The 55,871-nt window shown below is 62.2% G+C and carries 55 protein-coding genes (1 of these 55 running past the window's edge); 26 read left to right on the top strand and 29 right to left on the bottom strand.

Annotation, left to right across the window (positions count from 1 at the left end; genetic code table 11):
* The 9 genes from tssM to M2497_RS00235 form a co-directional block, all read left to right on the top strand.
* Positions 1-726 carry the 3' portion of a type VI secretion system membrane subunit TssM gene (gene tssM / locus M2497_RS00275; protein WP_248485366.1) on the top strand. Its footprint begins 2,775 nt before the window's first position, so the window shows 726 of its 3,501 coding nt (coding positions 2,776-3,501); its start codon lies beyond the left edge, outside the window; it ends in the stop codon at positions 724-726.
* Positions 723-1,376 (top strand): type VI secretion system-associated protein TagF, encoded by a 654-nt coding sequence (gene tagF / locus M2497_RS00270; protein ID WP_248485365.1) that lies wholly within the window; start codon positions 723-725, stop codon positions 1,374-1,376. The genes tssM and tagF overlap by 4 nt, the downstream gene beginning before the upstream one ends.
* Positions 1,377-2,096 carry a protein phosphatase 2C domain-containing protein gene (locus tag M2497_RS00265; RefSeq protein ID WP_248485364.1) on the top strand — a complete coding sequence of 240 codons (720 nt, stop codon included), beginning with the start codon at positions 1,377-1,379 and terminating at the stop codon, positions 2,094-2,096.
* On the top strand, positions 2,093-5,059 hold the full coding sequence (locus tag M2497_RS00260; protein ID WP_248485363.1) for a serine/threonine-protein kinase: 2,967 nt from the start codon (positions 2,093-2,095) through the stop codon (positions 5,057-5,059). The genes M2497_RS00265 and M2497_RS00260 overlap by 4 nt, the downstream gene beginning before the upstream one ends.
* Complete coding sequence (locus M2497_RS00255; RefSeq protein WP_248485362.1) at positions 5,059-5,763, top strand: ABC transporter ATP-binding protein; 705 nt, start codon at positions 5,059-5,061, stop codon at positions 5,761-5,763. Before M2497_RS00260 ends, M2497_RS00255 begins: the two co-directional genes overlap by 1 nt.
* Positions 5,763-6,947 (top strand): ABC transporter permease, encoded by a 1,185-nt coding sequence (locus M2497_RS00250; protein WP_248485360.1) that lies wholly within the window; start codon positions 5,763-5,765, stop codon positions 6,945-6,947. The genes M2497_RS00255 and M2497_RS00250 overlap by 1 nt, the downstream gene beginning before the upstream one ends.
* Positions 6,940-8,649 (top strand): SUMF1/EgtB/PvdO family nonheme iron enzyme, encoded by a 1,710-nt coding sequence (locus M2497_RS00245; protein ID WP_248485359.1) that lies wholly within the window; start codon positions 6,940-6,942, stop codon positions 8,647-8,649. The genes M2497_RS00250 and M2497_RS00245 overlap by 8 nt, the downstream gene beginning before the upstream one ends.
* An 83-nt stretch (positions 8,650-8,732) precedes the next feature.
* Positions 8,733-9,659, top strand: a complete 927-nt coding sequence (tagQ, locus tag M2497_RS00240) for a type VI secretion system-associated lipoprotein TagQ (RefSeq protein ID WP_071488084.1) — start codon at positions 8,733-8,735, stop codon at positions 9,657-9,659.
* 124 nt (positions 9,660-9,783) lie between these two features.
* Positions 9,784-10,158 carry a hypothetical protein gene (locus M2497_RS00235; protein WP_003195530.1) on the top strand — a complete coding sequence of 125 codons (375 nt, stop codon included), beginning with the start codon at positions 9,784-9,786 and terminating at the stop codon, positions 10,156-10,158.
* A gap of 102 nt (positions 10,159-10,260) precedes the next feature.
* On the opposite strand, the gene M2497_RS00230 is transcribed toward M2497_RS00235, so the two are convergent.
* The 9 genes from M2497_RS00230 to exbB all read right to left on the bottom strand — a co-directional run bounded on the left by M2497_RS00230 (position 10,261) and on the right by exbB (position 18,916).
* Positions 10,261-11,661, bottom strand: a complete 1,401-nt coding sequence (locus tag M2497_RS00230) for an aminoacyl-tRNA deacylase and HDOD domain-containing protein (RefSeq protein ID WP_248485357.1) — start codon at positions 11,659-11,661, stop codon at positions 10,261-10,263.
* Positions 11,662-11,738: 77 nt separating this feature from the next.
* A complete protein-coding gene (gene recG, locus M2497_RS00225) occupies positions 11,739-13,814 on the bottom strand; it encodes an ATP-dependent DNA helicase RecG (protein ID WP_058424461.1) in 2,076 nt (691 codons plus the stop codon).
* Positions 13,815-13,822: 8 nt separating this feature from the next.
* Entirely contained in the window at positions 13,823-14,743 is a 921-nt protein-coding gene (locus M2497_RS00220) for a hydrogen peroxide-inducible genes activator (protein WP_016975936.1), read from the bottom strand.
* A gap of 117 nt (positions 14,744-14,860) precedes the next feature.
* Positions 14,861-15,391 carry an iron transporter gene (locus M2497_RS00215; protein ID WP_071494623.1) on the bottom strand — a complete coding sequence of 177 codons (531 nt, stop codon included), beginning with the start codon at positions 15,389-15,391 and terminating at the stop codon, positions 14,861-14,863.
* Positions 15,388-16,230: an FTR1 family protein gene (locus M2497_RS00210; protein WP_248485355.1), complete on the bottom strand. Its 843-nt coding sequence runs from the start codon at positions 16,228-16,230 to the stop codon at positions 15,388-15,390. The genes M2497_RS00215 and M2497_RS00210 overlap by 4 nt, the downstream gene beginning before the upstream one ends.
* Before the next feature lie 3 nt (positions 16,231-16,233).
* Positions 16,234-16,578 carry a cupredoxin domain-containing protein gene (locus M2497_RS00205; RefSeq protein ID WP_071488080.1) on the bottom strand — a complete coding sequence of 115 codons (345 nt, stop codon included), beginning with the start codon at positions 16,576-16,578 and terminating at the stop codon, positions 16,234-16,236.
* A 182-nt stretch (positions 16,579-16,760) separates the two neighbouring features.
* Positions 16,761-17,510, bottom strand: coding sequence for an energy transducer TonB (locus tag M2497_RS00200; protein ID WP_016975935.1), 750 nt, complete (start codon positions 17,508-17,510; stop codon positions 16,761-16,763).
* On the bottom strand, positions 17,507-17,932 hold the full coding sequence (gene exbD / locus M2497_RS00195) for a TonB system transport protein ExbD (RefSeq protein WP_003195519.1): 426 nt from the start codon (positions 17,930-17,932) through the stop codon (positions 17,507-17,509). Before exbD ends, M2497_RS00200 begins: the two co-directional genes overlap by 4 nt.
* A 6-nt stretch (positions 17,933-17,938) precedes the next feature.
* Positions 17,939-18,916 (bottom strand): tonB-system energizer ExbB, encoded by a 978-nt coding sequence (gene exbB / locus M2497_RS00190; protein ID WP_248485354.1) that lies wholly within the window; start codon positions 18,914-18,916, stop codon positions 17,939-17,941.
* A 187-nt stretch (positions 18,917-19,103) separates the two neighbouring features.
* Here exbB and M2497_RS00185 point away from each other — a divergent pair, with 187 nt between their 5' ends.
* On the top strand, positions 19,104-19,955 hold the full coding sequence (locus M2497_RS00185) for an SDR family oxidoreductase (protein ID WP_248485352.1): 852 nt from the start codon (positions 19,104-19,106) through the stop codon (positions 19,953-19,955).
* Positions 19,956-20,079: 124 nt separating this feature from the next.
* Here the strand turns inward: M2497_RS00185 and M2497_RS00180 are convergent, their stop codons facing one another.
* The 7 genes from M2497_RS00180 to M2497_RS00150 form a co-directional block, all read right to left on the bottom strand.
* Positions 20,080-20,790 (bottom strand): hypothetical protein, encoded by a 711-nt coding sequence (locus tag M2497_RS00180; protein WP_248485351.1) that lies wholly within the window; start codon positions 20,788-20,790, stop codon positions 20,080-20,082.
* A gap of 75 nt (positions 20,791-20,865) precedes the next feature.
* Positions 20,866-21,609 carry a hypothetical protein gene (locus M2497_RS00175; RefSeq protein ID WP_248485350.1) on the bottom strand — a complete coding sequence of 248 codons (744 nt, stop codon included), beginning with the start codon at positions 21,607-21,609 and terminating at the stop codon, positions 20,866-20,868.
* Between the two features lie 56 nt (positions 21,610-21,665).
* Positions 21,666-22,046, bottom strand: a complete 381-nt coding sequence (locus M2497_RS00170; RefSeq protein WP_003176922.1) for a RidA family protein — start codon at positions 22,044-22,046, stop codon at positions 21,666-21,668.
* A 22-nt stretch (positions 22,047-22,068) separates the two neighbouring features.
* Positions 22,069-24,174, bottom strand: a complete 2,106-nt coding sequence (spoT, locus tag M2497_RS00165) for a bifunctional GTP diphosphokinase/guanosine-3',5'-bis pyrophosphate 3'-pyrophosphohydrolase (RefSeq protein WP_058424246.1) — start codon at positions 24,172-24,174, stop codon at positions 22,069-22,071.
* 60 nt (positions 24,175-24,234) lie between these two features.
* Positions 24,235-24,498, bottom strand: coding sequence for a DNA-directed RNA polymerase subunit omega (gene rpoZ / locus M2497_RS00160; RefSeq protein WP_003176920.1), 264 nt, complete (start codon positions 24,496-24,498; stop codon positions 24,235-24,237).
* A gap of 167 nt (positions 24,499-24,665) precedes the next feature.
* Positions 24,666-25,286 carry a guanylate kinase gene (gmk, locus tag M2497_RS00155; protein ID WP_032884410.1) on the bottom strand — a complete coding sequence of 207 codons (621 nt, stop codon included), beginning with the start codon at positions 25,284-25,286 and terminating at the stop codon, positions 24,666-24,668.
* A gap of 10 nt (positions 25,287-25,296) precedes the next feature.
* The gene (locus tag M2497_RS00150; protein WP_058424245.1) at positions 25,297-26,160 is read right to left on the bottom strand and encodes a YicC/YloC family endoribonuclease; all 864 of its coding nucleotides are present in this window, start codon (positions 26,158-26,160) and stop codon (positions 25,297-25,299) included.
* A gap of 185 nt (positions 26,161-26,345) precedes the next feature.
* Between M2497_RS00150 and rph the strand changes: the two genes are divergently transcribed.
* Entirely contained in the window at positions 26,346-27,068 is a 723-nt protein-coding gene (gene rph / locus M2497_RS00145; protein ID WP_016975928.1) for a ribonuclease PH, read from the top strand.
* A 22-nt stretch (positions 27,069-27,090) separates the two neighbouring features.
* On the top strand, positions 27,091-27,462 hold the full coding sequence (locus tag M2497_RS00140; RefSeq protein ID WP_248485349.1) for a DUF4870 domain-containing protein: 372 nt from the start codon (positions 27,091-27,093) through the stop codon (positions 27,460-27,462).
* Between the two features lie 58 nt (positions 27,463-27,520).
* Here M2497_RS00140 and M2497_RS00135 read toward each other — a convergent pair whose 3' ends face one another.
* Positions 27,521-28,300: an exodeoxyribonuclease III gene (locus M2497_RS00135; protein ID WP_003195493.1), complete on the bottom strand. Its 780-nt coding sequence runs from the start codon at positions 28,298-28,300 to the stop codon at positions 27,521-27,523.
* A gap of 82 nt (positions 28,301-28,382) precedes the next feature.
* Between M2497_RS00135 and pyrE the strand changes: the two genes are divergently transcribed.
* On the top strand, positions 28,383-29,027 hold the full coding sequence (pyrE, locus tag M2497_RS00130; protein WP_028618476.1) for an orotate phosphoribosyltransferase: 645 nt from the start codon (positions 28,383-28,385) through the stop codon (positions 29,025-29,027).
* 196 nt (positions 29,028-29,223) lie between these two features.
* Here pyrE and argB read toward each other — a convergent pair whose 3' ends face one another.
* The 4 genes from argB to coaBC all read right to left on the bottom strand — a co-directional run bounded on the left by argB (position 29,224) and on the right by coaBC (position 34,264).
* Positions 29,224-30,129 (bottom strand): acetylglutamate kinase, encoded by a 906-nt coding sequence (argB, locus tag M2497_RS00125; protein ID WP_058424243.1) that lies wholly within the window; start codon positions 30,127-30,129, stop codon positions 29,224-29,226.
* Positions 30,130-30,148: 19 nt separating this feature from the next.
* On the bottom strand, positions 30,149-32,527 hold the full coding sequence (locus M2497_RS00120; protein WP_248485348.1) for a phosphomannomutase/phosphoglucomutase: 2,379 nt from the start codon (positions 32,525-32,527) through the stop codon (positions 30,149-30,151).
* 67 nt (positions 32,528-32,594) lie between these two features.
* A complete protein-coding gene (gene dut / locus M2497_RS00115) occupies positions 32,595-33,050 on the bottom strand; it encodes a dUTP diphosphatase (protein ID WP_071494612.1) in 456 nt (151 codons plus the stop codon).
* Positions 33,051-33,055: 5 nt separating this feature from the next.
* Positions 33,056-34,264, bottom strand: a complete 1,209-nt coding sequence (coaBC, locus tag M2497_RS00110) for a bifunctional phosphopantothenoylcysteine decarboxylase/phosphopantothenate--cysteine ligase CoaBC (RefSeq protein WP_016970585.1) — start codon at positions 34,262-34,264, stop codon at positions 33,056-33,058.
* 152 nt (positions 34,265-34,416) lie between these two features.
* Between coaBC and radC the strand changes: the two genes are divergently transcribed.
* A complete protein-coding gene (gene radC / locus M2497_RS00105) occupies positions 34,417-35,091 on the top strand; it encodes a DNA repair protein RadC (RefSeq protein ID WP_248485347.1) in 675 nt (224 codons plus the stop codon).
* A gap of 44 nt (positions 35,092-35,135) precedes the next feature.
* On the opposite strand, the gene M2497_RS00100 is transcribed toward radC, so the two are convergent.
* Complete coding sequence (locus tag M2497_RS00100; RefSeq protein WP_248485346.1) at positions 35,136-36,728, bottom strand: ABC transporter substrate-binding protein; 1,593 nt, start codon at positions 36,726-36,728, stop codon at positions 35,136-35,138.
* A gap of 458 nt (positions 36,729-37,186) precedes the next feature.
* On the opposite strand from M2497_RS00100, the gene rpmB reads away from it, so the two are divergent.
* Both rpmB and rpmG read left to right on the top strand, forming a co-directional pair.
* Positions 37,187-37,420, top strand: coding sequence for a 50S ribosomal protein L28 (gene rpmB, locus M2497_RS00095; RefSeq protein WP_010207494.1), 234 nt, complete (start codon positions 37,187-37,189; stop codon positions 37,418-37,420).
* Positions 37,421-37,431: 11 nt separating this feature from the next.
* Positions 37,432-37,587 carry a 50S ribosomal protein L33 gene (gene rpmG, locus M2497_RS00090; RefSeq protein WP_003176906.1) on the top strand — a complete coding sequence of 52 codons (156 nt, stop codon included), beginning with the start codon at positions 37,432-37,434 and terminating at the stop codon, positions 37,585-37,587.
* 120 nt (positions 37,588-37,707) lie between these two features.
* Here rpmG and M2497_RS00085 read toward each other — a convergent pair whose 3' ends face one another.
* Entirely contained in the window at positions 37,708-38,070 is a 363-nt protein-coding gene (locus tag M2497_RS00085) for a cupin domain-containing protein (protein ID WP_092241680.1), read from the bottom strand.
* Positions 38,071-38,299: 229 nt separating this feature from the next.
* On the opposite strand from M2497_RS00085, the gene M2497_RS00080 reads away from it, so the two are divergent.
* Positions 38,300-39,793, top strand: coding sequence for an aldehyde dehydrogenase (locus tag M2497_RS00080; RefSeq protein ID WP_248485345.1), 1,494 nt, complete (start codon positions 38,300-38,302; stop codon positions 39,791-39,793).
* 150 nt (positions 39,794-39,943) lie between these two features.
* Positions 39,944-41,086, top strand: coding sequence for an MFS transporter (locus tag M2497_RS00075; protein WP_248485344.1), 1,143 nt, complete (start codon positions 39,944-39,946; stop codon positions 41,084-41,086).
* Here the strand turns inward: M2497_RS00075 and M2497_RS00070 are convergent.
* Together M2497_RS00070 and M2497_RS00065 are read right to left on the bottom strand one after the other, a co-directional pair.
* Entirely contained in the window at positions 41,083-42,648 is a 1,566-nt protein-coding gene (locus M2497_RS00070) for a phospholipase D family protein (RefSeq protein WP_248488279.1), read from the bottom strand. The two genes, M2497_RS00075 and M2497_RS00070, sit on opposite strands and share 4 nt — an antisense overlap.
* A gap of 62 nt (positions 42,649-42,710) precedes the next feature.
* Positions 42,711-44,135: a PLP-dependent aminotransferase family protein gene (locus M2497_RS00065; protein WP_248485342.1), complete on the bottom strand. Its 1,425-nt coding sequence runs from the start codon at positions 44,133-44,135 to the stop codon at positions 42,711-42,713.
* Positions 44,136-44,301: 166 nt separating this feature from the next.
* Between M2497_RS00065 and M2497_RS00060 the strand changes: the two genes are divergently transcribed.
* On the top strand, positions 44,302-44,526 hold the full coding sequence (locus tag M2497_RS00060) for a DUF1127 domain-containing protein (protein WP_248488278.1): 225 nt from the start codon (positions 44,302-44,304) through the stop codon (positions 44,524-44,526).
* Here the strand turns inward: M2497_RS00060 and M2497_RS00055 are convergent, their stop codons facing one another.
* Positions 44,527-45,819, bottom strand: coding sequence for an FAD-binding oxidoreductase (locus tag M2497_RS00055; RefSeq protein ID WP_248485341.1), 1,293 nt, complete (start codon positions 45,817-45,819; stop codon positions 44,527-44,529). It abuts the gene before it with no gap.
* Between the two features lie 115 nt (positions 45,820-45,934).
* Between M2497_RS00055 and M2497_RS00050 the strand changes: the two genes are divergently transcribed.
* A complete protein-coding gene (locus M2497_RS00050) occupies positions 45,935-46,288 on the top strand; it encodes a YkgJ family cysteine cluster protein (protein ID WP_248485340.1) in 354 nt (117 codons plus the stop codon).
* Positions 46,289-46,418: 130 nt separating this feature from the next.
* Here the strand turns inward: M2497_RS00050 and M2497_RS00045 are convergent, their stop codons facing one another.
* Positions 46,419-46,907 carry an Lrp/AsnC ligand binding domain-containing protein gene (locus M2497_RS00045; protein WP_003176896.1) on the bottom strand — a complete coding sequence of 163 codons (489 nt, stop codon included), beginning with the start codon at positions 46,905-46,907 and terminating at the stop codon, positions 46,419-46,421.
* A gap of 156 nt (positions 46,908-47,063) precedes the next feature.
* On the opposite strand from M2497_RS00045, the gene dadA reads away from it, so the two are divergent.
* From dadA to M2497_RS00015, 6 genes are all read left to right on the top strand, one after another.
* Positions 47,064-48,365 (top strand): D-amino acid dehydrogenase, encoded by a 1,302-nt coding sequence (gene dadA, locus M2497_RS00040; RefSeq protein WP_248485338.1) that lies wholly within the window; start codon positions 47,064-47,066, stop codon positions 48,363-48,365.
* Positions 48,337-48,690, top strand: a complete 354-nt coding sequence (locus M2497_RS00035; RefSeq protein ID WP_071494604.1) for a RidA family protein — start codon at positions 48,337-48,339, stop codon at positions 48,688-48,690. Before dadA ends, M2497_RS00035 begins: the two co-directional genes overlap by 29 nt.
* Before the next feature lie 79 nt (positions 48,691-48,769).
* Complete coding sequence (gene alr / locus M2497_RS00030; protein WP_248485336.1) at positions 48,770-49,843, top strand: alanine racemase; 1,074 nt, start codon at positions 48,770-48,772, stop codon at positions 49,841-49,843.
* Positions 49,844-49,959: 116 nt separating this feature from the next.
* On the top strand, positions 49,960-50,508 hold the full coding sequence (locus M2497_RS00025; protein ID WP_003176893.1) for a cupin domain-containing protein: 549 nt from the start codon (positions 49,960-49,962) through the stop codon (positions 50,506-50,508).
* 181 nt (positions 50,509-50,689) lie between these two features.
* On the top strand, positions 50,690-51,100 hold the full coding sequence (locus M2497_RS00020) for a c-type cytochrome (protein ID WP_043293857.1): 411 nt from the start codon (positions 50,690-50,692) through the stop codon (positions 51,098-51,100).
* Positions 51,101-51,237: 137 nt separating this feature from the next.
* On the top strand, positions 51,238-53,160 hold the full coding sequence (locus M2497_RS00015; protein WP_248485335.1) for an acetyl-CoA hydrolase/transferase C-terminal domain-containing protein: 1,923 nt from the start codon (positions 51,238-51,240) through the stop codon (positions 53,158-53,160).
* A 70-nt stretch (positions 53,161-53,230) separates the two neighbouring features.
* Here the strand turns inward: M2497_RS00015 and M2497_RS00010 are convergent, their stop codons facing one another.
* Both M2497_RS00010 and rep read right to left on the bottom strand, forming a co-directional pair.
* A complete protein-coding gene (locus M2497_RS00010) occupies positions 53,231-53,803 on the bottom strand; it encodes a xanthine phosphoribosyltransferase (protein ID WP_025856334.1) in 573 nt (190 codons plus the stop codon).
* A gap of 58 nt (positions 53,804-53,861) precedes the next feature.
* On the bottom strand, positions 53,862-55,871 hold the full coding sequence (gene rep, locus M2497_RS00005; protein ID WP_248485333.1) for a DNA helicase Rep: 2,010 nt from the start codon (positions 55,869-55,871) through the stop codon (positions 53,862-53,864).

Genomic DNA, 55,871 nt, shown 5'->3' with positions numbered 1-55,871 from the left:
AGCATGATGGGCGGCGTGCGCAACCAATTGAACGCCGCCTGGGTCAGCGAAGTGGTCAACGTGTACCGTCAGTCCCTGGCCGGGCGCTACCCGATGTCGCCGGGCAGTGCACGGGACGCCACCCTGGATGACTTCGGCCAGTTCTTCGGCGTGGGCGGAGTGATGGACAACTACTTCCGCAAATACCTGCAGCCTTACGTCGATACGTCCGCGCAGACCTGGCGCTGGCAGCCGGGCGCGGCGCAGAAGCTGGGGATTGCTCCGGGCGTGCTGCAAACCTTCCAGCGTGCCGCGACGATCCGCGATGCGTTCTTCCGCTCCGGTGGCACCCAGCCGATCGTGCGTTTCGAACTCAAGCCGGTGTCGATGGACCCGACCATCACCCAGTTCCTGCTGGACCTGGACGGCCAGCAGCTGAGCTACGACCACGGCCCCAGCCGCCCAGTGGCGATGCAATGGCCGAACCCCGGCAGCATTGGCGTGGTGCGGATCTCCATCATGCCGCCCGCCGCCAGCGGCCGTTCCGGCGTGACCCTGGACGGACCGTGGGCCTGGTTCCGCTTGCTGGAGCAGTCGGACCTCACCGCCGGTAATTCGCCGGACCGCTTCAACCTGCGCCTGCGCGTCGACGGTGCAAGCATCGCCTACGAGTTGCGCGCCAACAGCGCCTTCAACCCGTTCAAGAGCCGCGTGCTCAGTGGCTTCAGCCTGCCGGAGCGGCTATGACGACGCTGGGTTTCTACGGCAAGTTGGCCAGCCGTGGCGACTTTGTCAGCCGCGCCTTGCCCCAGAGCTTTATCGGCCCGTGGGACAGCTGGCTGGCGGCGGGTTTGCTGGCCAGTCAGAACAGCCTCGGCGGTGAATGGCTCAATACTTACCTGGTCAGCCCGCTGTGGCGCTTTGTGCTGGCGCCGGGCGTGTGCGGGCCGGATGCGGCGGCGGGCGTGGTAATGCCGAGCATCGACCGGGTGGGGCGCTACTTCCCGCTGGCGGTGGTGGTGTTGCTCGACCACGACACCAATCCGGCCTCTCTGGTGGGCGGCCCGGACAACTGGTTCGAGCAGGCCGAAGAACTGTTGCTCAGCACCCTGGATGCCGGCGCCACCTTTGAAAGTTTCAACCACGGCCTCGACAACCTGGGCTTGCCGGCGAGCGAGCCGCGTGCCGTGGACAGTCGTTTCGCCGGCCTGCAACGGGTGGCCGCGACCGTGCCGCAGCAGCGCATGACGGCCCTGGCCGAACAGGCCTGCGAAGGCGCCAGCCTGTGGTGGGGGCGTGGTTCGCAACGTATTTCCCCTGGTTTGCTGCGGTGTCAGGGCCTGCCTGTCGCCAGCGATTTTGCGCAGTTTTTGCTCGGACAAGAAGGTGTGGTGTAGATGGGGTCGACGTACAAATCCGCGAGCAAAAGCCATGTGGGCATGGTCCGCCAGGTCAACGAAGACGCCTGCCTGGACCTGCCCGAAAACCGCCTGTGGGTGGTGGCCGACGGTATGGGCGGGCACGCGGCGGGCGACTATGTCAGCAGCCTGATCGTCGACAGCCTGCGCAGCGTGCCGGTGGGGCGCTCCCTGGATGAATACACGGCAGCGCTGCGCAACGACCTGCAGCGCATCAACGCAGCCGTGCGCGAAGAAACCGCCAACCGTGGCGTGACCATGATGGGCAGCACCGTGGTGGTGTTGGCCGCCCGTGGCCTGCGCGGTGTGTGCCTGTGGGCCGGCGACAGTCGCTTGTACCGCCTGCGCGACGGCGCGCTCGAAGGCATCTCCCGCGATCACAGCTACGTCCAGGACCTGCAAGACAGCGGCCTGCTCAGCGAAGCCGACGCGCGTACGCACCCACGCGCCAACATCGTCACCCGTGCGATTGGCGTGGAAGCCCACCTGGAGCTGGCGGTGGTCGACCTGCTGATCGCCCCCGGTGACAGCTACCTGCTGTGCAGCGATGGCCTGAACAAAACCGTCGAAGACCATGAAATCCGCGAAGTGCTCAGCCACGACGCGCCGGATGAAATCGTGCGCAGCCTCGTGCACCTGGGGCTCAACCGGGGCGCGCCGGACAACATCACCGCCATTGTCGTGAAGGTATCGCCATGAACATCGTCATCCCCGGTTATGACATCGAAGGCGAGATCGGCGAAGGCGCCATGGCCAGCGTGTACCTGGCGACCCAGCGCTCGCTGGAGCGCAAGGTGGCATTGAAGGTGATGGCGGCGGCGCTGGCGGCCGATCCGACCTTCTGCGAGCGCTTCCTGCGCGAGGGCAAGACCCTGGCGCGGTTGTCGCACCCGCACACGGTGACCATCCATGACATCGGCAATGTCGGTGAGCTGTACTACATGGCCATGGAATACCTGCCCAACGGCACGCTCAAGGAGCGCATCGCCGCCGGCATGACGCCGGAGCAGGGCGTGACGCTGATCCGCCAGATCGCCTCGGCGCTGGGCTATGCCCACGCCCAGGGCCTGGTGCACCGCGATGTAAAACCGGCGAACATTCTGTTCCGCGCCGATGGCACGGCGGTGCTGTCCGACTTCGGCATCGCCAAGTCACTGGATGACCGCACGCAATTCACCCAGGCCGGGTTTGCCGTGGGCACCCCCAGCTACATGAGCCCGGAACAGGCGCGAGGCCAGGAGATCGACGGCCGTGCCGACCTGTATGCGCTGGGCGTGGTGCTGTACGAGATTCTGGTCGGCAAGCTGCCTTACACCGGCACCGATGCACTCTCCACGGCGCTGGCGCACCTGACCGAACCGCTGCCGGAACTGCCGGTGCACCATGGCCGTTATCAGGACGTGCTGCGCAAGCTGTTGGCCAAGGACCCGGCTGAACGTTTCCCTGATGCGGCGGCGCTGTTGCGGGCCTTGGACAACCTGCCGGCGGACTCGCCGGAGGCCACGCTGGTGCGGCCTCCGGCGATTCCGATGAGTTTCGACCTGGGGGGCATCACCCCGGAATCCATCGAGATTCCCAGCGACAAACCCCAGCCGGTGCGCCAACCGGTGGTGCCGCCGACCCAGCACAGCGAGCAGCGCCGTGGGCCGGTGTTGGCGCTGGCGGCGGTTGCGGTGGCGGTTGCATTGGCGATTGGTGGCGCGAGCTATTGGTGGTTGAGCGGCAGCGATGAGCCGGTGGCCAAACCGCCCGCTGCCGAGCTGCCGAAAATAACGCCACCGCCGCCAGCGCTCGCCGAAGCGGATGGCGGCCAACGCCCGTTGCTCATGGCCGGCAAGAAGACCCTGTTCCAGCGCGTGCTCAGCAAGCCGGGTGCCAAGCTTTCCACCGATGCGGGCAGCGCGCCGGGCAAAGCCCTGCCGGCGTTCTCCGTGCTCTACGTGTACCAACGCAAGGATGTCGACGGCAGCCCGTGGGTACGCGTCGGTGCCGCCACCGATGGGCGCAGCGACGGTTGGTTGCCGGCCGCCCAGGTCAGCGACTGGAAACAAAGCCTGGTGCTGAAATTCACCGAGCGCTCGGGCCGGGCACCGGTGATGTTCCTGCGCCAATCCGGCGAGGTGGAAAAACTCCTGGCTGACCCTTCGGCCGCCAAAGGCGTGCTGGCCAAGGCGCAGAAAAACAGCGAAGACAACAGCCAGATCCTGGCGTTGGAACCTGCCGCCAGTGCCGTTCCGCAGAACCAGTTCTACCTGTTGCCGATCTTCGACTCCAAGGAGAGCTTCGACGAAAACGGCCAGCCAGTGCAGTTGCTCAATGTGGCCTCCATCGACCCCGGCAGCAGCGCAGCCGCCAAGCCCGCGACGCCGGTGATGAATGCCAACGCCGACGCCTTCCGCACGGCGGTGGTGCTGGTGGTGGACACCACCGTGTCGATGCAGCCCTATATCGACCAGATCCGCGATGTGGTGCACGAGCTGCAAACCCGCATCGCCGAGCGCGGCGAGTTGGACAGTGTCAGCTTCGGCATGGTCGGTTTTCGCAGCAGCATCAAGAAAACCCCGGGCCTGGAATACGTGGCCAAGACCCTGATCAGCCTCGATCAGGGCCGCGACCCGCAACGTTTCCTCGACATGGCGCGCCAGGTCAAGGCGTCCACCGTGTCCAGCCACTCCTTCAACGAAGATGCGTTCGCCGGGGTGATGCAGGCGGTAGACGGCATGGATTGGTCCGGTTATGGCGGGCGCATCATCCTGCTGGTCACCGACGCCGGCGCGCTGCGCAAGAACGACCCGTTCGCCGCCACCCAGATGAACGAAGCCGAAGTGCGCCAGGCCGCGCTGGGCAAGCAGATCAAGATCTACGCCTTGCACCTGCGCACCGACGCCGGCAAGAAAACCCACGCCGGTGCCGAGAGCCAGTACCGCATCCTCACCGCCGACGCCAACCCGCAGATTGGCGATCTGTACACCGCGGTACCCGGTGGCGATGTGCGCAAGCTCGGCGAGCGGGTGGATGAGATTGGCACGGTGTTCGCCAACCTGGTGCACCAGGTGCGCAGCAACACGCCGCAGCCGGTGCCGTTGCTGAACAGCGCACCGAGCCTGGCGGACAAATCCGCAGCGGTCGGCTATGCCATGCACATGGATTTCCTTGGGCGTAAAACCGCGAGCCAGGCGCCGCAGCTGGTCAGCGCCTGGACCGCCGACCGCGACCTGACCAACCCGGCGCTGCCGGCGTTCCAGGTGTGCGTGATGCTGACCAAGTTGCAGCTCAACGACCTGCAGCAGTCGCTGAAACTGATCGTCGACGCGGCGCGCAAGACCCAGACCTCACCGAAAGACTTCTTCCAGGAAATCGCCAGCGCCTCGGCCTACATGAGCCGCGACCCGCAGGCCCTGCGCAAGGGCGGCAACCTGGCTGACGGCGGCGTTCTCGGCGAATACCTCGAAGGCCTGCCGTACCGCAGCAAGTCGCTGAACATGACCCAGGATTTGTGGTTGTCGTTGAGCGTGGCCGAGCAGGAAGACTTTATCGACGAGCTGGACTCGAAAATCCGCCTCTACGAAACCTTCCACAATGACCTGGCCAACTGGGTCCGCTTCGGCGATGCCGAGCCGGGCGACGCGTTGTACCGCGTGCCATTGTCGACGTTGCCGTGATGCTGAACCTGAATGCGGTGCACAAGAGCCGGGGCGTCGGCAGCCAGCGCTATAGCCTGGTGATCCCGGCGCTGGCGCTGCGTGCGGGTGAGCAAGTGGCGATTGTCGGGCCCAGCGGTTGCGGTAAAAGCACCTTGCTCGATCTGCTGGCGCTGGTGTTGGCGCCGGATCAGGTGGGGCAGTTTGAATTTCATCAACAGGACATCGCCGGGCTGTGGCGCGCCGATCGGCAATCCAGCCTGGCCGCGCTGCGCAGCCAGCACTTGGGCTATGTGCTGCAAACCGGCGGCCTGCTGGGCTTTCTTGATGTGCGCGGGAATATCGCCCTGTCCCGGCAACTGCTGGGTTTGAAGGACGATGGCAGCGTGACGCGCCTGGCCGAGCAGTTGGAGATCAGCGACCAGTTGGCCAAGAAGCCGGCGGCGCTGTCGGTGGGGCAGCGCCAGCGTGTCAGCTGCGCCCGTGCCCTGGCCCATGCGCCGCAACTGGTGCTGGCGGACGAACCGACGGCGTCCCTCGACCCGTTGAATGCCGAGCGCGTGATGCAGGCATTGCTGGCCCAGGCCCGTGAACACCGTGCGGCCTGTGTGATCGCCACCCATGACGAGCCCCTGGCCCGCGCCAGTGGCTTGCAGGTGCGGCGCATCAGTTGCCGTCGCGACACCGATGGCGGCGTCACCGCCACCCTCGGGGAGGTGTGCTGATGCGCATCGGTCTGGTGGCGTCGCTGGCCTGGCAGGATTACCGCAATGATGCCTGGCTGTCGGCCTGTTCGGTGCTGGCGCTGGTGGCGGTGATCGCGCCGCTGCTGGTGTTATTCGGCCTGAAGTTTGGACTGGTTAGCAGTTTGACCGAACGTTTGCAGACCGACCCCGCCACCCGTGAAATTATTCCGCTGGGCGGTGGTCGATTCAGCAGGGCATTTATCGAGCAACTGGGCGAGCGCGGTGAGGTGGCGTTCGCCATACCGCGTACGCGGCAGATTGCGGCGACGGCGCAAGTGGGCACGTTGGCCCTGGAGATGCTGCCGACCGCGTCGGGTGACCCACTGCTGGCCGGCCTGCCGGTGCCCAAGGGCCTGGACCAGATCGTGCTGAGCCACACCGCCGCCGAAAAGCTCGCGGCGCGGCCTGGCGATTGGCTGGAAACCAGCTTTGCACGGCAAGTGGCCGGGCGCGTCGAAGCCCAGCGCACGCGGGTGCAGGTGCTGGCGGTGTTGCCGCTGGAAGCCTTTGCCCGTGACGGTTTGTTTGCCGACCTGGGGTTGCTGGAAGCGGCGGAAGATTACCGCGATGGCCGCGCAGTGCCGGCGTTGGGTTGGGACGGGGAGGCCGTGGGTGTGAGTGAGCAGCGCGTGTACCCGGCGTTCCGCCTGTACGCCCGCAACCTCACCGATGTGGAGCCGCTGCGGGTGTACTTCGCCGGGCAGAACCTGCTGGTGTCGACCCAGGCGCAGACCATCGCGCAGGTGCAGTCGTTGAGCCGCAACCTGTCGATCGTGTTCTGGGTGATCTGCGGGTTGGCGTTGGCGGGGGCGTTTGCGGCGATTTTTGCCGGCGCCCTGGCCGCTGTGGCGCGCAAGCGGCGGGAGTTGTCGGTGTTGCGCCTGCTGGGGTTTTCCACCGGTGGGCTGCTGTTGTTCGTGGTGGTACAGGCGCTGTACAGCGCGGGTTTTGCTGCCGTACTCAGTGCCGGGCTGTATGGGCTGGCCGAGGCGGGCTTGAATGAATTATTCGTGCAGGTGCCGGGCGAATTCGCCAGCCACCTGCTGGCGCGCCATTACGGCCTGGCCCTGGTCGCAGTCCTCGGCGTCAGCGCCGTGGCGGCGGCGTGTGGTGGTTGGCGAGTGGCGCGGGTCCAGGCTTCTGAAGGAATCAGAGATGTATAAGTTACTGGGCGCCTGTATGGCGCTGACCCTGGCCTCGATGGCCTGGGCCGATGAGGCGAGTGACAAGCTCGACAACCCCAAGCCGTTGGAAGGCGATGTCAGCCTACCGCTGCCCTGCGAAGGCAACATGCTGTTCCGCTACGCCTACGTGCTGGCCCAAGGCACCCTGGATGACCGCGAGATCAGCCTCGGCTACCCCTTTGCCGAAGGCGAGGCGGGTTACCAGCAATCGTTTATTTCCGGCTACCGCCGCGACTTCATCAACGGCCAGTTCACCCTCAAGGACCTGCCGAAGGACTGGAACAAAGTCATCGCGCCCTTGATGCCGAAGACCGACGCCAAGACCCCACTCAAGCCCATGCTGTACTTCATCGGCAAGTACGAAGTGACCGCGCGCCAGTACGCCCAGGTGATGTCCCAGGCGCAGTCGCTGGCCAGCGGCGAGCCGGCACCGGCGTGCGATGTACCGACCGGCATGGCCGGGCGCTTGCCCAAGGTGAAACTGTCGCGCTTTGAGGCTGAACGCTTCTCGGCGGTGTACAGCGCCTGGTTGATGAAATACCACCGAGACTTGCTGCCGGTGAGTGGTCGTGGCTCCTCGGCGGATGATGGCGGCCTGGGCTTTGTGCGCCTCCCTACCGAAGTGGAGTGGGAATTTGCCGCACGCGGCGGTCACGCCGTGAGCCGCCAGGACCTGGAAGGGCGCCTGTTCCCGCGCCGTGTCGAAGGCAGCGACAGCGACGGCCCGCTCGGCGACTACGCGGTGTTCAACCAGGTGGCGGGCGGCACCGGGCAGGCTGCGCGCCTGATGCCCATCGGCACCAAATTGCCCAACCCCATCGGTCTGTTCGACGTGATCGGCAACGCCGCGGAAATGGTCCAGGAATCGTTCCAACTGGTCCACGCCGGGCGTCGCCAGGGCACCTACGGTGGCTTTGTGGTCAAAGGCGGCAACTACCTGGAAGGCGAGGGCACGCTGTTCACCGGCATGCGCCGCGAATACCCACTGTTCGCCGCAGATGGCACCGAGCAGAGCAACGAGACCACCGGTTTCCGCGTGGCGATCGGTGCGCTGTCGGCACCGCGTTCACGCTACAAGGAGCTGTTCGCCCAGTGGCAGAAAGAGGGCCGCCTGGCCGCGCTGACTGATGCCATCGACGACGCCCAGGACCCGACCAAGCGCCTGGACAGCATCATCGCCGCCAGCGTCGACCCCAAGCTGCAAGCCGAACTGGGGCTGGTCAATGAAGAGCTCAAGCGCAACGTCTCGCTGATCGCCCAGCAGCGCGAAGAAGCGGCGGGCAACCTGATTCAGTCGGCCGCGCTGGTGGCCGAGACCATCGCCAACTACAACATCCGCCTGGCCAACCTGCAGAAGAGTCGCCAGCAGGCCCTGGACAACAAGGACGCGGCCAGCGCGCAACTGTTCGACATGGCCATTGCCAATGGCCGCAGCGCCCTCGATGGCGCGGTGGCGATCTATATCGACAACCTGGCCACCGGCACGCGTTACACCGATGCGGTGATCCAGGCGCAGTTTCAACGGATCAAGGAAGAGTTGGATCGCAAGCCGGTGCTCGGCAAGAGCCTGGTGACGCGCGCAACACTGTTCGTTCGCCATGTCGGCAACTACCGCAAGCAACAGCGGGCCGACCCGGCAACGATCTTGAAGGAATTGCTCGCAGCGAGCGGTCAGCGATGAGCGCTGGCTGTATAGCGAGCTTGGAAGGGACTCAGGCGGCGGTGGCCGTGCTGGGCAAGTCAAACTTAAAAGAGAACACACCTATGCTTTTTTCCCGTAAGGCGGTTTCCAAGCGTCACTTGCTGCTGATCGCGGCCGGTTTCAGCACTGTGCTGACCGGTTGCGCCACGTCGCCGGCCTCCAAGGTCGCGTCGAGCACCAAGGTCGAGTACTACCCCAACTGCTACGAGCCGGTGCAGCACTTGCGCGCCACCGACTCGAACATGACCAAGTCGGTCGTGACCGGCGCGGCCATCGGCGCTGCCGGTGGTGCCCTGCTCGGCGCCCTGACCGGCGACAAGGAAAAACGTGGCCGTAATGCGGCCATCGGTGCTGCGGGCGGCGCCCTGGCCGGCGGTGCAGCGGGTTACTACACCGAGCGTCAGAAGCAGATCGCCGATGACAACCAGCGTATTGCCTCGTATGCGGCTGATGTGAACAAAAGCGTCTCCGACATCGACCGCAGCACGGCGTACGCCAAGGCGTCCCAGCAGTGCTACCAGAGCGCGTTCACCAAGTTGGTGGCTGATCGCAAAGCCAAGACCGTCAACGACACCGAAGGCCGCAAGCGCCTGGCGGAAATCGTCTCGGGCCTGAAGGAATCCAATGACCTGATCGTTGCGGTCAACGGTAAAGCCGCCGAAGACCTGAACAACTACACCCAGGCCTACGAGAAAGACCTGCAACAGGTTGGCGTACAGCGTACTGATGTGGTCACCGTGGCCAAGGCCGACACAACACCTGTTGTGACATCGGGCAAGAAGAAAGGCACAGGCACCAAACCGCCGAAAAAGCCGGTTCTGCCAACCGTACCCACAGAAGCGGTGAGCACCGAGAAGACCTTCCAGACTGCCCAGGTCAAGCAAGCTGAAAGCAAGCAGGTCGCCAGCGCCGGCAAGGCTCAGCTCGAAGGCAGCTGCCGCGATCCGAACCTGGCCGACTGGGCGCCGGTTCCTTGCCCAAACGTTTAAGTAACATGCTGCTATAAGCGTCAAACGCCAGCCGATCTTCCGCTAATGCGCAAGATCGGTGGCGTTCTTTAAGCAAATCGTTAAACTGCTGCGGCCACTCAATAATTACACCGAGGCCGTGTGCATGAAATTCCGTCTTCTCTTGTGGGTGCTGGGCCTGATGATGGGCAAAGCCAGCCGCACCAATCCTGCCTTCCAGCAACAGTTGGGCGATAAAGACCTGGCGTTCCAGTTGCAGACCCTCGACGGCAAGGTAGCCCGTCACTTCATCGTCAAAGACCAGCGCATCACCAGCCGCTCGGGTGTTCACCCGGCGCCGGCGTTTGCCATTGCGTTCAAAGATGCTGCCTATGGCTTCGCCACGATGCAGGCGAAGAACAAGCAACTGGCGTTCATGACGGGGATCCAGGACAAGTCGATCCAGATCAAGGGCAACCCGGCGCTGGTGATCTGGTTCCAGGGGTTGACCAAGTATTTGAAGCCGAAGAAAAAGAAGTAGACCGAGGTGGATTCATCGGGGGCAAGCCCCCTCCCACAGGGGAATGCATTTCAAGTGTGGGAGGGGGCTTGCCCCCCGATAGCGGTCTGACAGGCTATCGATTTAGCCCTGGCTGAACTGCGACGCCAATTCGCGCAACAGCACTTCAGCATCAAGCACTTTGCCCACCACCTCTTCAGCCTTGTCACGGCTCAAGCCCAGGCGCTCGAGCAGCGCATCCGGAATCGCCTCGTCCGGCCCGGAGCCGATTCCGCGGCTACGCAACAGGCGCACGGCCAGGCACACCAGGTTCGGGTACTCGGCGTATTGCCCATCGTAGGTCGGGTCGTGCTGGAAGCGCAGGGCGGTGGACAGTTCGTCCGGCATGTCCCAGTAGCGCATCAGCCAGGCGCCGATCTGCTCGCGGCTAATGCCCAGCAGGTGTTGCTCGACATAGCTGTGGCACAGGTGCGGGTTGACCTCCAGGTGGCGGCAGATCAGCGAGAAGTGCGGCGGGAACACGTGGGCCAGCAGCAGATATCCGAAGTTGTGCAGCAGGCCGGCGAGGTAGGTGAGGCCGGCTTCCGGGCGCTGTGCGCGGGGCATGGCGCGGGTCAGCCCTTCGATCACGGCGGCGGTGTAGATCGACTGGTGCCAGTACGGCGTCGACTGGTGCGGGTGGTCCTTGGGCAGGCTCAGGGTCTTGCCCAGGGCCAGGCCCAGCGCCAGGTTGATCACTAGGTCGAAGCCCAGCACACGCACGATGGCGTCTTCCACTGAACGAATCTTGCCCGGCGAGGCGTAGTACGGCGACGCTGCCCAGCTCACCACTTGGGCGGCCAGGGCCGGGTCGGTCTCGACCACGCCGGTGATGTCATCGATGGTGGCGTTTGGGTCGACGCGCAGCTTGATGATCTTCTGTGCGGTATCGGCCAGCGGTGGAATCTCGATGGTCGCTTCCAGGCGTTGCTGGATACGGCGGGCGGTGAACGCCTGCATCGCCTGGGTGATTTCCTCGCGGTCGTCATTGGGGCGGTCGAGGTTGGGGCGGATATTGCTCAGCGGCTCGCCGAAGTGCCCGGCGCTGGCCTTGGTGAGCAGGGTCTTGAAGGCGTTGGTGTCAATGTCGAGCAGCAGCCCGGCTTCACCCGAATGCACCAGCAGGCTCGGCTCGTTGAGCAGGCTGCCTTCGTACAGGCAGGGCGAACTGGTAAGGGGTGGCAGACCAGGCAGCAGGCTCAGGTCATGTTTGTCGAGCATGCGCTTGACGCGATCCGGCGACACAGCGGTCAGGCGACGGCCGGTGAGTTCGGCAAGGCGGTTGAGGTCGAGCAACTGGTTCTGCGGGAACAGCACCATCAGGGCGCCTACCGCATCTTCCAGCAGCACTGCCTGGACCTTCTGCGCAGGATTCAGGCCCGGGAGGTCGGCGACTTCCGTGTAGGGGATGGCGAGTTTTGCGAGCAGAGCCCGAATGACCGGCGGGGCGGTCAGTGGGGCTGTGGCGAGGGCAACTTCTGACATGGCCTGATCCAATTTCTTACAGTCACCGAAGTATAACCAGCTTGATACAACTGTTGGTCGCTTAAGTGCGTCAGGCGTCACACTTGGCCGTATTGCTGCCCATGCCTGAGCCAGCGATTGAGCAGCGGGCTGACGTGATCCGGCCAGCGCTCCAGCAGTGCCTGTGCGGCATCGCGCACAGCTGGCAGCAGGTCGGCGTCGCGCATCAGGTCGGCGACTTTGAATTGCAGCAGGCCGGTCTGGCGGGTGCCGAGCATTTCGCCGGGGCCGCGCAGTTCCAGGTCTTTTTCGGCGATGACAAAACCGTCGTTGGTTTCACGCATGATGCCCAGGCGCTGGCGGCCGATCTGTGACAGCGGCGGGTGGTAGAGCAGCACGCAGTGGCTGGCGGCGCTGCCTCGGCCCACACGGCCACGCAACTGGTGCAGTTGCGCCAGGCCCAGGCGCTCGGGGTTTTCGATGATCATCAGGCTGGCGTTGGGCACGTCCACGCCCACTTCGATCACCGTGGTGGCGACCAGCAGTTGCAGGTTGCCGGCCTTGAATTCGGCCATGACTGCGGCCTTTTCAGCCGGTTTCATGCGCCCGTGGATCAGCCCGACCTTGAGTTCGCCGAGGGCGCTGGTGAGGTCTTCGTAAGTGGTTTCGGCCGCTTGGCAGGTCAGCTCTTCGGACTCTTCGATTAGCGTGCACACCCAGTACGCCTGGCGCCCTTCGGCACAGGCGCCGCGCACGCGTTCGATCACTTCCACGCGCCGGGTGTCGGTGACCAGCACGGTGTTGACCGGCGTACGGCCAGGCGGCAGTTCGTCGAGGATCGAGGTGTCGAGGTCGGCGTAGGCGCTCATGGCAAGGGTGCGCGGGATCGGTGTGGCGGTCATGATCAGTTGGTGCGGGTTCATCCGCCCGCCCACGCCTTTCTGGCGCAGGGCCAGGCGCTGTTGCACGCCGAAGCGGTGCTGTTCGTCGATGATTACCAGGGCCAGGTTCTTGAACTGCACTTCATCCTGGAACAGCGCGTGGGTGCCGACCACCATCGGCGCGCCGCCGGCGATCTGTTCCAGTGCCGCCGCGCGGTTCTTGCCCTTGAGCTTGCCGGCCAGCCACGCCACTTCCAGGCCCAGCGGTTCGAGCCAGCGCTTGAAGGTGATGAAGTGCTGCTCGGCGAGGATCTCGGTGGGCGCCATCAGCGCCACCTGGTAGCCGGCTTCCAGTGCTTGCAGTGCGGCGAGGGCGGCGACCACGGTCTTGCCTGCCCCCACATCGCCCTGGATCAGCCGCAGCATGGGCTCCTGCTGGCTCAGGTCATAGGCGATTTCATTGCCGACGCGTTGCTGGGCACCGGTCGGCGCAAAACCGAGGTTGGCCAGGTACTGCGCGGGCAGGCGCGTGGCCTTGGGCATTGCCGGTGCACGCAGGGAGCGCATGCTTTCGCGCAGGCGTTGCTGCGACAATTGGTGGGTCAGCAGTTCTTCAAAGGCCAGACGGTGCTGGGCCCAGTGATGACCGAGTGCGAGTTCGTCGACATCGGCGTCGGCGGGCGGGTGATGCAGGTAGCGGATTGCATCGTCCAGCGGCGCCAGTTGATAGTCGCGGGCCAGTTCCTGGGGCAGCCAATCAGGCAGGCTTTTCGGACCGAGCATGGTCAGCGTCTGCATGCACAGTTGGCGCAGGCGTTGCTGGGTCAGGCCTTCGGTGAGCGGGTAGATCGGCGTGAGCGTGGTGTCGACCGGCGGCGGTTCGTCACCGGTAATGGCGCGGTATTCCGGGTGATAGATCTCAAGGCCGGATGCGCCGGGTCGCGCTTCGCCGTAGCAGCGCACGCGGGTGCCGCGCTTGAGGCCTTCCTTCTGCGCGTTGCTGAAATGGTAGAAGCGCAGGCTCAGGCCGCCAGTGCCATCCTGCAGGCGTACGACCAGACTGCGGCGCTTGCCCATCACCACATCGGCACCGCTGACGGTGCCTTCGACCACTGCGTCCTGCCCGGGGCGCAACTGGCCGATGGGCACTACGCGGGTGCGGTCCTGATAGCGCAGGGGCAGATGGAACAGCACGTCCTGGAGGTTCTCCAGGCCCACCTTGGCCAGCTTCTCGGCCATGGCTTCACCGACACCCTTGAGTGCCGTCACCGACACCTGCGACAGCTCAGTCATACCCTGGCTTAGCTCGCGGCAGTCGGCTTGGCGACCGAACACAGGCGGATCGAGTCGGCGAGGATCTCAATCGCTTTGGGCCGTGGGAAGCTGGCGCGCCAGGCGATCGCCACGGTGCGGAACGGCACCGGCGGCGTGAGGGGGCGCACTTCGATCACGCCGGGGGCGTAGTGATGGCTGTCCACCGCTGACAGCGGCAGGATGGAAATGCCCAGGCCGGACGCGACCATGTGGCGGATGGTTTCCAGGGAGCTGGATTCCACGGTGGTGTGCTTGGCGCCGTCATTGCCCTTGGTCAGGGTCGGGCAGGCTTCGAGGACCTGGTCGCGGAAGCAGTGCCCTTCACCGAGCAACAGCAGGCTCTTGTCGTTGAGCAGGCCGGCGTCGATGGTGTCTTTCTGGGTCCACGGGTGCGAGGCCGGCATCAGCACGTAGAACGGCTCGTCGTAGAGCGGCAGGGTCAGCACGTCGGCTTCATTGAACGGCAGGGCGATGATGATCGCGTCCAGCTCGCCGTTGCGCAGTTTGTCGCGCAGCACGTGGGTGAAATTTTCTTCGATATACAGCGGCATCTGCGGCGCGACGCGGTGCAGTTGCGGGATCAGGTGCGGAAACAGGTACGGGCCGACGGTGTAGATGGCGCCGACCTTGAGCGGCGCGGTCAGCTGGTTCTTGCCGGCCTGGGCCAGTTCGCGAATGCTCTGCGCCTGCTCCAGCACCTTCTGGGCCTGGGCCACGATGCCTTCGCCCACCGGGGTGAGGCGCACGGCGCTCTTGCTGCGCTCGAAAATCAGCACACCGAGTTCGTCTTCAAGCTTTTTCACGCCCACCGACAGCGTCGGTTGGCTGACATGGCAACGCTCGGCCGCGTGGCCGAAGTGCTGCTCTTGGGCGAGGGTGACGATGTAGCGCAATTCTGTAAGAGTCATAGCGGGCGTCCATGAGGTTGCGGGCCAAGCATACCGGCTGCAATCGATAGACGCACGTTATCAGACACGATGGGGTTTGCGACACCAGCTAATCGGGTGCCGCAGGTGTTTTGCCGGTTATTTCTGCGGGTATTTGAAGGTGAAGGTCTCGGTGAACGGGCCCCACCATTCGGGGACGCCGGTTTCTTTGTCGACGTGGTGGAAGAAGCCATTGATCTGCGGGCTCTCATAGCGCAGGACCACGGTATAGGTGCCGGGGCCGTCCATCTTCACGTTGTTCGCATAGTGGGCGCCGTCTTTGGCAACCATCGGCAGGAGCGTGCCGATTTGTTTGTAGTCCGGAGCGCCTTCCTTGACCAGGGAATAGGAGATGCTCAGGTAAGGCACCCATTCACCGTTGGACAGTCCGTACTTGTTGTCGGCGGTGGCATGCACATCGGTTTCAAGGTGCACCGAGTCCTTGTCCATGACCATGCCTGGTGGCATTGGCGCCATCTCGATCCCGGTGAGGTACGAGGAGGCGATCTCCATGTCGTGGGTCTGAACCGGCCCGCCGATCGGGTATTCACGGGCTTGGCTGACGGCGGAAAAAGCCAGGGCACTGGTCAGGACCAGCGCAGCGGCCACGGGTTTGGACAGGTGGTTCATGGGTGACGCTCCAGGGTGGATGAAGACGGTTGAGTGGTGCGCGACTGCACAAGGCGGCTACCCAGTAGCAGCAGGGTAAGGGTGGCCACCCAGGCAAACAGTTGAACGCCCAGGGGGCGGTCGGTGTAGCCAGTCAGCGCTTGCAGCGCCCTACCGGTGAGGCTTGCGTCGGAGACTAGCCAAGAGGTGTCCCACAACTCGTAGCCCCAGGCCGGGATCAGGTTGATACCGGCCAGGATCGCGGCGGCGCGGCCGGCCATTCCCGCCGCGAGTACGGCGATCATCCATGTGGTGACCGAGAACAGGCGCTTGAGGCTGATCACCACCAGTCCGCGATACAGCAGCCACGACAGCACGCCGCCACCGGCAATCCCGAGCACGCCGCCGATGAGCATCGTCAGGGGTTCGGGGTGGGTGGAGGCGGCGATGCCATACAGGAACAGCACGATTTCCGAGCCTTCGCGCAGCACGGCCACGGTGATCACGATGGCCAGTGCCCACAGGGTCTTTTCGCCGCGTTGCACCGCCGCCCCGCTTTCGCGCAGTTGAGTAGCGAGTTCGCGGCCATGGCTACTCATCCACAGGTTGTGCCAGCCGAGCATGCACACCGCGACGATAAGGATGGTGGCGTTGAAGATTTCCTGGCCGAAACCGTCCAGGGCCTGGGTGATGGCGCCAGTGAACAGCGCGAGGATCGCCGCGCCGCCAACACCGGCAGCGATGCCGCCGATGATGTAGGCACTGCGCCGCGCCAGCCCCTGGGTGGCGGCCATGACGATACCGATGACGATGCCGGCTTCCAGGACTTCACGAAACACGATCAGCAGACAGGCCAGCATGACTTACTCCTTGGCCGCGACGACGGTGACGGTGCCTTTGGCCTGGTCGGGGTGGTAGTCGTCGAAAAAGCTGTAGGTGCCCGGATGCATCGGGCCGGCGAAGACGGTAATGGTGTTGCCGGGCACGACGATCTTTTCGAATTTCATGTCGTAGCTTTCGAATTCGTCGACGGTGTCGTCGTTGTTGGTGAGCTGGATGCGAAAGCGCTCCCCAGCCGGCACGGTGAAGCTGGCGGGTGTGAAGGTGTGGTTTTGCACGGTCAGGCTGACCAGTTGATCCGCATGGGCTGCGCAGGGGGCGCCAGCGATTGCGAGCAGGGCAAGCGTCAGGCGGGGAGGGCAGGACATGGCGAAAAGCCTCTCAAATGAGAATTGTTCGCGCATGATTGGTGGTGTATTGAAGTGTTACAAGTGAAGAACCATGACATTGGTTTCACGTTCAGTAACGGTTCAGCTCGCGGGTCTGCAAGGCTTGAAATACCGGGGAGGGGGAGCGCAATGGGCACCCGAGGGTGCCCATTGGGAGCGGCTCAGCGACGACGTTTTTCGATGTTGTACACGAACGGTGCAACGATCTCGATGCTGCCACCCTTGAGCATGTCTGCCGGTGGCTTGGGCAGCGGCTGGGCACGACGGATCATGTCCAGCGTGGCGCGGTCCAGGTCGGCGTTGCCGGAGCGGCCCACCAACTCGTAGGACAGCACGTTACCCTCGGCATCCACCACGAACTTCAAGCGGTTGAGGCCTTCCTTGCCACGCGCCTGGGCGCCTGGCGGGTACTTCTTGTACTTCTGCAGGTGAGCCAGCAGGGTGCCTTCCCAGGACGCCTTGGCGGCGATCTGTTGCGGCGACGGGCCAGGAACGGGCTGGGCCGATTTTTCAGCCGGTGCCTGGGTCGGCGGAGCATCGCTCGGCGGGTCCTCGGAAGGTTTCTCCTTGGGCGGCTCGATCTTCTTCTCCACCGGCTTGGGCGGCTGCGGTTTGGGCTTGGGCTTGACCGGCTTGGGCACCTGGATCGTCGGCTTGGGTGCCTCGGCCAGTTTCGGCAGCGGCAGTTCTTCCACCGGGGCAGGCGGTTGCGGCGGCGTGACCACCTTGGGCGGTGCCGGCGGCGGTGGGGCTGGCATCGGTGCCAGGTCGATGACCATGGCAGCCGGTGGCAACTGCACCGTGCGCGGCGCCGACCAATGAAGCGCGATAGCGATCGCGACGGCATGCACGCCCAGTACGACGGCGAGGCTGGTGCCATAACGCGTCAGTTTGTGGCGCGTCGTGATCATTTCTTGGCTGCCGTCTCAAGTCCGACCAGGCCTACCTTGAGGTAGCCGGCTGCCCGCAGGGCATCCATCACGCTCATCAGGTCGCCGTAGTCCACGCCCTTGTCAGCCTGGAAGAAGATCGTCGTGTCCTTCTTGCCCTGGGTCTTGGCGTCGAGCACCGGCCCCAGGGTTTCAGCCTTGACCTCTTCTTCGCCCAGGAACAGGCGTTGGTCCGCCTTGACGCTGAGGAAGATCGGTTTCTCCGGCCGTGGCGCCGGCTTGGCGCTGGACGCGGGCAGGTCGACCTTGATGTCCACGGTGGCCAACGGTGCTGCCACCATGAAGATGATCAGCAGCACCAGCATCACGTCGATAAACGGCGTGACGTTGATTTCGTGGTTCTCGACGAGTTCGTCGTCGCCTTGATTCAAATGCAGGCCCATGGCCGATTACCCCACTTTCACCATGTGCGGTTGCGAGCTGCGCTCGGTAGGCAGGTGATCGAGGTCGCGGCTGACCAGCAGCAGGACTTCCGCCGACGCGTCCGATACCTGGGCCTTATAGCCGGCAATCGAACGCGCGAAGACGTTGTAGATCACCACCGCAGGAATCGCGGCAACCAGGCCCAGGGCGGTGGCCAGCAGGGCTTCGGCGATGCCTGGGGCAACAACGGCGAGGTTGGTGGTCTGGGTTTTGGCGATGCCGATGAAGCTGTTCATGATGCCCCACACGGTACCGAACAGGCCGACGAACGGCGCGGTGGAACCGATGGTCGCCAGCACGCCGGTGCCGCTGCTCATGTTACGGCCGCAGGCCGCCACCAGACGCTCCAGGCGGAAGGCCACACGTTCCTTGATGCCTTCTTTTTCGCGGGTGTTGGCCGACAGGCGCATTTCTTCCAACGCGTCGTGCACCAGGGTATTGGCCAGGGTGCCCTTTTTGGTCGCGCTTTCGCTGGCTTCCTTGAGGGTGGTGGCCTTTTTCAGGTGGACGATTTCGGTGCGCAGGCGACGCTTGGCGCCCAGCAGCTCGAAGCCTTTGGCGATCCAGATGGTCCAGGTGATGATCGAGGCGATGGCCAGGCCGATCATCACGGCTTTCACCACCACGTCAGCGTTCTGGTACATGCCCCAGGGCGACAGGTCGTGGGCCATGCCCAGGGTGTTGTCCTCTTCCAGCACCACACCGCTGTCGTCGGCGGCAGGGTCAGCAGCCTGGGCCGGGTCGGTGGCAGCGGGCGCTACGGCAGGTGCTGCCGGTGCCGCAGTGTTGTGCTCGGCGGCCGCCGGGGTGGCTGGCGCGGTGGCATCAGCGAAGGCGGCGGTCGGTGCCAGCAGTACGCTGAACAGCAGCGCAGCAATCGCGCGCCAGGCGCGGGATGGGCTGTGAAGCTTGGTTGGCGAAGCGGGGGTTGTATTACGTGTCATGCTGGCCGGACCTGAGTAAAAAAATGGAGTGATCGTCCTTCCAGACCCTGGGGTCGAGGACAAATGGGCGGTTATTATTGCAAGTAATTCTTGTTAACAGAAGTAATACAGTAACTTTATTTGTGCTTTTTCTGGCCGTCTGTCATCTGCGAAGGCTAACCTAGACCTTTCTTCGCGGAGTTTTGTGATGTCAGCGCCTTCTGTTGTGATTGCCGGATGTGGCGATGTGGGTAGTCGGCTGGCTAGCCAGTTGCTCGCCTCGGAATGGGAGGTTCATGGCCTGCGCCGCGATATTTCGCGGCTTCCTGAGGGCGTGATCGGCATTGCCGGTGACTTGTTCAAGAAGGATTGCCCAGGCACCTGGCCGATTGGCGGGGTGGATTACCTGGTGTACTGCGCCGCTGCGACGGACCACGACGAAGCCGGCTATCGCGCCGCTTATGTAGAAGGCCTCAAACATGTGCTTGAGTGGTTGGGCGACTACGGCCAGGAGCCCAAGCACCTGCTGTTTGTATCCAGCAGCAGCGTCTACGGGCAGCAGAATGGCGAGTGGGTCGACGAAACATCAGAGACTCAGGCGAAGGGATATTCCGGGCAGGTGATGCTGGAGGCTGAGCAGGTGGCGCTCAATAGCGGCATCCCGGCCAGCATCGTGCGCCTGACCGGCATTTATGGTCCGGGACGCGAATGGCTGCTGACCCAGGTCCGCCAGGGCTACCGAGTCGCAATCGATCCACCTTTATATGGCAATCGCATTCATGCGGAAGACGCCGCGGGGCTGCTGGCCTTTTTATTGCGCCATGTGGAAGAGGGCGGTTCGCTGGACAAGGTCTACATCGGTGTCGACGATGCGCCAGCGCCACTGGCCGAAGTGGTGGGCTGGTTGCGCGAATACCTGGGTGTGACTGAGTGGGCTGAGGATGCGAGTGTGCGGCGAGCGGGCAGCAAGCAGTGCAGCAATGCCCGGGTGAAGGCGTTGGGTTGGACGCCGACCTACCCGACTTATCGCGAAGGCTATGCTGCGATCCTCAAGGGCTGAAACGCAGTCAAAAAATATGGGAGGGGGCTTGCCCCCGATAGCGGAGTGTCAGCCACAGTTGTATTAGCTGATGCACTGCCATCGGGGGCAAGCCCCTCCCACATTTGGATTTGCGGCATGGCGGCTATTGTTTTTCCAGCAGCCATTGGCGGGGGCCGGGGGTGAACTGCGGTGCTTCGTCGGCCTGCGCGGTATTCACCGCCTGGAAAATCTCAAGTTGCTTGCCTTTGCGCACGAAGATCCATGTATCGTCGGTGCCTGCATGGCCTAAGAGCAGGGTTTCATTGCCCGCACCCTGGGATCGGCAGTCGCCGTCCAGGCACAGTGTGTATCGATCTGCTTGCCCAAGCCCTGAAACGCGACCCTGCGCGGTGAACATCGCCGTCGTGCCTTTCCCGGGGCCGTCGATGATGTTCCATTCGCCGGCCATGTACGCTGTGTTCAGGGCTTTCACGAAGGTGTTGACCCAATTATCCCCTGTCTCCACCGTTTCGGTTGGGCGGCTGAACACTTCCTGTGGGGCGTATTGGTTGGTCGCCTGGGTCAGATACTTGCCATCAAATTGCAGCTCATCGGTGTGACCGCCACCGTAGTCGACGATCCAGGCGTTGGGGGATTTGAGCAGTAACTGGCCTTCGCTCATCTCAAAGCCGTTACGCACCTGTGCCTTGCCAGCACGAGTGTCGATGTGCCACTCCAAATGCGTACCGTGGATGTTCAGCGGTTTGCCTTGCGCGGCCACATCAATGATTGGCTGATTGATCCAGACACCACTGATATCTGCAGGGATGCAGCCGCTCAGCAGCAAGAGGCCGAGGATAAGGAGTGTGCGCATGGGGCAATGTCTTCAGTCGTGCCAATCGCGGTGCAGGCTAAAGAAAAAGGAGCCCTTGGGCTCCTTTGCTTTGTATCACTGTTTTTCCAGTAGCCACTGCCGAGGCCCCGGCGTAAATGAGGGCACCTCGTCGGCCTGCGCGGTATTCACCGCCTGGAAAATCTCCAGTTGCTTGCCCTTGCGCACAAAGATCCACGGGTTGCCCTGGCCATTGAGTTGCAGCCAGATGCTGTCGTAGCCGCCGCTCATTGACGCGCAATCACCGGCCAGGCATAGCGAGTACCGGTCAACATTAGGCAGGCCGGCGACTTTGCCGTCAGCCTGGAACTGCACGATGGCGCCGCTGCCGAAGCCGTCGCTGATCTTCCAGTCACCGCCCAGGTAGGCCGCGTACAGCGCCCGCTCGAAGTTGGCGCCCAAAGGTGCGCCTTCCGGGGCGGGGTCTTTGGCGCGGGCAAACAGCTGTTCAGGCTCGTTGTCATTGGCCACTTGCAGCAGTTGCTTGCCTTTGCGCTTGAGTTCGGTGGCGGAGCTGCCGTAGAAATCCACGCTCCAGGCGCCGGACTGTTCACCCAGCAACTTGCCTTCCGCTACTTCAAAACCGTTGTAGTAGCGGGCCTGCGCGGCCTTGGTATTGACCTCCCACTCGAGGTTCGGGCCAAAGCTCTGCAAGGCTTCACGCAAAGGGCCGCCCTTGGCAGCCGCATCGATGGCTACCTGGTTGATCCAGGTGCCGCTCACATCCCTGTCGGCAGGGTTACTGGCACAGCCGCCGAGCAACAGGGCGAGCATTGATGAGGCTACAAGCGCTTTGCGCATCATGAAATCCTTCTGAAACGAAGTCGGCGCAGCCTGTGGGGGCTGCGCCGGGTGTTTTACTCGATGACCAGGATCGCGTCCATCTCAACCTGTGCACCCTTTGGCAGGGCGGCAACGCCGATGGCGGCGCGGGCTGGGTACGGCTGTTCGAAGTACTTGCCCATGATCTCGTTGACCTTGGCGAAGTGGCTCAGGTCGGTGAGGAAGATGTTCAGCTTGACGATGTCCTTGAACGAACCGCCGGCGGCTTCAGCAACGGACTTGAGGTTTTCGAAGACCTGTACGGTCTGTGCTTCGAAGCCTTCCACCAGTTCCATGGTCTTTGGGTCCAGCGGGATCTGGCCGGACATGTAGACGGTGTTGCCCGCCTTGATCGCCTGGGAGTAAGTGCCGATGGCGGCAGGGGCTTTATCGCTGGTGATAACGGTCTTGGTCATGAATGACTCCTTGTAATGTGGGTTAGGCGCGCATGCGAGTGATGCGGATCACACCGGTCAAGGCACGCAGTTTCTTGATCACGCGGGCCAGGTGCACGCGGTCGTGGACGCTGACCACCAGTTGGACCACGCTGATGCGGCCATCGCGCTCGTCCATGCTGATTTTCTCGATATTGCCGTCGGCTGCGTTGACGCTGCTGGCGAGCAGGGCGATCAGGCCACGCTGGTGTTCCAGCTCCACGCGCAACTCGACGTTGAATTCGCCGGTGACATCCTTGGCCCACGAGAGCTGGATGCATTTTTCCGGGTTGTGGCGGATTTCGGTGATGTTGCGGCAGTTGTCCAGGTGCACCACCATGCCTTTGCCTGCGGACAAGTGGCCGACAATCGGATCGCCTGGGATCGGCGTGCAGCACTTGGCGTAGCTGAGCACCAGGCCCTCGGTGCCGCGAATCGCCAGCGGGCCTTCGGGGCTTGGCAGCTGTTCGCCTTCGCCGAGCAGGCGGCGGGCGACTACATAGGCCATGCGGTTGCCCAGGCCGATATCTTCCAGCAGGTCTTCGATGGTTTCCTGACGGTACTCGTGGAGCATCGCTTGCACGCGTTCCTGCGGGATCTTGTCGAGAGCGCTGTCGAAACCGTTGAGCACCTTGTTCAGCAGGCGTTCGCCCAGGCTGATGGACTCGGAGCGGCGCTGCAATTTCAGTGCGTGACGGATGTGCGTGCGCGCCTTGCCGGTGACCACGAAGTTGAGCCACGCCGGGTTCGGCCGTGCGCCTGGAGCACTGACGATCTCGACCGTGGAGCCACTTTGCAGCGGTTCGGACAGCGGTGCGAGACGACGATTGATCCGACAGGCGATGCAGCTGTTGCCCACATCGGTGTGCACTGCATAGGCAAAGTCGACGGCGGTGGAGCCCTTGGGCAGCTCCATGATCCGGCCTTTGGGCGTAAACACGTAGACCTCGTCCGGGAACAGGTCGATCTTCACGCTTTCGATAAATTCCAGGGAGTTGCCGGCGCGTTGCTGCATTTCCAGCACGCCCTTGACCCACTGGCGGGCGCGCGCATGAGTGCCTTTGGGCTGCTCGTCGCCGCTGGACTTGTACAGCCAATGGGCGGCGATGCCGTTGTTGGCCATCTCTTCCATTTCGCGGGTGCGAATCTGGATCTCGATCGGCACCCCGTGCATACCGAACAGCGTGGTATGCAGCGACTGGTAGCCGTTGGCCTTGGGAATCGCGATGTAATCCTTGAAGCGACCCGGCAGGGGTTTGTACAAATTATGTACAGCGCCCAGTACGCGATAACAGGTGTCGACCTTGTCGACGATGATCCGGAACGCGTACACGTCCATGATCTCGTTGAAGGCCCGGCGCTTGCCGCGCATCTTCTTGTAGATGCCGTAGATGTGCTTTTGTCGGCCGCTGACTTCGCCCTCGATCTCGTCGATCGCCAGGCAATGGCTCAGGGATTCTTCGATCTTGTTGACGATTTCCTTGCGGTTGCCACGGGCGCGCTTGACCGCCTGGTAGATGCGTGCCGAACGCATCGGGTGCATGGCCTTGAAACCGAGGTCTTCGAACTCGATACGAATGGCATGCATGCCCAGCCGGTTGGCGATGGGCGCGTAGATTTCCAGGGTTTCCTTGGCGATGCGCCGGCGTTTTTCGCCGGAGAGCACTTCCAGCGTACGCATGTTGTGCAGCCGGTCGGCCAGCTTGACCAGGATCACGCGGATATCGCGGGCCATGGCCATGGCCATCTTCTGGAAGTTTTCCGCCTGGGCCTCGGCCTTGGTCTCGAAGTTCATCTGGGTCAGTTTGCTGACCCCGTCGACCAGTTCGGCCACGGTTTCGCCGAATTGCGCGCTGAGCGCTTCCTTGGCGATGCCGGTGTCTTCGATCACGTCATGCAGCATCGCGGCCATCAGGCTCTGATGGTCCATGTGCATGTCGGCAAGAATGTTGGCCACCGCAAGAGGATGGGTGACATACGCCTCTCCGCTGCGGCGGCGTTGGCCGTCGTGGGCTTGTTCGGCGTAGAAATACGCTCGGCGGACCAGGTTGACCTGGTCTGGGCCGAGGTAGGCCGATAAGCGATCGGCGAGGGCGTCTATGCTCGGCAAAGTGTGAACTCCTGCCGTTGGCTGTGACCCCGCGCCGTGCTACGTCGACCAGGCATAGGCTTAGACGGCCTCGTTGGACTCGTCCTCGAACGCTGCAAACAGCGGTTCGTCTTCAACGATTTCGGCGTTGGCGATGAACTCGTAGCTCATCAGGCCTTCAGCGATTTCACGCAGGGCGACAACGGTAGGCTTGTCGTTTTCCCACTGGACCAGGGGCTCTTTGCCGCCAGTGGCCAGTTGACGGGCACGCTTGGTAGAGAGCATGACCAGCTCAAAGCGGTTATCCACGTGTTCTAGGCAGTCTTCAACGGTTACGCGGGCCATGGTATTCCTCGGAGCGAATGCAAGATGCGCGCTGCCCGGTTGGGCGAGCGGACTAAACAGTTTAAAAAATCACCAGCGTTTAGGGAAGCGCTGATTTTTCGCAGGCCCTCGCAAAACCGCTACAAGTGCCAATGTAAAGCCCTTGCAGCGGTTTTGGGAAGAGCCAATCAACCGAGCAGTTCGGCCAGCAATTTGCCAAAACGCTGTTGCTGACGCTTTTGCTGGAGCTGATTGGTGCGGAAAATCGCCTTCAGATCATCCAGTGCGTGGGAAAAATCGTCGTTGATGATCAAGTAGTCGTAGTCGACGTAGTGGCTCATTTCGCTGACGGCTTCACGCATGCGGCCTTCGATGATCTCGTCACTGTCCTGGCCGCGGTTGGTCAGGCGCTGGTGCAACGCTTCAAGCGACGGCGGCAGGATAAAGATCGAACGCGCCTTGGGCATCAGCTGGCGCACTTGTTCGGCACCCTGCCAGTCGATTTCCAGGATCAAGTCGTGGCCTTCGTCCAGGGTCTGCTGCAAGTGGCTTTGCGAAGTACCATAGAGGTTGCCGAACACTTCGGCGCGCTCTAGGAAGTCGCCGTGTTCGATCATCTTGACGAACTCGGTGCGCTCGACGAAGTGATAGTGCACCCCGTTCACCTCGCCCGGGCGCATGGCGCGGGTGGTGTGGGAGACCGAGATGCGGATCTGCTCGTCAGCGTCGGTCAGGGCCTTGACCAGGCTGCTCTTGCCCGCGCCCGAAGGAGCGGAAATGATGTAAAGGGTGCCGGTGCTGTGGGTCATGGAGGTTGCCTTACTCAATATTCTGTACTTGTTCGCGCATCTGCTCGATCAACACCTTGAGGTTGACCGCAGCCGTGGTGCTGCGCGGATCGAAAGCCTTGGAGCCCAGTGTATTGGCTTCGCGGTTGAGTTCCTGCATCAGGAAGTCCAGGCGCCGACCGGCGGCGCCGCCGGACTTGAGCACGCGGCGTACTTCGAGGATGTGGGTGCTCAGGCGGTCCAGTTCTTCGGCCACATCGCTCTTTTGCGCCAGCAGTACCATTTCCTGCTCCAGGCGCACCGGGTCGAGGTCGGCCTTCATGTCGGTGAAGCGGTCGAGGACCTTCTGGCGCTGGGCGGCAAGCATCTGCGGGACCAGCTCGCGCAGGGTGACCACGTCTTCTTCGATCGAGGTCAGGCGCTCGCTGATCAGGCGGGCCAACTCGGCGCCTTCACGCTCGCGGCCGGCCTTGAGCTCCTTCAAACCCTGATTGAACAGGGCGAGGGCTTCGGCGTTGAGCGCTTGCGGGTCGGTGGCGTCGGCCACCAGCACACCGGGCCAGGCCAGCACTTCCAGGGGGTTGAGCGCGGCCGGCTGCTTGATCAGGCCGGCGATGGTTTCGGCGGCGGCGACCAATTGCGCGGCGCGGTCGCGGTCAACCTGCAGCGGCTTGCCGGTGGTTTCTTCGGTAAAGCGCAGGGTGCATTCCAGCTTGCCACGGGAAATGCCCTGGCGCAGCGCTTCACGCACAGCGCCTTCGAGGTCGCGGAACGACTCCGGCAGGCGCAGATGCGGCTCCAGGTAGCGGCTGTTGACCGAGCGCAGTTCCCAGCTCAGGGTGCCTTGTACGCCGGCTTTTTCGACGCGGGCAAAGGCGGTCATGCTGTGCACCATGGAGGTACCTCGCGTTGCAGTCCCGTAAATGCGGGCTGATGATTGGGAAGGCGCAGGATTGTAGCGCAGTGGGGCGAGTGCGCCCAAACCCGGGCATTCGTAACCGGATTTTTTAGCAGTGCCCCGAATCGGCCCGCGGCTCTATAATGCTCGGCAGTTTTTCGTCCTCAGTACAGGTATCCCCTATGAAACGTCCAAGTGGTCGCGCTGCCGATCAGCTCCGCTCGATCCGCATCACCCGCAACTACACCAAACACGCCGAGGGATCCGTACTGGTCGAGTTTGGCGATACCAAGGTGATCTGCACCGTCAGCGTCGAAAACGGCGTACCGCGCTTTCTTAAAGGCCAGGGCCAGGGTTGGCTGACCGCAGAGTACGGCATGTTGCCGCGCGCCACCGGCGAGCGTAACCAGCGTGAAGCCAGCCGTGGCAAGCAAGGTGGCCGCACCCTGGAAATCCAGCGCCTGATCGGTCGTTCCCTGCGCGCCGCCCTGGACATGTCCAAGCTGGGCGACGTGACCCTGTACGTCGATTGCGACGTGATCCAGGCCGACGGTGGCACCCGCACTGCGTCCATCACCGGTGCCATGGTGGCCCTGGTTGACGCGCTGAAAGTGATCAAGAAGCGTGGCGGCCTCAAGGGCGGTGACCCGCTCAAGCAAATGATCGCCGCTGTTTCGGTGGGCATGTACCAGGGCGAGCCAGTGCTGGACCTGGACTACCTGGAAGACTCGGCTGCCGAGACCGACCTGAACGTGGTGATGACCAGCACCGGTGGTTTCATCGAAGTGCAGGGCACCGCCGAAGGCGCGCCATTCCAGCCGGCCGAACTGAACGCGATGCTGGCCCTGGCCCAGAAAGGCATGACCGAGATCTTCGAACTGCAGAACGCCGCCCTGGCTGACTGAACCCGCCTCAAGGAGAAGCGCCATGAATGACAACAGCCAAATGCCGGTGCCGACGCCTTCCTACGAAGTGCGCCAGGGCGCGATGTTGTGCCATCTCGCGGCGTTTCTGGGGTTTGTGTTCCCCTTCGGCAGTGTCGTGGGGCCGCTGATCCTGTGGCAGATGAAGAAAGAAGTGGACCCGTTCATTGATGATCAGGGCAAGGAAGCCCTGAACTTCCAGATCACCGTCGCCATCGCCTGGATCGCTTGCATTGTGCTGGCTTTCGCGGTGATTGGTTTTTTCCTGATGATTGCCCTGGCAATCGCCACGGTGGTGCTGACCATCATTGGCAGCATCAAGGCCAACAAGGGGATCGCCTACCGCTATCCCTTGACCTGGCGTGTGATCAAATAATGAGCACCCACAAAAAAACCGACAGCGATGTCGGTTTTTTTGTGCCTGGGAAAAGACCTCAGATGGTCAGTGTCCAGTCGTAGTCCACGATCAGCGGCGCGTGCTGCGAGAAGCGCGGCTGGCGCGGCAGGCGTGCGCTGCGAACGAACCGGCGCAGACCCGGGGTCAGCAACTGGTAGTCGAAGCGCCAGCCCAGGTTGAGCATCTCAGCCTGTTCGTTGTCCGGCCACCAGCTGTACTGGTCGCCTTCGCGGCTGACTTCGCGCAGGGCATCCACATAGCCCATGTTGCCGACAATCTCGTCCATCCAGGCCCGTTCCGGCGCCAGGAAGCCCGGGGATTGCTGGCTGTCGCGCCAGTTCTTGATATCCAGCTTCTGTTGCGCCACGTACAGCGAGCCACAATAAATGTACTCGCGACGTTTGCGTCGCTGTTTATCCAGGTAACGGGCGAAATCGTCCATTAGCTTGAACTTCTGATTCAAGTCTTCATCGCCGTTCTGCCCCGAAGGAAGCAGCAAGGTCGCGATGCTGACCTTGTCGAAATCGGCTTGCAGGTAGCGCCCGTAGCGGTCGGCTGTCTCGAAGCCGAGGCCGCTGATGACCGCCTTGGGTTGCAACCGCGAATACAAAGCTACGCCACCTTGGGTGGGCACTTCGGCATCGCAGGCATAAAGGAAGTAGCCATCCAGTTGGAAGGCTGGGTCGTCCAGTTCAAAGGCGGAGGCGCGGGTATCCTGCAGGCAGATGACGTCGGCATTCTGGGCTTGCAGCCAACTGAGCAAACCACGCTCGACTGCAGCCTGAATACCATTAACGTTCACACTGATGATCCGCATAAATGGCCCCAAAAATCGCGTGCGTGTATGATACACGCCGTCTACCTAATTAGCTAAATCCGTGGTATCTGAGGCTTTTTTCATGCAGGCGTATCAACGCGATTTCATTCGTTTTGCCATCGATCGCGGGGTTTTGCGCTTCGGTGAGTTCACCCTCAAGTCAGGGCGCACCAGCCCGTACTTCTTCAATGCGGGCCTGTTCAACTCGGGTTCGGCCCTGGCTCAGCTGGGTCGTTTCTATGCGGCTGCCATCGTTGAGAGCGGTATTTCCTTCGATGTGCTGTTTGGCCCGGCCTACAAGGGTATTCCCCTGGCGGCGGCGACCGCCGTGGCGCTGGCTGAGCATCACGGGCAGGACCTGCCTTGGTGCTTCAACCGTAAAGAGGCCAAGGCCCACGGTGAAGGCGGCAGCCTGGTCGGCGCTCCACTCAAGGGCGATGTGCTGATCATCGATGACGTGATCACCGCCGGCACCGCTATCCGCGAAGTGATGCAGATCATTGCTTCCCAGGACGGCGCCAAGGCCGCCGGCGTGCTGATCGCGCTGAACCGCCAGGAGCGTGGCAACGGTGAGTTGTCGGCCATCCAGGAAGTGGAGCGCGATTTCGGCATTCCAGTCGTGAGCATCGTCTCGTTGAACCAGGTGTTGCAGTTCCTGGAAGATGATCCGCAGCTCAAGCAGCATCTGCCGGCGGTGCGTGCATATCGCGAGCAGTTTGGCGTCTGACCCCGAGCTCCCTTGTGTGTAAAGGCTAGTGTGGGAGGGGGCTTGCCCCCGATGACGGAGTGTCAGTTGCAGTTATTTGGCTGATACACCGCTAATCGGGGGCAAGCCCCCTCCCACATTTGGATCTACAGTGTGTTCAAGCACAAAAAAGGCCCCGCTCAATCAGATTGAACGGGGCCTTTTGTTTTCTGGTGTCTTAAGGCCGTTTGCGGTTACTGATCAACGTACCCATGCCGGTATCCGTGAAGATCTCCAGCAGTACCGCATTCGGCACTCGACCATCGATGATCAACGAGCTGCCCACCCCGCCTTGCACCGCTTCCAGCGCGCAGCGGATCTTGGGCAGCATGCCGCCGTAGATAGTGCCGTCAGCGATCAGATCGTCCACTTGTTGGGTGGTCAGGCCGGTCAGAACTTTGCCTTGCTTGTCCATCAGGCCGGCGATGTTGGTCAGCAGCATCAGCTTTTCAGCCTTCAGCGCTTCGGCCACCTTGCCGGCCACCAGGTCGGCGTTGATGTTGTAGGACTCGCCATTGGCGCCCACGCCGATCGGCGCGATCACCGGGATGAAGTCGCCCTTGACCAGCAGGTTCAGCAGGTCGGTGTTCACGCCAACCACTTCGCCCACCTGGCCGATGTCGATGATTTCCGGCTGGGTCATCTCCGGTGTCTGACGGGTCACCGTCAGCTTTTTCGCGCGGATCAACTCCGCGTCCTTGCCGGTCAGGCCGATGGCGCTGCCGCCGTGGCGGTTGATCAAGTTGACGATGTCTTTGTTGACCTGGCCGCCGAGGACCATCTCCACCACGTCCATGGTCTGCGCGTCAGTGACGCGCATGCCATCGATGAAGTGACTCTCGATCGACAGGCGCTTGAGCAGGTCGCCGATTTGCGGGCCGCCGCCGTGCACCACCACCGGGTTGATCCCCACGGCTTTCATCAACACGATGTCGCGGGCAAAGCCGGTTTTCAGCTCGTCGCTTTCCATGGCATTGCCGCCGTACTTGATCACCAGCGTCTTGCCGACATAGCGTCGGATGTAAGGCAACGCTTCGGACAGGACCTTGGCAGTGTTGGCAGCGGCTTCGCGTTCGAGGGTCATTCAGGGCTCCGGTAAAAAATCAGAACGGTAATTGGAGATCAGGGGCAACACGTTTCAACTGGGCGTGGAACACGTCCTTGATGCGCTGCAACTCAGCCTCGGTATCCGCCTCGAAACGCAGGACCAGCACCGGTGTGGTGTTGGACGCGCGAACCAGGCCCCAGCCTTTGGCGTAATCGACTCGCACACCATCAATGGTGGTCAGGTTGGCGCCTTCGCCCCATTGCGCATCGTGCAGTGCGTCAATGATGCTGAATTTGCTCTCCTCGGTCACATGGATATTGATCTCTGGCGTAGAAATATCGTTCGGGAAGGTCTGGAACAGCTCTTCGGCGGTAGATTTTTCCTTGCTGAGGATCTCCAGCAACCGCGCGGCGCTGTAAATACCGTCGTCAAAGCCGAACCAGCGCTCCTTGAAGAACACGTGGCCGCTCATTTCGCCGGCCAACAGGGCGCCGGTTTCCTTCATTTTCTTTTTGATCAACGAGTGACCGGTCTTCCACATTAGCGGGCGACCGCCATATTCCTTGATCAGCGGGGTGAGACGGCGAGTGCACTTCACGTCGAAGATGATCTCGGCGTTGGCATTGCGCGCCACCACGTCACGGGCAAACAGCATCAACAGGCGGTCCGGGAACACGATCTCGCCGGTTTCAGTCACCACGCCCACTCGGTCGCCGTCACCGTCAAAGGCCAGGCCCACGTCAGCGCCGGTTTCCTTGACCTTGGCGATCAGGTCCACCAGGTTCTCCGGCTTGCCTGGATCCGGGTGGTGGTTGGGGAAGTTGCCGTCGACCTCGCAGAACAGCGGGATCACTTCGCAATTCAGCGCTTCGAGCAACTGCGGGGCGATCACGCCCGCCGCGCCGTTGCCGCAATCCACCACCACCTTGAGGCGGCGCGCGAGTTTGACGTCACCGGTGATTTCATCAGAGTAGCGTTGCAGGATGTCGACTTTGGTGACGGTGCCCTTGCCGCTGGTCAGGTCGTTGTTTTTCAGGCGGTCGTGCAGGGCCTGGATCTGTTCGTTGGCCAGCGTGTCGCCGGCGATGACGATCTTGAAACCGTTGTAGTCCGACGGGTTGTGGCTGCCGGTGAGCATCACCCCGGACTTGCCAGCCAGTACGTTGGCTGCGTAGTACAGTGCCGGCGTCGGCACCAGGCCCACGTCGCTCACATGGCAACCGCTGTCGGCCAGGCCCTGGATCAGTTGTTCCACCAACTCCGGGCCGGACAGGCGACCGTCACGGCCGACCGACACGTTGGGCTCGTCCTGGGCCAGGCTCTGGGCGCCAATGGCCCGGCCAATCCAGTAGGCGGTTTCGGCGGTCAGGGTTTTGGGCACCACGCCACGGATGTCATAAGCGCGGAAGATACTGTCGGGGAAGATCGGGGCTACACGGGCTGGATTGCTCATGGCTTGGGGGGGCTCCTGTCTTGAAAGATCCTGGGGACTGACCAGTGGGGTCATGCCTGGGGCTTGGACGGCATTTTGGGAGGAGAGTTCGTGGCGTGGGGCTGTACCTATTCCACAGCCGTTGTTGATTAACATTTGGGACCGCCTGAAGCACAGGTATACGCCTGCCATGGCACCCACCAGGGCAAGTAGCGCGGCCAACGCCATCAACACAAGCTGCTGACGGGGGTAAGCGAACTGATACAGCGCCCCGGGGCTGAAGCTCAATGATAGATGATTATCGCCTACGGCAAGCGTGTAGGTGTCTGGTGACGCGCTGTGGCCCTGGGTGAAGATCACCTGCTCGGGATCGTTCCAGACGCGCTGGGACAAACGAAAGGTTCCCACCTCTGGGGGCAGCGACGCCAGTTGTTCGGTCAATGGCTGGAGGTCGTATGCCTGGGTCAGGGTGCCGATGATCGGGGCGTGCGTGGCTTCGCGCAAGGCAATTACGCTATAGAAAAGCCAACTGTCTCCACTTTTGTAAATTTCCGGTATTGGCGGCACGTTACGCTCCGCGCGACCAATCATGTCCAGCACCTGAGGCGGCAGGCTATCGCCCAGGGGCGCTTGGCGAAGGGGGGTGAGCCAAGTGCTGGTCAACCCCTCCCGTGCGGGTAGATGGTGTTCTGCGGCCTGCCGGATATCCGGTCGATTGGACCGGACAGCGTTCGCGAGTGCCGGGGTTTTGGCGTTGATCTCGGCTTGCAGTGCGAGTTTATCGGCGGCCGTTGCGACGGACTTGCTGATAATCGCAGCGGCGGATTGCGCAACGTGCTGGCGGTATTCGTTGTGCAGTGGCACCCACGCGCCAAACCAGAACAGCGCACCGGCGGCGATCACGCTGGTTGCCGCCAGTAACAGCCCGGGTTTCAAGCTGTTATGGGTGATGGAGGCGTGACCAGCGGCATGGTGCCGTTTTATTCGCGAATCGTTCGTCATAAAGCGCAATCCCCGTCATGTTCCTTAAAAGCATAACGGCAGCACCGAGGCACGCGCGTAGGAACAATCAATGGCTGCCGGAATGCCCAAAACCGCCTGCGCCGCGTTGGGTTTCATCGAACTCCTCGACCAGTTCGAAGTGCGCCTGCACCACCGGCACCAATACCAACTGGGCAATGCGCTCGCCGACGGCGATGTTGAACGCGGTCTGGCCACGGTTCCAGCACGACACCATCAACTCGCCCTGGTAGTCCGAGTCGATCAGGCCGACCAGGTTGCCCAGCACGATGCCATGTTTGTGGCCCAGGCCCGAGCGCGGCAGGATCAGCGCCGCCAGGCCAGGGTCACCCACGTAGATCGACAGCCCGGTGGGGATCAGGATGGTCTGGCCCGGTTCAAGGACGGTGTCTTGCTTGAGCATGGCGCGCAGGTCGAGGCCTGCGGAGCCCGGGGTGGCGTAGGCCGGCAGTGGGAATTCGCTGCCGATGCGTGGGTCGAGGATCTTGGCTTGCAAAGCGTGCATGGAAATTAAACCTGGTTCAGCCGTTGGGCGATAAAAGAGATCAGTTGGCGGGCAATCTTGCCCTTGCTGGTCTGGGCGAAAAGGGTGGCGTGCAGGTCGCGGTCGATCACACTGCAGGCGTTTTCCTCGCTGTTGAAGCCGATGCTCGGGTTGGCGACATCATTGGCAACGATCAGGTCGAGGTTCTTGTCTTTCAATTTGCGTGCGGCGTAGTCCAGCAAATGCTCGGTCTCGGCGGCGAAACCGACGCTGAAAGGACGGTCCGGGCGCGTGGCGATGGTGGCCAGGATGTCCGGGTTGCGCACCATTTGCAGGAGCAGGCCGTCTCCGCTCGTAGGGTCTTTCTTGAGCTTTTGCGGGGCAACGACTTCCGGGCGGTAGTCCGCAACCGCCGCCGAGGCGATGAACAGGTCGCACGGAATGGCTGCCTCACAGGCCGCCAGCATGTCGCGGGCGCTGACGACGTCGATTCGCGTGACCCGATCCGGGGTCGGCAAATGCACCGGGCCGGTGATCAGGGTGACGCGTGCGCCTGCCTCGACCGCCGCTTCGGCCAGGGCAAAGCCCATTTTTCCTGAGCTATGGTTGGTGATGTAGCGCACCGGGTCGATGTTTTCCTGGGTCGGGCCGGCGGTGATCAACACGTGCTTGCCGGTGAGGGCCAGGTGCTGGAAGCACTCGGCGGCGCACAGCGCCAGGTCTGTGGCTTCGAGCATGCGGCCCATGCCAACGTCGCCGCAGGCCTGGCTGCCGGATGCCGGGCCGAACACCTTGAGGCCTCGGCTTTGCAGAAGTTGGGTGTTGGCCTGGGTAGCAGGGTCGCGCCACATGGCCTGGTTCATGGCCGGGGCGATGGCGACGGTGGCGTCGGTGGCGAGTACCAGAGTGGTCAGCAGGTCATCGGCGATGCCTTGGGCCAGGCGCGCGATCAGGTCGGCGGTGGCCGGGGCGATCAGCACCAGATCGGCCCATTTGGCCAGCTCGATGTGACCCATGGCGGCTTCGGCCGCAGGGTCCAGCAGGTCCAGGTGAACCGGGTGCCCGGACAAGGCCTGCATGGTCAGCGGGGTGATGAATTCACTGCCACCGCGCGTCATGACCACGCGCACTTCGGCGCCCTGGTCCAGGAGCCTGCGGACCAGCTCTGCGCTCTTGTAGGCGGCAATGCCGCCGCCAACGCCGAGAACGATGCGTTTCCGATACAGACGCTGCATTGGTTTGCCTTTCCAGTTCAGTGTTGCCAGTTCAATGACGCCTGCGATGCCCCCTCCCCAGGGGAAATCGCCTGCAAAAAAGAGGGCCTACGATAACACAGCGTCCGCGAGGCAACAGCGATACGCATGGCATACAGGGAGAGGGAGGAGGGATGAGTATTCGTGATTGGCCGGCGGCAGAGCGGCCGCGGGAAAAGCTTTTGGAGTGGGGCGCGGCGAGCCTGTCGGATGCCGAGTTGCTGGCGATCTTCCTGCGTACCGGGGTTTCCGGCAGGAGCGCGGTGGACCTGGCGCGCCATCTTTTGGCGCAATTCGGTGGATTGCGCCCGTTGCTGGAGGCCAGCCAAACATTGTTCAACCAACAATTGGGCCTGGGGCCGGCGAAGTTTGCCCAGTTACAGGCGGTGCTGGAAATGGCCAAGCGGCACATGGCCGAGCGCCTGCGAAGCGACTCGGTGCTGGAAAGCCCGGTGGCCGTGCGGGACTACCTGAAGGCCATGCTGCGTCATGAGCCTCATGAGATCTTCGGCTGCCTGTTCCTTGATTCAAGGCACAGGGTGCTGGGCTTCGAGGCGTTGTCCCAAGGCACCATCGACGCGGCGATGGTGTATCCCCGGCAGGTGGTCAAGCGCGCTTTGGCCTACAACGCGGCGGCGTTGATCCTGTGCCATAACCATCCTTCCGGGAGCCTGGAGCCGAGCGCCGCTGATCGAAAATTGACCAAGTTGCTGCAGAAGGCGCTGGAAGTGGTGGACGTGCGGGTGCTGGATCACATTATCGTGGGGGATGGCGATCCGTTGTCGATGGCGGAATACGGGTGGATGTAGGAGGGGAGCAGCTGCAAGCCTCAAGCGGGCTTGCAGCTTGCAGCTTAGGGCTTGACGCTGACTTTCGAGAAATCCTGCCGGCCGAACGGGCTCACCTGGTAGCCCTCGACATTCTTGCGGGCCAGGGCGAACGCCGTGGGGTGCGCCAGCGGCAACCACAAGGCCTGTTGCTGGATCTGCGCCTGGGCCTGTTGGTACAGCTTGCTGCGCACGCCTTGCTCGCTGGTGGTCTTGCCGGCGCTGATCAGCTTGTCCAGCGCAGGGTCGCAGTAGCGGGCGAAGTTGGTGCCCGATTTCACCGCCGCGCAGGAGAACTGCGGGGTCAGGAAGTTATCCGGGTCGCCGTTGTCGCCGGCCCAGCCCATGAAGAGCAGGTCGTGTTCGCCGGCCTTGGCGCGGCGGATCAGTTCGCCCCATTCGATCACACGGATCTCGGCCTGGATGCCGACCTTGGCCAGGTCAGCCTGCAGCAGTTGTGCGCCAAGGTTCGGGTTGGGGTTCAGCAGGCTGCCGGTGGGGCGGGTCCAGAGGGTGGTCTTGAAGCCGTCCTTGAGTCCGGCGCGGTCGAGCAGCGCCTTGGCCTTGGCGAGGTCCTGTGGATAGCCCGGCAGCTCCTTGGCGTAGCTCCAGGTATTCGGTGGGTAAGGGCCATTGGCGGCCTCGGCGGTGCCTTCAAACACGGCCTTGAGGTAGCTCCCCTTGTCGAACGCCAGGTTGATCGCCTGGCGGACTTCGGGCTTGTCCAGGGGCGGGTGCTGGCTGTTGATGGCCACGAAGGCGGTCATGAAGGCAGCGGTCTTCTCCACCTTGAGCGCCGGGTCCTTTTCGGCCTCACCCACGTCCAGCGGCTTGGGCGACAGGGCTATCTGGCACTCGTCGCGGTGCAGTTTCTGCAGGCGTACGTTGGCGTCCGGCGTGATGGCAAAGATCAGGTTATCCACAGCCGGTTTGCCGGCGAAGTAGTCCGGGTTGGCCTTGTAGCGCACCACGGCATCTTTCTGGAAACGGCTGAAGATAAACGGTCCAGTGCCGATCGGCTGGCTGTTGAGTTTCTCCGGCGTGCCGGCCTTGAGCAGTTTGTCGGCATATTCGGCCGGGTAGATCGACGCGAAGCCCATGCTCAGCGCGGCGAGGAAGGTGGAGTCGGCGTGATCCAGGGTGAAACGTACGGTCAGTGGGTCGAGAGCGTCGATCTTTTTTACCAGCGTCGGTAGTTGCAGCGACTGGGCGTGAGGGAAGCCGCTCTGGGCGATCTTGTGCCAGGGGTTGGCCGGGTCGAGCATGCGCTCGAAGCTGAAACGCACGTCTTCGGCGGTCAGGGTGCGGCTTGGGGTGAAGTACTCGGTGCGATGGAATTTCACATCCGGGTGCAGCTTGAAGGTATAGGTCAGGCCATCCGGCGAGACGTCCCAGCTGTCCGCCAGGCTGGGCACCAGCTTGCCGCTGGTCGCGTCGTAGTCCACCAGGCGGTTCATCAGCACGTCGGCCGAGGCATTGGTGGTGGTCAGCGAGTTGTATTGCACCACATCGAACCCTTCTGGGCTGGCCTCGGTGCAGACGCTCAAGGTGCTGGCGGCAGAGGCCAGCGGGGCGATAAAGAGAGGGGCTAGCAATAGCGGTAGGGCAGCGAGGCGCATGTTCGGTTTCCTTTGCAGATCGAAGGCCCATCTGCGAGTGCAGTCTGGAAAAGTCCTACCGTAGTGGTCTGATAGGTAAATGACTAGCCCATTTTTGCCTGTGCTTTTGCGCCAAATGCTGTTTTGATGGCGCCTCAGTGCGTTTCGTCGTGCACTTCACTGTGCCCGCGCGCGCTGTAAATCATTCTGTGCGACGAGCGGTCGGCTGTGACAGCGGCCCCTCCTGGCAACGGTTCAGGCGTCTGCCGCCAAGATTTACGCCAGTAAAAACACGCGGGCTGTTGTTGCACTGGGGTCTTTCTGGTATAAAGCAGCGCTCTTTTCTAGGGGCCCGGTTCCTTCGCTTGTAGGTGTAGCCGGTAAGACCCTAAAGAAACGCGGCGCCTGGCGCCAAATGACTGAGAGATTAAGCGGCCAACCCATGCCGGGTTGGGCATGTGGTTTTAGAGGGCTGAGGCATGTCGAGAGTCTGTCAAGTTACCGGTAAGGGTCCGGTGACTGGGAATAACATTTCCCACGCAAATAACAAAACCCGTCGTCGTTTCCTGCCGAACCTGCAGCATCACCGCTTCTGGGTTGAAGAAGAGAAACGTTTCGTCCGTCTGCGCGTATCTGCCAAAGGCATGCGCATCATCGACAAGCGTGGCATCACTGTCGTGCTGGCTGAATTGCGCCGCGCTGGCACAATCTAAGGAGCTATATCATGCGTGAATTGATTCGAATGATCTCTAGCGCCGGTACTGGTCACTTCTACACTACCGACAAGAACAAGCGTACTACCCCGGACAAGCTCGAAAAGAAAATGTTCGACCCGCGCGTTCGCAAGCACGTGATCTACAAAGAAGGCAAAATCAAGTAATTGATTTTCCTCCTTGTGAAAAAAAGCCCGTATCTCACGATCCGGGCTTTTTTTTGCCTGATCGTTCCCACGCTCTGCGTGGGAACGACGCCTCGGACGCTCCGCGTCCCGCCGTCTTGATCAGGCCTTCTGTTCAAACACCACGTAAATCTTGCGGCACGCCTCCAGCACTTCCCAGGTGCCGCTGAAACCGGCGGGAATCACGAAGCGGTCGCCAGCGCGCAAGGTCTTGGCGTTGCCGTCGGCATCACGCAGCACGGACACGCCCTGCACAATTTCGCAGTATTCATGCTCGGTGTAATTGACCGTCCACTGCCCGACTTCACCTTCCCACACGCCCGCGCTCATCTGGCCGCAGGGGCTGTTGTAGTGGTTGTAGATCGTTTGCTCGGGATCGCCCTTGAGGATTTTCTCGGCGGCAGGGCGGTAGCGCTCGGCGGCGGTCTTGGCTTGGCTGAAGTCGACGATGTCCTGGATGCTCATGTGCGTGTCCCGTCTGGCCTGCGGTTGGAGAGCCCAAAGTCTATGTTTATTAAAATGAACATCGCAAGGGCGTTTGCCGGCGTTATGTCAAATATATTGAAACACCCCCAGCCGCTGGTTTAGGGTGGCAGCTGCCTTGCGCCGAACCATTGGCTGGCGGGCAAGAATTCTTTAAGGCTGCTGTGGGATATCCCGTGGCCCTTGTATTCAATAAGAGGAGGACACTCGCATGACCACCCTGACCCGTGCCGACTGGGAACAACGTGCCAAGGATCTGAAGATCGAAGGCCGCGCCTACATCAATGGCGAGTACACCGCCGCTGTTTCCGGTGACACCTTCGAATGCATCAGCCCGGTCGATGGTCGCCTGCTGGCCACTGTTGCCAGCTGTGACGCCGCCGACGCCCAACGCGCCGTTGAAAACGCCCGCGCCACCTTCAATTCCGGCGTGTGGTCGCGCCTGGCGCCGGCCAAGCGCAAATCCGCCATGATCCGTTTTGCTGCGTTGCTCAAGGCCAATGCCGAAGAACTAGCGCTGCTCGAAACCCTGGACATGGGCAAGCCGATCAGCGACTCCCTGAACATCGACGTACCCGGCGCGGCGAATGCCCTGAGCTGGAGCGGCGAGGCCATCGACAAGATTTACGACGAAGTCGCCGCGACCCCGCACGACCAATTGGGCCTGGTGACCCGTGAGCCCGTGGGTGTTGTCGGCGCCATCGTGCCGTGGAACTTCCCGTTGATGATGGCCTGCTGGAAGCTGGGGCCTGCGCTGTCCACCGGTAACTCGGTGATCCTCAAGCCGTCCGAAAAATCCCCGCTGACCGCCATCCGCATCGCGGCACTGGCCGTTGAAGCCGGTATTCCACAAGGTGTATTCAACGTACTGCCAGGCTACGGCCATACCGTGGGCAACGCGCTGGCGCTGCACATGGACGTCGACACCCTGGTGTTCACCGGCTCCACCAAGATTGCCAAGCAACTGTTGATCCGCTCTGGCGAGTCGAACATGAAGCGCGTCTGGCTGGAAGCGGGCGGCAAGAGCCCGAACATCGTGTTCGCCGATGCTCCGGACCTGCAAGCCGCTGCCGAGTCTGCCGCCGGCGCCATCGCCTTCAACCAGGGCGAGGTCTGCACCGCCGGTTCCCGCCTGCTGGTGGAGCGCTCCATCAAGGACAAATTCCTGCCGCTGGTGATCGAGGCCCTCAAGGGCTGGAAACCAGGCAACCCGCTGGACCCTGCGACCAATGTGGGCGCACTGGTCGACACCCAGCAGATGAACACCGTGCTCTCGTATATCGAAGCGGGGCACGCGGATGGCGCCAAGTTGGTCGCCGGCGGTAAGCGCACCCTGGAAGAAACCGGCGGCACCTATGTTGAGCCGACAATTTTCGATGGCGTGACCAATGCGATGAAGATCGCCAAGGAAGAAATCTTCGGCCCAGTCCTGTCGGTGATCACCTTCGACAGCGCCGAGGAAGCAATTGCCATCGCCAACGACACCCAATACGGCCTGGCCGCAGCGGTGTGGACGTCGGACATCTCCAAGGCGCACCTGACCGCCAAGGCGCTGCGCGCCGGTAGCGTGTGGGTCAACCAGTACGACGGCGGTGACATGACCGCTCCGTTTGGTGGCTTCAAGCAGTCGGGCAACGGTCGTGACAAGTCGCTGCATGCGTTCGACAAATACACCGAGTTGAAGGCGACCTGGATCAAGCTCTAAGCAACACCGCAGGCTAAATGTGGGAGGGGGCTTGCTCCCGATAGCAGTGTGTCAGGCGCCAGCGGTGCTCACTGATCCACCGCAATCGGGGGCAAGCCCCCTCCCACACTGGTTTGTGTGAACTTAAAAATGATCCACAGGAGCGTGGAAATGCGTTGGGCGACTTATTTCGCCGTCCTGGCCTCGGTGCTCAGCGTCGGCCTGGCCCTGGGCGTCAGCATGCCGCTGGTGTCCTTGCGCCTGGAAAGCTGGGGCTACGGCAGTTTCGCGATTGGCGTGATGGCAGCGATGCCGGCCTTTGGCGTATTGCTCGGCGCGAAGGTTTCCAGTCGCCTGGCCTCATGGCTTGGCACCGCCAACCTTATGCGCCTGTGCCTGTGGGCGGGCGCGGTGTCCATCGGCCTGCTGGCGATCCTGCCCAGCTACCCGGTGTGGCTGGTGCTGCGCCTGATGATCGGCGTGATCCTGACCATCGTGTTTATCCTCGGCGAGAGTTGGATCAACCAGTTGGTTGTGGAGCAGTGGCGCGGCCGGCTGGTGGCGCTGTACGGCTGCAGCTATGCCTTGAGCCAGCTGTCGGGTCCGTTACTGTTAGGCTTGATCGGCACCGATCATGACTACGGTTTCTGGGTGGGTGTCGGCCTGTTGATGGTTGCGCCGCTGTTGCTGCTGGGACGTTCCGGTGCACCGAGCGCCGAATCCTTCAGCGTGACGTTCGCGCAACTGTGGCGCTTCTGCCGGAGCCTGCCAGCGATTGCCTGGGCGGTGGCGCTGTTCGCTGCGTTCGAGGCGATGATCCTGACGTTGTTGCCGGTGTACTGCCTGCAACAAGGGTTCACCGCCGAGATCGCCTTGGCCATGGTCAGCACGGTGGTGGTTGGCGACGCGTTACTGCAATTGCCCATCGGTGCACTGGCCGACTACTTGCCGCGGCGCACGTTGTTCCTGGGGTGTGCGCTGCTGTTGCTGGTGTCGAGCCTGGCGATTCCGTTATTGATGCACACGCCAATGATCTGGCCGATCTGGGTCGTGTTCGGCGCAAGTGCTGGCGGCTTGTTCACCCTGTCGTTGATCTTGATCGGCGAGCGTTACCGCGACGACGCGCTGGTGCGCGCCAATGCCCACGTGGCGCAGCTGTGGGGTATCGGCTGCCTGATCGGCCCGTTGGTGGCGGGGGCGGGTAGCCAGTGGATCAGCGGGCATGCGCTGCCGCTGCTGATGGCGGCCGGTGCGCTTGGCCTGGTGATGTTGCTGCTGCGCCAGGGCGCATTCGGTGCGGCACAAGCGGCCTAGAGCATGCGCTCAAGGCCAACACTGGTGGCAAACCACGCATTGAACCGTCGCCACCAGCTCCCGGGCTCGCGGGTCAGGGTGTGCAACTGGCCGTTATCTTCGGTCACCCACACGACCTGGCCGTCCTGCAATTTCGCTTCATAGCTCAGGGCGGGCGCCATGCCTTGCAGTGCCAGGTTGCGTACATGTTCCGCCAGCTCGGGGCTGTCGACCAGCACACCGACTTCGGTGTTCCACAGCACCGAGCGTGGGTCGAAGTTGAACGAGCCGATAAAGGATTTCTCCCGATCAAAGATGATCGCCTTGCTGTGCAGGCTGGAATCCGAGCCCCGGAAAGTGCCTCGGCGAAACAGGTGCGGGCCACTGCCGCCGCCATCCCCGGGTTGGCGGCGCAGCTCGTAGAGCTTCACCCCATGCTCCAGCAGCGCCTTGCGGTAGGGGGCGTAACCGCCGTGTACGGCGGGCACATCGGTGGCTTCCAGGGAATTGGTCAGCAGGCTCACCGACACGCCCGCATCGGCGCGCCCGGTCAGATACACCAGGCCTGGCTGTCCCGGCACGAAGTACGCAGAAATCATCATTAGCTCGTGATTGACCCCCTCCAGCTCCGGCGCCAGTTGGGTTGTGAGCAGCAGCCGAGGGTCTGGGTCGGCCTTGGCCAGCACCTTGCTCGGCGCATCCCACAGCGCCTGGTTCCAGGCCCAGATCAGCTCGCGGCGCCAGGTGTCCATGCGCGGTTGGGTCTTGTAGGTACGCAGGCGGTTGTACAACGCGTGGTTCTGCTGGCGCGACTCGGCCAGGGAGGCTTCCAGGCTTACGCGCGCGGCGGCGAGGTCGCCCTTGGACGGCGCGTTGGAGATGAAGTCATCGATAGGCTTGCTCAGCGCGCTGTTCCAGTACTGGTCGAAACTGTGGCCCAGTTGCTCGGCCACCGGGCCCACGCTGAGCATGTCGATATCGGTGAAGTTCAGGTTGGGCTCGGCATCGAAATACTCATCCCCCAGGTTGCGTCCGCCGACGATCGCCACGCTGTTGTCCGCCAGCCACAGCTTGTTGTGCATGCGTCGATGTTGCAGCGACAGGTTGAACAGGCGGCCCATGGCCCGCGTCACGCCGGTGCTGCGCCCCAGGTGCAACGGGTTGAACAGGCGGATCTCGATCTTGGGGTGGGCCGCGAGGGTGGCGATGATCTGGTCGAGGCCGTCGCTGGTGGTGTCGTCCAGCAGGATGCGCACGCGCACGCCACGGTCGGCGGCCTTGAGCAGTTCGTCCACCAGCATGCGGGTGCTGATGCCGTCGTGCACGATGTAGTACTGCAGGTCGAGGCTGGTCTGGGCGTTGCGGATCAGCTCGGCGCGGGCCATGAACGCCTCGCTGCTGTTGGGCAGCAGGCGAAAGCCCGAGCGCCCCTGATAGGGCGCGGCCTGGGCCTGGATCGAGCGGCCGAACGACGATTGCGCGGCAGGCAGGGCGTCGCTGGGGACGCGCGGCGTGCTCACGCTGGCGCAGCCGCCCAGGGCCAGGGCCCCTAACAGGCAAAACGGTAATAGCCGTTGAATCATCAAGGGATCGGCTTCCAGATCAGGGCGGTTGTCGGCATATGACGGCAAATTTCCGGTAAAGGTCAGTCGGCCGTCTCCGCCAGCATCTTGATCGCCGCAGCCCCGACCTTGCGCACGGCTTCTTCAATCTGCGCGGTTGGCTTGGCAGCGTAGTTCATGCGCAGGCAGTTCCGGTATTTGCCGGAAGCGGAAAAGATACTGCCTACCGCTACTTGCACGCCTTGTTCCACGAGGACGCGGTTGAGCTTCAACGTATCAAAACCTTCCGGCAGTTCGATCCACAGCATGAAGCTGCCTTGTGGCCGGCTGGCACGGGTGCCCGTCGGGAAGTAGCGGCTGACCCAATCGAGCATCAAGTCGCGATTGCGCTGGTATTGAGTGCGCATCCGCCGCAAATGCGGTTCGAAGTGGCCCCCTTTGAGAAACTCGGCTATGGCAATCTGCGGTTGAGTCGCTGTGGAGCCGGTGCTGATGTATTTCATGTGCAGCACCCGTTCCAGGTATCGGCCCGGTGCCACCCAGCCAATGCGCAAACCGGGTGCCAGGGTTTTCGAAAACGAGCTGCACAGCAGCACACGGCCGTCTTCGTCGAACGACTTGATGGTGCGCGGGCGCGGGTAGCTGAAGGCCAGTTCGCCGTAGACATCGTCTTCGATGATCGCGACGTCGAAGCGCTGTGCCAAGGTGAGCAACGCCCGCTTGCGCGCCTCCGGCATGATGTAGCCCAGGGGGTTGTTGCAGTTGGGGGTAAGCTGGATGACTTTGATCGGCCACTGTTCCAGCGCCAGCTCCAACGCTTCGAGGCTGATGCCGGTGATCGGGTCGGTAGGGATTTCCAGGGCTTTCATGCCCAGGCCCTTGAGCGTCTGCATGGCGCCGTGAAAGCTCGGTGAGTCCACCGCAACGATATCGCCCGGCTCACAGATGGCATGGATGCTGGCAGACAACGCCTCATGGCAGCCGGTGGTGATCACGATGTCCTCGGCCGTCAGTTGGCAGCCGGAATCCAGGGACAGACGCGCAATTTGCTCGCGCAGCTCCATACAGCCGAGGATGTTGTCGTAATACAGGCCCGGCAGATCCTGGCGGCGACTCACGCGCGCCAGGCTGCGCAACAGGGGTTTCAAGGTAGGCGACAATACATCCGGCATGCCGCGACCCATCTGTATGACATCCTTGCGCGGCGTTGCGCGTATCAACTCCAGCACCTGGTCCCATTGGGAAATGTCCACGGGGCGCTGAGCCGGACGACCGACTTCGGGCAGGGCCGGTAACTCGCGGCCGACGGGTACGAAGTAGCCGGATTTCGGCTTGGGCATCGCCAGGCCGTTGTCTTCCAGCAACCGATAAGCCTGCTGCACGGTGCTCAGACTGACCCCATGTTCCACGCTCAAGGCCCGTACAGAAGGCAGTCGATCACCGGGGCGATAGAAACCTTGTTCGATGCGGGTACCCAGCAATTCGGCGAGGTTTATGTACAGGGTCATGGCGGTCGCTCCCGAGTGACCATTACAGATAGGCAGAAAATACAGGATTCAGCCGTCCAAAGGCAGCATCTGTATGGATTTAATAAGGCAGGGTTGAATCTGTAATGGTTTTGGCCGCGCGCTCATGCTGGTCACTCAAGGCAACAAGCAACTGAGGGGCAGCAAAATGAACGGCATGAGCGATGTGCGGCTGGCGTTACACAGTCAGGAACTGGAGGCTGGGCAGGAGCGGGCGACGGCGCCGCGCGATATCAGTCGCTGGGGTCTGTTCTGGCACCGTCGCCACACGCGCAAGGCTTTATTGCACCTGACCAGGGAGCAATTGCGCGACGTCGGGCTGACCGCTGAGCAGGCACGCGACGAGGGGCTGAAACCGTTCTGGCGCGATTGATCAGACCAGCTCTTTGAGGCGGTGCCAGAGCATGCCCAGCGCCAACAGCGGCGAGCGCAGGTGCTTGCCGCCGGGGAAGGTGATGTGCGGCACCTGGGCGAACAGGTCGAAGCGGCCCTGTTGCTGGCCGCTGATGGCTTCGGCCAGCAACTTGCCCGCCAGGTGCGTGGCGTTGAGGCCATGGCCAGCGTAGGCCTGGGCGTAATACACGTTGGGTTGGTCGGCCAGGCGGCCAATCTGCGGCAAACGGTTGGCGCCGATGCCGATCATGCCGCCCCACTGGAAATCGATTTTTACGTCGGCCAACTGGGGGAATACCTGCAGCATTTTCGGGCGCATATAGGCGCCGATATCCTTGGGGTCGCGACCGGAATAGTGGCAGGCACCGCCGAACAGCAGGCGGCGGTCGGCTGACAGCCGGAAGTAATCCACCGTGACACGCTGGTCGCACACCGCCATGTTCTGCGGCAGCAGGTTGGCGGCCTGGGCTGCGCTCAACGGCTCGGTGGCGATGATGTAGCTGCCGGCGGGCAGCACCTTGCCGCTGAGGTGCGGGTTGAGGCCATTGAGGTAGGCATTGCAGGCCAGCACCAGAGTCTTGGCGCGCACGTTGCCTTGGGCGGTGTGTACGCTGACTTCGGGGCCGTAGTCGATGCGCGTGACTTCGGACTGCTCGAACAGCTTCACGCCCAAATGCTGCGCGGCGGCGGCTTCGCCGAGAGCCAGGTTCAGCGGGTGCAGGTGGCCGGAGCCCATGTCGATCATGCCGCCCACGTAGCGGTCGGAGCCAATCACGCTGGGCATTTCGTTGGCTTGCAGCAGGCGTATGTCGTGACGATATCCAAGGCTGCGCAGTTCTTCGGCATCTTCGGCCAGGCCGTGCAGGTCGCGGGGTTTGTTGGCGAGGTCGCAGTAGCCCCAGGCCAGGTCGCAGGGGATCTGGTAGCGCTCGACGCGCTCACGCACAATCTCCACCGCCTCCAGGCCCATCAGCTTCATCTGGCGTACGCCCTCGGTGCCGATCACGTTGGCGAACTGGTCCAGGCCATGGCCGACGCCGCGAATCAGTTGGCCGCCGTTACGCCCGCTGGCGCCCCAGGCGATCTTGCGCGCTTCCAGCAACACCACGCTGAATCCACGCTCGGCCAACTCCAGCGCGGTGTTCAGCCCCGAGAAACCGCCGCCGACCACGCACACATCCGCGGTCAGTTCGCCGGTCAACACCGGGTACTCAGGTTGCGGCACGCTGCTGGCGGCGTAGTAGGAAGCGGTGTGCCGGGCGCTGGCAGTCATGGGGAGCATCCCTGTTTGGAAAATTTGACGCAGGATACAGCGGTCGGACGAAGCTGTCTGCGCAGGGCGTTTTGCGGCAGAATCCACGCCTATTCGCCGTTCGGTACGTGTTTCGATGAGTTGCAACAGTCAGAAAGTCAGCGCCCTGCGCAGGCAGATTCCTTCGTTCGAGTGCGTCCCCGGTTGCCACGACTGCTGTGGGCCGGTAACCACCTCGCCCGAGGAAATGTCGCGCCTGCCGCGTAAGACTGCGGCTGAGCAGGACGCGGCCATGGAGGAGCTGAACTGCGTGCACTTGGGCCCCAACGGCTGCACGGTGTACGACGAGCGCCCGTTGATCTGCAGGTTGTTCGGCACCACCAAGACCCTTCCGTGCCCGAATGGACGGCGCCCGGTGGAGCTGATTCATCCTCGGGTGGAGAAGCAGATCCACGACTACATGGCAAGCACCCGGCAGGTGTTGGTTTAGCGGTTTTACACAGTCCAAATGTGGGAGGGGGCTTGCCCCCGATAGCGGTGGATCAGTCGGCACCTTTGGCGTCTGACACACTGCTATCGGGGGCAAGCCCCCTCCCACATGTTGACCCGAGTGTTTCAGGTCAGTCCGGGATCGGCAGGTTCAGGCTCTCCTTCACCTCTTCCATCACGATATAGCTCTTGGACTCCCGCACATGGGGCAGCTTGAGCAGGATGTCGCCAAGCAATTTGCGGTACGACGCCATCTCGGAAATCCGCGCCTTCACCAGGTAGTCGAAGTCGCCAGAAACCAGGTGGCACTCCAGCACATGGGGCAGTTTCAGTACGGCGCGGCGGAACTCCTCGAAGGTGTCGCCGGACTTGTAATCCAGGCTGATCTCGACAAATACCAGCAAACTGCCCTTCAAATGCTGGGGATTGAGCCGCGCGTTGTAGCCCATGATGATCCCTTCACGCTCCAGCCGGCGCACACGCTCGGTACAGGGCGTGGTCGACAGCCCGACCTTTTCCCCCAACTCCGTGAACGAAATACGCCCGTCGGTTTGCAGGATGCGCAGGATGTTGCGGTCGATCTTGTCCAGCTCCCGCTTGGTCTGGGTGTTGGTACGCATAGGGGATACGCCTCTGTGAAAAGGGTTTTTGCCGAGAATTGTCGCCAAATATAGGCAGTTATATAGTGAAATGCACTGGCAATTGTTTTTTACACTGCGCTCATCATTGCTCGAACAACACACGTCAGCGGCCACGTCCGCGATGAGGATATAAAAATGCGCGTTCTGGTCTTGGGTAGCGGCGTCATTGGTGTGACCAGTGCCTACTATTTGGCGCGGGCCGGCTTTGAAGTGGTCGTGGTCGACCGTCAACCCGCCGCTGCCATGGAAACCAGTTTCGCCAACGCCGGCCAGGTGTCCCCGGGCTATGCCTCGCCATGGGCCGCGCCGGGCGTGCCGCTCAAAGCTATTAAGTGGCTGCTGCAACGCCATGCGCCGCTGGCGATCAAGGCCACCGCCGACATCGACCAATACCTGTGGATGGCGCAGATGCTGCGCAACTGCACCGCCAGCCGTTACGCGGTGAACAAGGAGCGCATGGTGCGTCTGTCCGAGTACAGCCGTGACTGCCTCGACGAACTGCGCGCCGAGACCGGCATTGCCTACGAAGGCCGCAGCCTGGGGACTACCCAGTTGTTCCGCACCCAGGCGCAGCTCGATGGCGCGGCCAAGGACATCGCCGTGTTGAAGGAGTCCGGCGTGCCGTTCGAGCTGCTCGACCGCGCCGGTATCGCCCGCGTCGAACCGGCCCTGGCCAGCGTCACGGATATTCTCGCTGGCGCCCTGCGCCTGCCGAACGACCAGACTGGTGACTGCCAGATGTTCACCACCCGCCTGGCCGACATGTGCAAGCAACTGGGCGTGCAATTTCGCTTCGAACAGGATATCCAGCGTCTCGACTACGCCGGTGATCGCATCAGCGGCGTGTGGATCGACGGCACGCTGGAGACCGCCGACCGTTACGTGCTGGCCCTCGGCAGCTACTCGCCGAAGCTGCTCAAGCCGCTGGGGATCAAGGCGCCGGTGTACCCGCTCAAGGGCTATTCGCTGACCGTACCGATCACCAACCCGGCGATGGCGCCGACTTCGACGATTCTCGACGAGACCTACAAGGTCGCAATCACCCGTTTCGACAACCGCATCCGCGTCGGTGGCATGGCTGAAATAGCCGGTTTTGACCTGTCGCTTAACCCGCGTCGGCGTGAAACCCTGGAGATGATCGTCAACGACCTTTATCCTCAGGGCGGCGATTTGACCGAAGCCAGTTTCTGGACCGGCCTGCGTCCGACCACCCCCGATGGCACTCCGATTGTCGGTGCCACCCCGTTCAAGAACCTGTTCCTGAATACCGGCCACGGCACCCTCGGTTGGACCATGGCGTGTGGTTCCGGTCGTTTGCTGGCCGACCTGATGGCGAAGAAAACCCCGCAGATCAGTGCCGAAGGCCTCGATATTTCCCGTTATGGCAACCACCAGGAGTCCGCACAACATGTCAATCCAGCGCCAGCTCACCAATGAGCGCATGAGCCAGATCGTTGTCCACAGCGGTACCGTGTATCTGGCGGGGCAAGTCGGTGACGACATGAACGCCGGGATTGAACAGCAAACCCGTGAAACCCTGGCCAATATCGAGCGTTTGCTCGACCTGGCCGGCACCGACAAGAGCAAGCTGCTGTCGGTGACGATCTACCTGAAAGACATCGACGCGGATTTCGCCGGCATGAACGCGGTGTGGGACAAGTGGCTGCCCAAGGGTGTCGCCCCGGCCCGTGCCACGGTTGAAGCCAAGCTGTGCGAACCGCAAATCCTGGTGGAGCTGTCCGTTGTGGCCGCGCTGCCTTAATCACCGATCCCTCTCCCGGTGCCGATGCTGTCTGTCGGTGCCGGTTTTTCTTCACTTTGCCGCCTAGAAGCCTGCCGCCATGCGTCCTGCCCGTGCCCTGATCGACCTCCAAGCCCTGCGCCACAACTACCAATTGGCCCGTGAAGTCACGGGGGCCAAGGCCCTTGCCGTGATCAAGGCCGATGCCTACGGGCATGGTGCCGTGCGCGTCGCCCAAGCGTTGGAAGCCGAGGCGGACGGGTTTGCCGTGGCCTGCATCGAGGAGGCATTGGAGCTGCGCGCCGCCGGTATTCGTGCACCCGTGCTGTTGCTGGAAGGTTTCTTCGAGGCGGACGAGCTGCCGCTGATCATCGAGCATGATTTCTGGTGCGTGGTGCATTCGCTGTGGCAACTGGAGGCCATCGAACAGGCCGTACTGAGCAAGCCGCTGACTGTCTGGCTCAAGCTCGATTCGGGCATGCACCGTGTCGGCCTGCATCCGAAGGATTACCACGAGGCTTACCAGCGCCTGCTGGCCAGCGGCAAAGTGGCCAAGATCGTTTTGATGAGCCATTTCGCGCGTGCCGATGAACTCGACTGCGTGCGCAGCGATGAACAGGTGGCGGTGTTTGACGCGGCGCGCCAGGGCTTGGCGGCCGAGGTCAGCCTGCGCAATTCGCCGTCGGTGATGGGCTGGCCGGCTGTGTCCAGCGATTGGGTGCGTCCCGGCATCATGCTTTACGGCGCTACACCGTTTGGCGAAGACCAGGCCGTGGCTGCGCGCTTGCAGCCGGTGATGACCCTGGAGTCCAAGGTGATCTGCGTGCGTGAACTGCCGGCGGGGGAGCCGGTGGGTTACGGCGCCAAGTTCATCACACCGAAACCCATGCGTATCGGTGTAGTTGCCATGGGTTATGCCGATGGCTATCCACGACACGCGCCGACCGGTACGCCGGTGCTGGTGGCCGGTCAACGCAGCCAATTGCTGGGCCGTGTGTCCATGGACATGCTGTGCATCGACCTCACGGACGTGCCGCAAGCCGGCCTTGGTTCCACCGTGGAGCTATGGGGTAAACATATCCTCGCCAGTGACGTCGCGGTTGCCGCCGAGACCATTCCGTATCAGCTGTTCTGCAACCTGCGCCGCGTGCCAAGGCTCTATTCCGGGGCTTGACCGCCAGGCACGAACGCAACCGCCCGGGATTTAGGCCCAAGTGTTGTAAATACTGAACGCTGTCGCCATGATAACGCTCAATTACAACAAAGCCTGAATCCTAGGAGGCTCCTGCATTGGACGTCGGCGAACGACTGCAATCCATCCGTAAACTGAAGGGTCTTTCCCAGCGCGAGCTCGCCAAGCGTGCGGGTGTCACCAACAGCACCATTTCGATGATCGAAAAAAACAGCGTCAGCCCCTCGATCAGCTCCTTGCGCAAGGTGCTGGGCGGCATCCCCATGTCGATGGTCGAGTTCTTTTCCGAGGAGATCCTCCAGGAAATACCGACGCAGATCGTCTATAAAGCCAATGAGCTGATCGACATCTCCGACGGCGCCGTCACCATGAAACTGGTAGGACGGGCGCACCCCAGCCGGGCGATTGCGTTTCTCAACGAAATCTACCCGCCGGGCGCCGACACAGGCGAAGAAATGCTCACCCACGAAGGCGAAGAAACCGGGATTCTGGTGGAAGGTCGCCTGGAGTTGGTGGTCGGTCTTGAAACTTTTGTGCTCGAAGCGGGCGATAGCTACTACTTTGAAAGCACCAAGCCCCATCGTTTTCGCAATCCGTTCGACGTGCCGGCGCGACTAATCAGCGCAGCCACACCCGCGAACTTTTAAGAAAAGAGGCGTCCTGCCAGCGTCGCAGAGGCACCCGAGCTGTATTCCGTGAGGTCGAATCTCCCTTTGTTTAATAGGGTTGTTTCGGCCAGGCGGGCTAACCGTTATACTTTCGCCGCCTGCGAAACCGTGGCCGCAGGCGTGAATAGCCACCATTGAGGGTGAACGCGTGAACCTAATTATGAAAATGCTGGCTGCACCAGCAACCGTACTGGCCCTATGGGCTGTCAGCGCTCAAGCTGCGACCAATGATGATATTGCCAAGCGCCTGGAGCCTGTCGGCCAGGTCTGCGTCCAGGGCCAGGAATGCAAGGGCATGGAGGTGGCGGTCGCCGCAGGCGGCGGCGCTGCGAAGACGCCAGATGACATCATCGCCAAGCACTGCAACGCTTGCCACGGCACCGGCTTGTTGGGCGCGCCGAAAATCGGCGACACAGCGGCCTGGAAAGAACGCGCCGATCACCAGGGCGGCCTTGACGGCATCCTGGCCAAGGCGATCACCGGTATCAACGCGATGCCGCCAAAAGGCACCTGTGCCGATTGCTCGGATGATGACCTCAAGGGTGCAATCAAGAAGATGTCTGGCCTCTGATCCGCCGATCTTCGTCAAAAATGCCGCTTACGAGCGGCTTTTTTGTGCCTGGGATTGGTGTTTCAGCGCTGTTCATTGCAGCAAAGACCCGGCAAGCTCGGTCCAACCCCTAATCATGGAATGTTCAGGAGGGTCGGATGGTGCAGTTGTGTTCAATCGAGCAAGCAGTTGACGACGTACTGGCGCGGTTGCCGGCGCATATCCACATGGGCATGCCCCTCGGGCTAGGCAAGCCGAACCGGTTTGCCAATGCCTTGTACCGGCGCATCGCCAAGTTGCCGGAGCGGGCGCTGACCATCTATACCGCGTTGAGCCTGGGCCGCCCGACGATGGGCGATGGTTTGCAGAAACGCTTTCTCGAACCCTTTATCGAGCGGGTGTTCGGCGATTACCCCGAGCTGGATTTCCTCGCCGACCTGCACAACGACAGCCTTCCGAAAAATATCCATGTGCAGCAGTTCTTCATGCAGCCGGGCAGCTTGCTGCACAGCGAGTCGGCGCAGCAGGATTACGTCAGCAGCAACTACAGCCACGCCGCTCGCGACATCAACGCAGCGGGCTTGAACCTGGTGGCGCAACTGGTCGCCAGCAGCAGCGAACATCCGGATCGCCTGAGCCTGAGCTGCAACCCGGATATCACCCTCGACCTGTTGCCGATGATCGCCAAGCGCCGTGATGCCGGTGAAACCGTGCTGATCGTTGGCCAGGTCCACAGCGATTTGCCCTATATGCCCGGCGACTCTGAGCTGGGCATGGATGCCTTCGATTACCTGATCGATGAAAAAGACAGCACCACGTTGTTCTCCACGCCGAATATGCCGGTGGGTTTCCAGGACCATTTTATCGGCTTGCATGCCAGCACCCTGGTGCGCGATGGCGGCACCTTGCAGATCGGCATCGGCTCCATGGGGGATGCGCTGACCGCCGCGTTGCTGGCGCGCCAGGCCGACAATGAGTCCTATCGCTCGCTGCTGACCGACCTGGACGTGTACCAGTGGGCACCGCTGATCAGCCGTGAAGGCGGTGTCGACCCCTTCGCCCGGGGGCTTTACGGGTGCAGCGAAATGTTCGTCAACGGCCTGTTGGTACTGGCGGACGCGGGGATTATCCGTCGCAAGGTCTACCCGGATGTGGCGACGCAACAGCAGGCCAACGCCGGCACGCTCGACGATGCGGCGCAGCCTGACGGCATTTCGATCCACGGCGGCTTTTTTCTTGGCCCGCGCAGTTTCTACCAGCGCCTGCAGGAAATGACTCACGCCAAGCGCCTCGAATTCAACATGACCCGCATCAGCTACATCAACGAGCTGTACGGCCAGGAAGAACTCAAGCGCCTGCAGCGGTTGGATGCGCGGTTTATCAACAGCGCGATCATGGTGACGCTGCTCGGCGCGGGCGTGGCCGACCAGTTGGAAGACGGTCGTGTGCTCAGTGGTGTGGGCGGGCAGTACAACTTTGTGGCCCAAGGCCATGCGCTGGAAGGTGCGCGGTCGATTCTGATTTTGCGCAGTTGGCGCGAGTCAGCGGGGGAGGTCAGTTCCAATATCGTCTGGGACTACGGCCACTGCACCATTCCCCGGCATCTGCGGGATATTGTCATCACCGAATATGGCATTGCAGACTTGCGCGGGCAGACGGATGCCAAGGTGATCGAGGCGTTGCTCAATATCACCGACTCACGCTTCCAGGACGATTTGATCAAGGAGGCGCAAAAGGCCGGCAAGCTGCCCAAGGATTTCCAGCTGGATCCGCGCTTTGCCGATAACACGCCGGAGCGCTTGCAGGGGATTCAGGCACGCCATCGTCGGTTGTTTCCGGAGTATCCGCTGGGCAGTGATTTCACTGATGAAGAACGGGATTTGTTGCGGGCGCTGAACTGGCTCAAGAGCAAATTCAAGCTGACGGAGATTCTGGAGCTGGGCAAGGCGGCGTTGGATGCGCCGGAACCGGAGGTGTTTCCCAAGCATCTGGAGCGGATGCGGTTAGGTAAGCCGGAGGGGCTGAAAGAGGATCTGTACCAGCGGCTCCTACTCGCCGGCCTACAGGCCACCGCGCACTGACAGGCAACACAGGGTCAATGTGGGAGGGGGCAAGCCCCCTCCCACTGTTACAACCACTTTAAGGCAGGGGTTATTCGATGAAGGTAACGACGCCACCTTCCAGCGACTTGACCCGCGCCAGCGACTCAACCCGATAACCCTGTGCATCCAATTCCGCACGCCCACCCTGGAACGACTTCTCGATCACGATCCCCAAACCGGCGACGGTCGCGCCGGCCTGCTTGATGATCGAGATCAGCGCCTGGGACGCCTTGCCGTTGGCCAAAAAGTCATCGATCACCAGCACCCGGTCGCTGCTGGTCAGGTGGCGCGGGGAGATTGCCACGGTGCTTTCGACTTTCTTGGTGAAGGAATACACCGTTGCCGACAGCAGGTTTTCCGTCAGGGTCAGGGACTGTTGCTTGCGCGCGAAGATCACCGGTACACCCAGGTTCAGGCCGGTCATGATCGCCGGTGCGATGCCCGATGCTTCGATAGTGACGATCTTGGTGATGCCCGAGTCCTTGAACAGTGCGGCGAATTCGTCGCCGATCAGCTTCATCAGCGCCGGGTCGATCTGGTGGTTCAGAAAGGCGTCAACCTTGAGTACCTGATCGGAAAGCACGATGCCTTCTTCGCGAATTTTCTTGTGCAGTGCTTCCACGGAAAGCTTCCTCTAATGGCGCGCTATGCGCCGAAAGTAGATTGAAAAGTAGTCGATTCTAGCGCTTTAACATCGCGCGTATGTCCGCCAAGGCGGTGTTGCCGCGAACGGCCTTCACCTCGGTCGGGGTGTCGTCATTGCCTTCCCAGGCCAGGTCATCCGGCGGCAGTTCATCCAGGAACCGGCTGGGCGCACAATCGATGATTTCGCCGTACTGTTTGCGCTTGGCGGCAAAGGTGAAGGCCAGGGTCTGACGCGCGCGGGTAATGCCCACGTAGGCCAGGCGGCGTTCTTCTTCGATGGTGTCGGCTTCGATGCTGGAGCGGTGCGGGAGGATTTCCTCTTCCATGCCCATGATGAACACGTAGGGGAATTCCAGGCCCTTGGACGCATGCAAGGTCATCATCTGTACACCTTCGGCGCCGTCTTCCTCTTCCTGCTGGCGTTCGAGCATGTCGCGCAGCACCAGCTTGCCGATGGCGTCTTCGACGGTCATCTCGCCGTCTTCGTCTTTTTCCAGGGTGTTCTTCAGCGCTTCGATCAGGAACCAGACGTTGCTCATGCGGTAATCCGCGGCCTTGTCGCTGGAACTGTTGGTGCGCAGCCAGTTTTCGTAGTCGATGTCCATGACCATGCTGCGCAGCGCGCTGATCGGGTCTTCGCCGGCGCACTGCTCGCGCACCTTGTCCATGAAGCGCTTGAAGCGCGACAGGCGATCGGTGAAGCGCGAGTCCAGGTGTTCGCCCAGGCCGATTTCGTCGGTGGCGGCGTACATCGAGATCTTGCGTTCAGTGGCGTAGTTGCCGAGTTTTTCCAGGGTGGTCGAGCCGATTTCGCGGCGCGGCACGTTGATTACGCGCAGGAAGGCGTTGTCGTCGTCCGGGTTCACGATCAGGCGGAAGTAGGCCATCAGATCTTTTACTTCCTGACGTCCGAAAAAGCTGTTGCCGCCCGACAGGCGATACGGCACCTGGTGGTGCTGCAATTTCAGCTCGATCAGCTTGGCCTGGTAGTTGCCGCGATAGAGGATCGCGAAATCGCTGTAGGGCCGGTCGGTGCGCAGGTGCAGGCTGAGGATCTCGACGGCCACGCGCTCGGCTTCGGCGTCTTCGTTACGGCAGCGGATCACGCGGATCTCATCGCCGTGGCCCATCTCGCTCCACAGTTGTTTTTCAAATTCGTGGGGGTTGTTCGAGATCAGCACGTTGGCGCAGCGCAGGATGCGGCTGGTGGAGCGGTAGTTCTGCTCCAGCATCACCACTTTCAGGGACGGGTAGTCGTCCTTGAGCAGCATCAGGTTTTCCGGGCGGGCGCCACGCCAGGCGTAGATCGACTGGTCGTCGTCGCCGACCACGGTGAACTGGTTGCGCTTGCCGATCAGCATTTTTACCAGCAGGTATTGGCTGGCGTTGGTGTCCTGGTATTCGTCCACCAGCAGGTAGCGCACCTTGTTCTGCCATTTTTCGAGGATGTCGGCGTGTTCCTCGAACAGCTTTACCGGCAGCAGGATCAGGTCGTCGAAGTCCACCGCGTTGAACGCCTTGAGCGTGCGCTGGTAGTGGGTGTAGACGATGGCGGCAGTCTGTTCCTTGGGGTTGCGTGCATTTTCCAGGGCCTGGGGCGGCAGGATCAGGTCGTTTTTCCAGGCGCCGATCATGTTCTTGATCTCGTCCACGCCATCGTCGCCTGCGTATTCCTTTTGCATGATGTCGGTCATCAGCGACTTCACGTCGGTCTCGTCGAAGATCGAGAAGCCCGGCTTGTAGCCCAGCCGCGCATGCTCCTTGCGGATGATGTTCAGGCCCAGGTTGTGGAAGGTACACACGGTGAGGCCACGGCCTTCGCCACCCTTGAGCAGGGTGCCGACGCGCTCTTTCATTTCCCGCGCAGCCTTGTTGGTGAAGGTCATGGCGACGATGTACTGGGCGCGGATGCCGCACTGCTGGATCAGGTGCGCGATCTTGCGGGTGATCACGCTGGTCTTGCCGGAGCCTGCGCCGGCGAGCACCAATAGAGGGCCGCCGACGTAGTTCACGGCTTCTTGCTGCCGGGGATTGAGTCGGGACAT

The organism is Pseudomonas sp. CYM-20-01 (assembly GCF_023169845.1).
Lineage (GTDB): Bacteria > Pseudomonadota > Gammaproteobacteria > Pseudomonadales > Pseudomonadaceae > Aquipseudomonas > Aquipseudomonas azotoformans.
The sequence above is the reverse complement of the archived record's forward strand: the minus strand, read 5'-3'. Positions and strand labels throughout refer to the sequence as shown.

Coding starts and splice junctions, on each gene's coding strand:
- M2497_RS00260 (WP_248485363.1), top strand. CDS start 2,093: ATGAACATCGTCATCCCCGGTTATGACATCGAAGGCGAGATCGGCGAA.
- M2497_RS00035 (WP_071494604.1), top strand. CDS start 48,337: ATGTCAATCCAGCGCCAGCTCACCAATGAGCGCATGAGCCAGATCGTT.
- rpmG (WP_003176906.1), top strand. CDS start 37,432: ATGCGTGAATTGATTCGAATGATCTCTAGCGCCGGTACTGGTCACTTC.
- M2497_RS00075 (WP_248485344.1), top strand. CDS start 39,944: ATGCGTTGGGCGACTTATTTCGCCGTCCTGGCCTCGGTGCTCAGCGTC.
- M2497_RS00220 (WP_016975936.1), bottom strand. CDS start 14,743: ATGACTCTTACAGAATTGCGCTACATCGTCACCCTCGCCCAAGAGCAG.
- M2497_RS00205 (WP_071488080.1), bottom strand. CDS start 16,578: ATGTCCTGCCCTCCCCGCCTGACGCTTGCCCTGCTCGCAATCGCTGGC.
- M2497_RS00140 (WP_248485349.1), top strand. CDS start 27,091: ATGAATGACAACAGCCAAATGCCGGTGCCGACGCCTTCCTACGAAGTG.
- M2497_RS00230 (WP_248485357.1), bottom strand. CDS start 11,661: ATGTCAGAAGTTGCCCTCGCCACAGCCCCACTGACCGCCCCGCCGGTC.
- coaBC (WP_016970585.1), bottom strand. CDS start 34,264: ATGCAGCGTCTGTATCGGAAACGCATCGTTCTCGGCGTTGGCGGCGGC.
- dut (WP_071494612.1), bottom strand. CDS start 33,050: ATGCACGCTTTGCAAGCCAAGATCCTCGACCCACGCATCGGCAGCGAA.
- rep (WP_248485333.1), bottom strand. CDS start 55,871: ATGTCCCGACTCAATCCCCGGCAGCAAGAAGCCGTGAACTACGTCGGC.
- tagF (WP_248485365.1), top strand. CDS start 723: ATGACGACGCTGGGTTTCTACGGCAAGTTGGCCAGCCGTGGCGACTTT.
- M2497_RS00245 (WP_248485359.1), top strand. CDS start 6,940: ATGTATAAGTTACTGGGCGCCTGTATGGCGCTGACCCTGGCCTCGATG.
- M2497_RS00180 (WP_248485351.1), bottom strand. CDS start 20,790: ATGCGCACACTCCTTATCCTCGGCCTCTTGCTGCTGAGCGGCTGCATC.
- pyrE (WP_028618476.1), top strand. CDS start 28,383: ATGCAGGCGTATCAACGCGATTTCATTCGTTTTGCCATCGATCGCGGG.
- radC (WP_248485347.1), top strand. CDS start 34,417: ATGAGTATTCGTGATTGGCCGGCGGCAGAGCGGCCGCGGGAAAAGCTT.
- M2497_RS00080 (WP_248485345.1), top strand. CDS start 38,300: ATGACCACCCTGACCCGTGCCGACTGGGAACAACGTGCCAAGGATCTG.
- M2497_RS00255 (WP_248485362.1), top strand. CDS start 5,059: ATGCTGAACCTGAATGCGGTGCACAAGAGCCGGGGCGTCGGCAGCCAG.
- M2497_RS00215 (WP_071494623.1), bottom strand. CDS start 15,391: ATGAACCACCTGTCCAAACCCGTGGCCGCTGCGCTGGTCCTGACCAGT.
- argB (WP_058424243.1), bottom strand. CDS start 30,129: ATGACCCTCGAACGCGAAGCCGCTGCCAACACTGCCAAGGTCCTGTCC.
- M2497_RS00085 (WP_092241680.1), bottom strand. CDS start 38,070: ATGAGCATCCAGGACATCGTCGACTTCAGCCAAGCCAAGACCGCCGCC.
- M2497_RS00265 (WP_248485364.1), top strand. CDS start 1,377: ATGGGGTCGACGTACAAATCCGCGAGCAAAAGCCATGTGGGCATGGTC.
- alr (WP_248485336.1), top strand. CDS start 48,770: ATGCGTCCTGCCCGTGCCCTGATCGACCTCCAAGCCCTGCGCCACAAC.
- M2497_RS00150 (WP_058424245.1), bottom strand. CDS start 26,160: ATGGTGCACAGCATGACCGCCTTTGCCCGCGTCGAAAAAGCCGGCGTA.
- M2497_RS00175 (WP_248485350.1), bottom strand. CDS start 21,609: ATGCGCAAAGCGCTTGTAGCCTCATCAATGCTCGCCCTGTTGCTCGGC.
- M2497_RS00185 (WP_248485352.1), top strand. CDS start 19,104: ATGTCAGCGCCTTCTGTTGTGATTGCCGGATGTGGCGATGTGGGTAGT.
- M2497_RS00055 (WP_248485341.1), bottom strand. CDS start 45,819: ATGACTGCCAGCGCCCGGCACACCGCTTCCTACTACGCCGCCAGCAGC.
- recG (WP_058424461.1), bottom strand. CDS start 13,814: ATGACTGAGCTGTCGCAGGTGTCGGTGACGGCACTCAAGGGTGTCGGT.
- rpmB (WP_010207494.1), top strand. CDS start 37,187: ATGTCGAGAGTCTGTCAAGTTACCGGTAAGGGTCCGGTGACTGGGAAT.
- M2497_RS00020 (WP_043293857.1), top strand. CDS start 50,690: ATGAAAATGCTGGCTGCACCAGCAACCGTACTGGCCCTATGGGCTGTC.
- M2497_RS00050 (WP_248485340.1), top strand. CDS start 45,935: ATGAGTTGCAACAGTCAGAAAGTCAGCGCCCTGCGCAGGCAGATTCCT.
- tagQ (WP_071488084.1), top strand. CDS start 8,733: ATGCTTTTTTCCCGTAAGGCGGTTTCCAAGCGTCACTTGCTGCTGATC.
- dadA (WP_248485338.1), top strand. CDS start 47,064: ATGCGCGTTCTGGTCTTGGGTAGCGGCGTCATTGGTGTGACCAGTGCC.
- M2497_RS00135 (WP_003195493.1), bottom strand. CDS start 28,300: ATGCGGATCATCAGTGTGAACGTTAATGGTATTCAGGCTGCAGTCGAG.
- M2497_RS00065 (WP_248485342.1), bottom strand. CDS start 44,135: ATGACCCTGTACATAAACCTCGCCGAATTGCTGGGTACCCGCATCGAA.
- M2497_RS00200 (WP_016975935.1), bottom strand. CDS start 17,510: ATGATCACGACGCGCCACAAACTGACGCGTTATGGCACCAGCCTCGCC.
- M2497_RS00235 (WP_003195530.1), top strand. CDS start 9,784: ATGAAATTCCGTCTTCTCTTGTGGGTGCTGGGCCTGATGATGGGCAAA.
- exbD (WP_003195519.1), bottom strand. CDS start 17,932: ATGGGCCTGCATTTGAATCAAGGCGACGACGAACTCGTCGAGAACCAC.
- exbB (WP_248485354.1), bottom strand. CDS start 18,916: ATGACACGTAATACAACCCCCGCTTCGCCAACCAAGCTTCACAGCCCA.
- M2497_RS00045 (WP_003176896.1), bottom strand. CDS start 46,907: ATGCGTACCAACACCCAGACCAAGCGGGAGCTGGACAAGATCGACCGC.
- gmk (WP_032884410.1), bottom strand. CDS start 25,286: ATGACCCACAGCACCGGCACCCTTTACATCATTTCCGCTCCTTCGGGC.
- M2497_RS00070 (WP_248488279.1), bottom strand. CDS start 42,648: ATGATTCAACGGCTATTACCGTTTTGCCTGTTAGGGGCCCTGGCCCTG.
- M2497_RS00120 (WP_248485348.1), bottom strand. CDS start 32,527: ATGACGAACGATTCGCGAATAAAACGGCACCATGCCGCTGGTCACGCC.
- M2497_RS00210 (WP_248485355.1), bottom strand. CDS start 16,230: ATGCTGGCCTGTCTGCTGATCGTGTTTCGTGAAGTCCTGGAAGCCGGC.
- rph (WP_016975928.1), top strand. CDS start 26,346: ATGAAACGTCCAAGTGGTCGCGCTGCCGATCAGCTCCGCTCGATCCGC.
- M2497_RS00170 (WP_003176922.1), bottom strand. CDS start 22,046: ATGACCAAGACCGTTATCACCAGCGATAAAGCCCCTGCCGCCATCGGC.
- rpoZ (WP_003176920.1), bottom strand. CDS start 24,498: ATGGCCCGCGTAACCGTTGAAGACTGCCTAGAACACGTGGATAACCGC.
- M2497_RS00100 (WP_248485346.1), bottom strand. CDS start 36,728: ATGCGCCTCGCTGCCCTACCGCTATTGCTAGCCCCTCTCTTTATCGCC.
- M2497_RS00015 (WP_248485335.1), top strand. CDS start 51,238: ATGGTGCAGTTGTGTTCAATCGAGCAAGCAGTTGACGACGTACTGGCG.
- M2497_RS00250 (WP_248485360.1), top strand. CDS start 5,763: ATGCGCATCGGTCTGGTGGCGTCGCTGGCCTGGCAGGATTACCGCAAT.
- M2497_RS00060 (WP_248488278.1), top strand. CDS start 44,302: ATGAACGGCATGAGCGATGTGCGGCTGGCGTTACACAGTCAGGAACTG.